Source organism: Mycetocola sp. Y719, assembly GCF_056713205.1.
In genome coordinates, this window is record NZ_JBWYGY010000001.1 from 458541 (window position 1) to 516211 (window position 57671).

49 protein-coding genes and 4 tRNA genes (2 of these 53 cut by a window edge) are annotated in these 57671 nt (G+C 65.4%); 19 read left to right on the forward strand and 34 right to left on the reverse strand.

All coding sequences use genetic code 11. The features are described 5' to 3' along the window. The 10 genes from secD to thrS all read right to left on the reverse strand — a co-directional run. On the reverse strand, positions 1-1371 hold the 5' portion of the coding sequence (gene secD / locus AC1M0F_RS02045) for a protein translocase subunit SecD (protein WP_480236541.1). 348 nt of this gene lie to the left of the window's left edge; only the first 1371 of its 1719 coding nucleotides appear in the window; the start codon lies at positions 1369-1371; the stop codon falls past the left edge of the window. A gap of 115 nt (positions 1372-1486) precedes the next feature. Continuing rightward, positions 1487-1927, reverse strand: coding sequence for a preprotein translocase subunit YajC (gene yajC / locus AC1M0F_RS02050; RefSeq protein WP_480236542.1), 441 nt, complete (start codon positions 1925-1927; stop codon positions 1487-1489). A 71-nt stretch (positions 1928-1998) separates the two neighbouring features. Then, entirely contained in the window at positions 1999-3024 is a 1026-nt protein-coding gene (ruvB, locus tag AC1M0F_RS02055) for a Holliday junction branch migration DNA helicase RuvB (RefSeq protein ID WP_480236543.1), read from the reverse strand. Continuing rightward, positions 3021-3641 carry a Holliday junction branch migration protein RuvA gene (gene ruvA / locus AC1M0F_RS02060; RefSeq protein ID WP_480236544.1) on the reverse strand — a complete coding sequence of 207 codons (621 nt, stop codon included), beginning with the start codon at positions 3639-3641 and terminating at the stop codon, positions 3021-3023. The genes ruvB and ruvA overlap by 4 nt, the downstream gene beginning before the upstream one ends. A 184-nt stretch (positions 3642-3825) precedes the next feature. Next, positions 3826-4392: a crossover junction endodeoxyribonuclease RuvC gene (gene ruvC / locus AC1M0F_RS02065; RefSeq protein ID WP_480236545.1), complete on the reverse strand. Its 567-nt coding sequence runs from the start codon at positions 4390-4392 to the stop codon at positions 3826-3828. Between the two features lie 9 nt (positions 4393-4401). Beyond that, positions 4402-5163, reverse strand: coding sequence for a YebC/PmpR family DNA-binding transcriptional regulator (locus tag AC1M0F_RS02070; protein WP_480236546.1), 762 nt, complete (start codon positions 5161-5163; stop codon positions 4402-4404). A gap of 62 nt (positions 5164-5225) precedes the next feature. Continuing rightward, positions 5226-5831: a pyridoxal 5'-phosphate synthase glutaminase subunit PdxT gene (gene pdxT, locus AC1M0F_RS02075; RefSeq protein WP_480236547.1), complete on the reverse strand. Its 606-nt coding sequence runs from the start codon at positions 5829-5831 to the stop codon at positions 5226-5228. Then, a complete protein-coding gene (gene pdxS, locus AC1M0F_RS02080) occupies positions 5821-6723 on the reverse strand; it encodes a pyridoxal 5'-phosphate synthase lyase subunit PdxS (protein ID WP_480236548.1) in 903 nt (300 codons plus the stop codon). The genes pdxT and pdxS overlap by 11 nt, the downstream gene beginning before the upstream one ends. A 58-nt stretch (positions 6724-6781) precedes the next feature. Further along, positions 6782-7375: an HIT family protein gene (locus tag AC1M0F_RS02085; protein ID WP_480236549.1), complete on the reverse strand. Its 594-nt coding sequence runs from the start codon at positions 7373-7375 to the stop codon at positions 6782-6784. After that, a complete protein-coding gene (thrS, locus tag AC1M0F_RS02090; protein WP_480237346.1) occupies positions 7363-9285 on the reverse strand; it encodes a threonine--tRNA ligase in 1923 nt (640 codons plus the stop codon). Before thrS ends, AC1M0F_RS02085 begins: the two co-directional genes overlap by 13 nt. A 181-nt stretch (positions 9286-9466) precedes the next feature. On the opposite strand from thrS, the gene AC1M0F_RS02095 reads away from it, so the two are divergent. Beyond that, complete coding sequence (locus tag AC1M0F_RS02095) at positions 9467-10153, forward strand: lysoplasmalogenase (protein ID WP_480236550.1); 687 nt, start codon at positions 9467-9469, stop codon at positions 10151-10153. Continuing rightward, a complete protein-coding gene (locus tag AC1M0F_RS02100) occupies positions 10150-10947 on the forward strand; it encodes an alpha/beta fold hydrolase (RefSeq protein WP_480236551.1) in 798 nt (265 codons plus the stop codon). The genes AC1M0F_RS02095 and AC1M0F_RS02100 overlap by 4 nt, the downstream gene beginning before the upstream one ends. Here AC1M0F_RS02100 and AC1M0F_RS02105 read toward each other — a convergent pair. After that, entirely contained in the window at positions 10910-12103 is a 1194-nt protein-coding gene (locus AC1M0F_RS02105) for an AI-2E family transporter (protein ID WP_480236552.1), read from the reverse strand. The genes AC1M0F_RS02100 and AC1M0F_RS02105 overlap by 38 nt on opposite strands. 129 nt (positions 12104-12232) lie before the next feature. On the opposite strand from AC1M0F_RS02105, the gene AC1M0F_RS02110 reads away from it, so the two are divergent. Continuing rightward, a complete protein-coding gene (locus tag AC1M0F_RS02110) occupies positions 12233-13408 on the forward strand; it encodes an alcohol dehydrogenase catalytic domain-containing protein (protein ID WP_480236553.1) in 1176 nt (391 codons plus the stop codon). Positions 13409-13453: 45 nt separating this feature from the next. Here AC1M0F_RS02110 and AC1M0F_RS02115 read toward each other — a convergent pair whose 3' ends face one another. After that, complete coding sequence (locus AC1M0F_RS02115) at positions 13454-13873, reverse strand: DUF7144 family membrane protein (RefSeq protein WP_480236554.1); 420 nt, start codon at positions 13871-13873, stop codon at positions 13454-13456. Between the two features lie 209 nt (positions 13874-14082). On the opposite strand from AC1M0F_RS02115, the gene AC1M0F_RS02120 reads away from it, so the two are divergent. After that, positions 14083-15957: a glycoside hydrolase family 15 protein gene (locus AC1M0F_RS02120; RefSeq protein WP_480236555.1), complete on the forward strand. Its 1875-nt coding sequence runs from the start codon at positions 14083-14085 to the stop codon at positions 15955-15957. A gap of 5 nt (positions 15958-15962) precedes the next feature. Here AC1M0F_RS02120 and AC1M0F_RS02125 read toward each other — a convergent pair whose 3' ends face one another. Further along, a complete protein-coding gene (locus AC1M0F_RS02125; protein WP_480236556.1) occupies positions 15963-17333 on the reverse strand; it encodes a hypothetical protein in 1371 nt (456 codons plus the stop codon). 159 nt (positions 17334-17492) lie between these two features. Here AC1M0F_RS02125 and AC1M0F_RS02130 point away from each other — a divergent pair, with 159 nt between their 5' ends. Next, the gene (locus tag AC1M0F_RS02130) at positions 17493-18908 is read left to right on the forward strand and encodes an ATP-binding protein (protein ID WP_480236557.1); all 1416 of its coding nucleotides are present in this window, start codon (positions 17493-17495) and stop codon (positions 18906-18908) included. Positions 18909-18917: 9 nt separating this feature from the next. Here AC1M0F_RS02130 and AC1M0F_RS02135 read toward each other — a convergent pair whose 3' ends face one another. Beyond that, positions 18918-20339: a DUF2252 domain-containing protein gene (locus AC1M0F_RS02135; RefSeq protein WP_480236558.1), complete on the reverse strand. Its 1422-nt coding sequence runs from the start codon at positions 20337-20339 to the stop codon at positions 18918-18920. A 244-nt stretch (positions 20340-20583) separates the two neighbouring features. Between AC1M0F_RS02135 and AC1M0F_RS02140 the strand changes: the two genes are divergently transcribed. Further along, entirely contained in the window at positions 20584-21327 is a 744-nt protein-coding gene (locus AC1M0F_RS02140; RefSeq protein WP_480236559.1) for an ion channel, read from the forward strand. Between the two features lie 24 nt (positions 21328-21351). On the opposite strand, the gene AC1M0F_RS02145 is transcribed toward AC1M0F_RS02140, so the two are convergent. After that, positions 21352-22605 (reverse strand): AI-2E family transporter, encoded by a 1254-nt coding sequence (locus AC1M0F_RS02145; RefSeq protein ID WP_480236560.1) that lies wholly within the window; start codon positions 22603-22605, stop codon positions 21352-21354. A 256-nt stretch (positions 22606-22861) separates the two neighbouring features. Here AC1M0F_RS02145 and AC1M0F_RS02150 point away from each other — a divergent pair, with 256 nt between their 5' ends. Beyond that, positions 22862-23248 carry a hypothetical protein gene (locus AC1M0F_RS02150; protein WP_480236561.1) on the forward strand — a complete coding sequence of 129 codons (387 nt, stop codon included), beginning with the start codon at positions 22862-22864 and terminating at the stop codon, positions 23246-23248. Positions 23249-23319: 71 nt separating this feature from the next. Further along, positions 23320-23982: a GAP family protein gene (locus AC1M0F_RS02155; protein WP_480236562.1), complete on the forward strand. Its 663-nt coding sequence runs from the start codon at positions 23320-23322 to the stop codon at positions 23980-23982. A 29-nt stretch (positions 23983-24011) separates the two neighbouring features. On the opposite strand, the gene AC1M0F_RS02160 is transcribed toward AC1M0F_RS02155, so the two are convergent. The 4 genes from AC1M0F_RS02160 to AC1M0F_RS02175 form a co-directional block, all read right to left on the reverse strand. Beyond that, on the reverse strand, positions 24012-26903 hold the full coding sequence (locus AC1M0F_RS02160; RefSeq protein WP_480236563.1) for a hypothetical protein: 2892 nt from the start codon (positions 26901-26903) through the stop codon (positions 24012-24014). Between the two features lie 270 nt (positions 26904-27173). Then, positions 27174-27245: transfer RNA gene (locus AC1M0F_RS02165), tRNA-Val, on the reverse strand. A gap of 35 nt (positions 27246-27280) precedes the next feature. Then, a tRNA-Cys gene (locus AC1M0F_RS02170) sits at positions 27281-27351 on the reverse strand. A gap of 53 nt (positions 27352-27404) precedes the next feature. Further along, positions 27405-27476 (reverse strand) — tRNA-Gly (locus AC1M0F_RS02175). A gap of 184 nt (positions 27477-27660) precedes the next feature. Here AC1M0F_RS02175 and AC1M0F_RS02180 point away from each other — a divergent pair. Further along, a tRNA-Val gene (locus tag AC1M0F_RS02180) sits at positions 27661-27733 on the forward strand. A gap of 129 nt (positions 27734-27862) precedes the next feature. After that, entirely contained in the window at positions 27863-28741 is an 879-nt protein-coding gene (locus tag AC1M0F_RS02185; RefSeq protein WP_480236564.1) for an aminoglycoside phosphotransferase family protein, read from the forward strand. Between the two features lie 82 nt (positions 28742-28823). On the opposite strand, the gene AC1M0F_RS02190 is transcribed toward AC1M0F_RS02185, so the two are convergent. The 5 genes from AC1M0F_RS02190 to zapE all read right to left on the reverse strand — a co-directional run bounded on the left by AC1M0F_RS02190 (position 28824) and on the right by zapE (position 34042). Beyond that, positions 28824-29969, reverse strand: coding sequence for a ScyD/ScyE family protein (locus AC1M0F_RS02190; protein ID WP_480236565.1), 1146 nt, complete (start codon positions 29967-29969; stop codon positions 28824-28826). A 196-nt stretch (positions 29970-30165) separates the two neighbouring features. Beyond that, positions 30166-30837, reverse strand: coding sequence for an endonuclease/exonuclease/phosphatase family protein (locus tag AC1M0F_RS02195; protein ID WP_480237347.1), 672 nt, complete (start codon positions 30835-30837; stop codon positions 30166-30168). 64 nt (positions 30838-30901) lie between these two features. Then, positions 30902-31333 (reverse strand): type II toxin-antitoxin system PemK/MazF family toxin, encoded by a 432-nt coding sequence (locus AC1M0F_RS02200; RefSeq protein WP_480236566.1) that lies wholly within the window; start codon positions 31331-31333, stop codon positions 30902-30904. A gap of 272 nt (positions 31334-31605) precedes the next feature. Then, the gene (locus AC1M0F_RS02205) at positions 31606-32838 is read right to left on the reverse strand and encodes an ammonium transporter (RefSeq protein WP_480236567.1); all 1233 of its coding nucleotides are present in this window, start codon (positions 32836-32838) and stop codon (positions 31606-31608) included. A gap of 166 nt (positions 32839-33004) precedes the next feature. After that, a complete protein-coding gene (zapE, locus tag AC1M0F_RS02210; protein WP_480236568.1) occupies positions 33005-34042 on the reverse strand; it encodes a cell division protein ZapE in 1038 nt (345 codons plus the stop codon). A gap of 144 nt (positions 34043-34186) precedes the next feature. On the opposite strand from zapE, the gene AC1M0F_RS02215 reads away from it, so the two are divergent. After that, positions 34187-35083, forward strand: a complete 897-nt coding sequence (locus AC1M0F_RS02215; RefSeq protein ID WP_480236569.1) for a sulfurtransferase — start codon at positions 34187-34189, stop codon at positions 35081-35083. A gap of 62 nt (positions 35084-35145) precedes the next feature. After that, the gene (locus tag AC1M0F_RS02220; protein WP_480236570.1) at positions 35146-35580 is read left to right on the forward strand and encodes a SufE family protein; all 435 of its coding nucleotides are present in this window, start codon (positions 35146-35148) and stop codon (positions 35578-35580) included. 6 nt (positions 35581-35586) lie between these two features. Here the strand turns inward: AC1M0F_RS02220 and AC1M0F_RS02225 are convergent, their stop codons facing one another. Further along, positions 35587-36774: an alpha/beta hydrolase family protein gene (locus AC1M0F_RS02225; RefSeq protein WP_480236571.1), complete on the reverse strand. Its 1188-nt coding sequence runs from the start codon at positions 36772-36774 to the stop codon at positions 35587-35589. 26 nt (positions 36775-36800) lie between these two features. Between AC1M0F_RS02225 and AC1M0F_RS02230 the strand changes: the two genes are divergently transcribed. The 4 genes from AC1M0F_RS02230 to AC1M0F_RS02245 all read left to right on the forward strand — a co-directional run bounded on the left by AC1M0F_RS02230 (position 36801) and on the right by AC1M0F_RS02245 (position 42003). Then, positions 36801-37397 (forward strand): DUF3000 domain-containing protein, encoded by a 597-nt coding sequence (locus AC1M0F_RS02230; RefSeq protein WP_480236572.1) that lies wholly within the window; start codon positions 36801-36803, stop codon positions 37395-37397. Continuing rightward, complete coding sequence (locus tag AC1M0F_RS02235; protein WP_480236573.1) at positions 37390-38589, forward strand: HRDC domain-containing protein; 1200 nt, start codon at positions 37390-37392, stop codon at positions 38587-38589. Before AC1M0F_RS02230 ends, AC1M0F_RS02235 begins: the two co-directional genes overlap by 8 nt. A 73-nt stretch (positions 38590-38662) precedes the next feature. After that, on the forward strand, positions 38663-39859 hold the full coding sequence (locus AC1M0F_RS02240) for a thiolase family protein (RefSeq protein WP_480236574.1): 1197 nt from the start codon (positions 38663-38665) through the stop codon (positions 39857-39859). Positions 39860-39864: 5 nt separating this feature from the next. Then, positions 39865-42003 carry a 3-hydroxyacyl-CoA dehydrogenase NAD-binding domain-containing protein gene (locus AC1M0F_RS02245; protein ID WP_480236575.1) on the forward strand — a complete coding sequence of 713 codons (2139 nt, stop codon included), beginning with the start codon at positions 39865-39867 and terminating at the stop codon, positions 42001-42003. 62 nt (positions 42004-42065) lie between these two features. Here AC1M0F_RS02245 and AC1M0F_RS02250 read toward each other — a convergent pair whose 3' ends face one another. From AC1M0F_RS02250 to dut, 6 genes are all read right to left on the reverse strand, one after another. Then, positions 42066-43235: a N(5)-(carboxyethyl)ornithine synthase gene (locus AC1M0F_RS02250; protein ID WP_480236576.1), complete on the reverse strand. Its 1170-nt coding sequence runs from the start codon at positions 43233-43235 to the stop codon at positions 42066-42068. A gap of 56 nt (positions 43236-43291) precedes the next feature. Next, entirely contained in the window at positions 43292-45223 is a 1932-nt protein-coding gene (gene dxs, locus AC1M0F_RS02255) for a 1-deoxy-D-xylulose-5-phosphate synthase (RefSeq protein WP_480236577.1), read from the reverse strand. Between the two features lie 117 nt (positions 45224-45340). Further along, positions 45341-48151, reverse strand: a complete 2811-nt coding sequence (gene acnA, locus AC1M0F_RS02260; protein ID WP_480236578.1) for an aconitate hydratase AcnA — start codon at positions 48149-48151, stop codon at positions 45341-45343. 157 nt (positions 48152-48308) lie between these two features. Further along, on the reverse strand, positions 48309-49046 hold the full coding sequence (locus tag AC1M0F_RS02265; protein WP_480236579.1) for a DUF3159 domain-containing protein: 738 nt from the start codon (positions 49044-49046) through the stop codon (positions 48309-48311). A gap of 10 nt (positions 49047-49056) precedes the next feature. After that, positions 49057-49746: a DUF3710 domain-containing protein gene (locus AC1M0F_RS02270; protein ID WP_480236580.1), complete on the reverse strand. Its 690-nt coding sequence runs from the start codon at positions 49744-49746 to the stop codon at positions 49057-49059. After that, entirely contained in the window at positions 49743-50201 is a 459-nt protein-coding gene (gene dut, locus AC1M0F_RS02275; protein WP_480236581.1) for a dUTP diphosphatase, read from the reverse strand. Before dut ends, AC1M0F_RS02270 begins: the two co-directional genes overlap by 4 nt. Before the next feature lie 39 nt (positions 50202-50240). Here dut and AC1M0F_RS02280 point away from each other — a divergent pair, with 39 nt between their 5' ends. Further along, positions 50241-50705 carry a DUF3093 domain-containing protein gene (locus AC1M0F_RS02280; RefSeq protein WP_480236582.1) on the forward strand — a complete coding sequence of 155 codons (465 nt, stop codon included), beginning with the start codon at positions 50241-50243 and terminating at the stop codon, positions 50703-50705. Here AC1M0F_RS02280 and AC1M0F_RS02285 read toward each other — a convergent pair. Beyond that, positions 50702-50995 (reverse strand): DUF4193 domain-containing protein, encoded by a 294-nt coding sequence (locus tag AC1M0F_RS02285; protein ID WP_480236583.1) that lies wholly within the window; start codon positions 50993-50995, stop codon positions 50702-50704. The genes AC1M0F_RS02280 and AC1M0F_RS02285 overlap by 4 nt on opposite strands. Positions 50996-51195: 200 nt before the next feature. Here AC1M0F_RS02285 and sepH point away from each other — a divergent pair, with 200 nt between their 5' ends. Continuing rightward, positions 51196-52230 (forward strand): septation protein SepH, encoded by a 1035-nt coding sequence (gene sepH, locus AC1M0F_RS02290; RefSeq protein WP_480236584.1) that lies wholly within the window; start codon positions 51196-51198, stop codon positions 52228-52230. 77 nt (positions 52231-52307) lie between these two features. Here the strand turns inward: sepH and AC1M0F_RS02295 are convergent, their stop codons facing one another. Further along, entirely contained in the window at positions 52308-53447 is a 1140-nt protein-coding gene (locus AC1M0F_RS02295; protein ID WP_480236585.1) for an alkaline phosphatase family protein, read from the reverse strand. Positions 53448-53527: 80 nt separating this feature from the next. Between AC1M0F_RS02295 and AC1M0F_RS02300 the strand changes: the two genes are divergently transcribed. Then, positions 53528-56002 carry a DNA gyrase/topoisomerase IV subunit A gene (locus AC1M0F_RS02300; RefSeq protein ID WP_480236586.1) on the forward strand — a complete coding sequence of 825 codons (2475 nt, stop codon included), beginning with the start codon at positions 53528-53530 and terminating at the stop codon, positions 56000-56002. A 296-nt stretch (positions 56003-56298) separates the two neighbouring features. Here AC1M0F_RS02300 and AC1M0F_RS02305 read toward each other — a convergent pair whose 3' ends face one another. Next, positions 56299-57671: the 3' portion of a DNA gyrase/topoisomerase IV subunit B gene (locus tag AC1M0F_RS02305; protein WP_480237348.1), read on the reverse strand. Its footprint extends 718 nt past the window's final position; the window shows 1373 of its 2091 coding nt (coding positions 719-2091); the start codon falls outside the window, past its right edge; its stop codon occupies positions 56299-56301.

A 57671-nucleotide genomic window follows, 5' to 3' on the forward strand; every position in this document is an offset into this window, starting at 1 on the left:
GGCGGCCAGGAGGTTGACACCCTTCGACGCGTAGATCGTGCGCTGTGCACGACGCCAGCCGGCCTCGACCGCCGATTCGAGCCCACGGCCGTCGCGGAGTTCGTCTCGTATTCGCTCGAAGTAGACGATGAACGAGTCCGCCGTGAAGCCGATCGCGACGATCAGACCCGCCACACCTGCCAGCGACAGTCGGTAGCCGCTTCGCCAGGACAGGATCGCGATCACGAGGTAGGTCAGGATTCCGGCGACGATGAGCGACGCGATGGTGACGAAGCCGAGGAGGCGGTACTGGAACAGCGTGTAGATGGCGACGAGGATGAGGCCGATGATGCCGGCGATGATGCCGATCTGGAGCTGGCTGGAGCCGAGAGTCGCCGAGATCTGGTCGGAGCTCTGCACCGTGAAGCTGATCGGCAGCGCGCCGTACTTGAGCTGGTCGGCGAGTGTCTTGGACGATTCCTGCGTGAAGTTTCCGGAGATCTCGGGCTTGCCGTCGCTGATCACGGCGAGGGTCTGAGGAGCTGAGATGACCTGGTTGTCGAGCACGATCGCGAACTGGTTCTGCGGGCTCTGCAGGCCGTTGAGCCTCGAGGTGACGTCGGCGAACTGCTCGGTCCCCTCGGAGTTGAAGACGAGGTTCACCGCCCACTCACCGGTGGTGGCTCCCGACTGCGTGGTTCGCATCCCGTTCGTGGCGTTCGTGATCTGCGAACCCTCGACCTCGACCGGGCCGAGGATGTACTTCACACTGCCATCGGCCTCACAGGCGATGATCGGTTCGTCAGCGGGCTGGACCACGCCGGCTTCGACGGGCTCGTTGCAGTCGAAGGCCTGGAACTCTGCCTGCAGTGCAGGAGTGACCTGGCTGAGGTCGCTCGGGCTGGTCGGCTCGGCGGTCGGGGTGCTCGGCAGCGACGGGTCCGGTGTCGGGTACGGGGTTTCGGTTCCGTCCTCGCCGACGAACGTGTTCGACGGTTCCCCGGCCACGAGGACCGGCCGGAACTCGAGTTTCGCCGAGGCCTCGATGCGGTTGCGTGTCTCCTCGTCGGCTTCACCGGGGATCGAGACGACGACGTTGCTGCCCTCGGTGTTCACCTCGGCCTCGGAGACACCCGACGCGTCGACGCGCTGGCGGATGATGGCCACAGCCTGGTTGAGCTGTTCCTGCGAGACCTGCTCGCCACTCTGGACATTGGGCTGCAGGATGATCTGCGTTCCACCCTCGAGGTCCAGGGCGAGCTTGGGGGCCCAGCTGGCTCCGCCCCACAGGATCCCGCCGACTAGGACGCCAAGGAGAGCAAGGGTGATGACACCCAGCCAGGACAGGGAGCGCCATGCCTTACGGACGGGCGTCAACTTCGACTGTGCCAACTACGTACTCAGCTTTCTATGACCGCCCCACCCGCTGGGAGGCGGGAGGGACGCTTCGAGGATGGTGCGAAATCACTGCGAACAGCGCTGGGAGCGGCGGCGCTCCTCAGGAAGACTACTGGTCAGCGTTCTTCTCACGTGAATCGGTGGCCGGCTTGGCCTCTGTCGGGTCGACGCGCTCACCGAATTCGGGCTCGGTCGGGAACGTCGCAGGCTCGGCCGGGTAGGCGGCGCTGTCTTCGTTGATCTGCTCGGGAGCGTCTGCTTCGACGTCCTCGTCAGCCTCTTCGACCGGTGCGGGCTCGTCGTCGAGGAAGCGGACGATGGTCTGGCGGTGAACGGTGAGAACGTTGCCGGGGCTGGTCTCGACCTGGACCTTGTCGTCGTTCACGCTGAGGATGGTGCCGAAGACACCGAAGTTGGTCATCACTTCGGCGCCGGGCACGACCTTCGACTGCTTCTCTGCCATGTCCTTCTTGCGCTTCTGTCCGTTGCGGAACATGAAGAAGATGAGGACGGCGAGGATGGCAAGCATGCCAATGCTGAGGGGATCCATGAGTTCTTGTGAAGCCTTCCGCGGTTGTTCAACCGCAAGGGTAGGGAGTGGGGCCGATGGGCCAATCTGAATTATAGAACATCAGGCAGCAGAGAACCCTGAGCATGCGGTACCCCAAAGTGCGCGAAAGCCTGAGGCGTGGCCATCCTGCCGCGTGGGGTTCGCGTGATCAGGCCGATTCGGACCAGGAAGGGTTCGACGACGCTCTCGACCGTCTCCGCCTCTTCGCCGACGGACACAGCCAGGGTGTTCAGCCCGACTGGGCCTCCCCCGAACCTCGTCAGCATGATCTCCATCACTGCGCGGTCGAGGCGGTCGAGGCCGAGTTCGTCGACGTCGTACAGATTCAGAGCGGCCCGGACGGACGCCTTGTCGGCAGGAGTCCGGTGCACGAGGACGTAGTCGCGGACGCGGCGAAGCAGTCTGTTGGCGATACGCGGTGTCCCGCGGCAGCGGCCGGCGATCTCGGCGAGGGCATCCGCCTCGATCGGGAAATCGAGCATCCTGGCTGCCCGGTGGAGAACCTGCTCCAGTTCCGGCTTGTCGTAGAACTCGAGGTGCGCGGTGAAACCGAATCGGTCGCGCAGCGGATTCGGCAGGAGGCCGGATCGTGTGGTCGCGCCGACGAGAGTGAACGGTGCCAGATCGAGGGGCACAGAGGTCGCCCCCTGGCCCTTGCCGACCATGATGTCGATGCGGAAGTCTTCCATCGCGAGGTAGAGCATCTCTTCCGCCGAGCGCGCCATCCGGTGGATCTCGTCGATGAAGAGCACTTCGCCCGGGACCAGACTCGACAGGACGGCCGCGAGATCGCCTGCGTGCTGGATGGCCGGACCGCTCGACATCCGGAGCGGCTTCTGGCTCTCGTGCGCCACGATCATGGCGAGAGTGGTCTTGCCGAGTCCTGGCGGCCCGGCAAGGAGGATGTGGTCGGCGGTGCGGCCCTGGATCGCGGCTGCCTTCAGCAGCAGTTCGAGCTGACCGCGCACCTTCGTCTGGCCGACGAACTCGGCGAGGCTCTGTGGCCGGAGGGCGCCCTCGAAGACGAGTTCAGCGTCCGACTCAGGTTCGGGATTGGTGAGATCGACGTCGGTCATGCGTGCGCCCCGGTCGTGCTGTGCTGTGCGGGGCCGAGTTGTGCGAGGGCGAGCCTGAGCAGGGTCTGCACGGGCGAGGTCCCTGCATCAGGATTGGCGGCGATGACGTCGCTGACGGCCTGCCCGGCGACCTTCTCCGACCAGCCGAGACCGACGAGTGCGACGACGACCCTGTCGCCCGTCGGCGTGCCGGCGACCGGCGCAGCTGCTTCGGTGTGGGCGATGAGCTTGCCTGCGAGCGAGACGACGATGAGCTTCGCGGTCTTCGGGCCGATCCCTGACACCTTGCGGAAGACCGCATCGTCTTCGGAGGCGACGGCCGCAGCGATCTGGCCTGGACCGAGAACGCTGAGCACCCCGAGGGCGGATTTCGGGCCGACACCGGTGACGCCGGTCAGCAACTGGAACACGGCGAGTTGCTCGCGGGTCTCGAACCCGAAGAGGCTCATCGAGTCCTCGCGGACGATGAACGACGTGTGGATGAAGGCCTGGTCGCCGACGCGCAGCGCCAGCGCGTGCTCAGGGGTGACGTGCACCGCGTAGCCGATTCCGCCGACATCGATGACGACGTCGCCGCCGACGGCCGAGAGCACTGTTCCACGCACGCTTGAAATCACCTTTCAAGCCTACGTGGGGCATCCGACAGACACCGGACCGCCACGCTCGACGTGTGCACTCCGTGAGGCTGTCGTGGTGAGGCAGAGGGTTCGTTGGTCGCAGAATACGTTGATCGCCTGCGCGTTGCCGCACTTTGTGACAGATGAACGGGTACGGGCGGGCCGCACGGCGCTCATCCGTCGCCTACTTGCCTCGCGCGGCCCGTTCCGCCCGGGCCCAGGCCTCCTGCGCCGGGGTGAGGGTGGTGGATGCTGCTCCCCCGGCGGGCACGACTCCCCCACGCCACGCGTGACAGATCGCAATAGCCAGGGCGTCGGCGGCATCCGCCGGCTGCGGGGGCTCGGCGAGTCCGAGAACACGCGCGACCATCGTCGCGACCTGTTTCTTGTCTGCCGATCCGTAGCCGGTGATGGATGCCTTCACCTCTGAGGGCGTGTGAAGGCCGACCCGCAATCCACGCTTCGCCGCCGCGTGGAGGGCGAGCCCGGAGACCTGGGCAGTTCCCATCACGGTGCGGAGGTTGTGCTGCGCGAAGACACGTTCCACCGCGACGGCGCCGGGGAGGAACTCGTCGAGCGCCTCGTCGATTCCGCGCCCGATGACGAGCAGTCGCTGGTCGATCGGAGCATCGAGGTCGCTCCGCACGACCGTGTAGTGAACCAGCCTGGCCTTCCGGTTGGGCTCGACGTCGACGATCCCGATCCCGCAGCGTGTGAGGCCGGGGTCGACGCCGAGCACCCGGAGGGTCATCGGTCGGTCCTAGTCGTCCTGCGCGTGCAGTTCGGCCTGAACCTCAGGCGACAGCTCGTAGTTGCTGTAGATGTTCTGCACGTCGTCGGAATCCTCGAGCGCGTCGATGAGCTTGAAGATCTTGCGTGCGGTCTCCGCGTCGACCTCGACCTTGAGGTTGGGCACGAACGCAGCGTCGGCCGAGTCGTAGTCGATGCCGGCCTCCTGCAGGGCGGTACGGGTGGCCACGAGGTCGGACGGGTCGGTGATGATCTCGAAGGTCTCACCCTCGTCGACGACCTCTTCGGCACCGGCGTCGAGCACGGCGGCGAGGATGTCGTCCTCGGTCGTGTCAGCGGCTGGAACGACGATGATGCCCTTGCGTGCGAAGTTGTATGCGACGCTTCCCGGGTCGCCCATCGTGCCGCCGTTGCGGCTCATCAGGGTGCGGACATCGGCCGCAGCACGGTTCTTGTTGTCGGTGAGGCACTCGATCAGGAGGGCGACACCGTGCTGGGCATAGCCCTCGTACATGATCGTCGTGTAGTCGACGGAGTCACCGGAGAGGCCGGCGCCGCGTTTGACGGCCCTGTCGATGTTGTCATTGGGAACCGACGTCTTCTTGGCCTTCTGGATGGCGTCGACGAGGGTCGGGTTGCCTGACAGGTCGGCGCCGCCCATTTTCGCGGCGACTTCGATGTTCTTGATGAGCTTCGCGAACGCCTTGGCACGGCGAGAGTCGGTGATCGCCTTCTTGTGCTTGGTCGTAGCCCACTTGGAGTGTCCGGACATGTGCTCCCTTACTGGATGTCTAACCGCATCAGTCTAAATCACGCGACGCTCGACCGCCGGAATCAGCGTGTGCGTCTGCGTACCTTCTCGAGAAAGTGTGCGTGGAATCGGATGTCGCCGGTGACCTCGGGGTGGAAAGAGGTTCCGAGCAGGTTCCCCTGCTCGACTGCGACGACCCGGCCGTCGGCAAGTGCGGCCAGGACGGTGGCCTTCGGCCCGACCGTCTCGACGATCGGGGCACGGATGAAGACGGCGTGCACCGGTGGTCCACCGAGGACGGGGATGTCGAGATCCGTCTCGAACGAGTCGAGCTGCGAACCGAAAGCGTTCCGCCTGACGGCGACGTCGAGGCCGCCGAGCGTCTGCTGTCCCGCGATGCCCTCGACGATCCGGTCGGCGAGCATGATCAGACCCGCGCACGTTCCGTAGACGGGGAGCCCTGAGGCGATGGCCGCTTTCAGGGGCTCGGCGAGGCCGAACGCGCGCGACAGTTTGTCCTGAACGCTCGACTCCCCACCGGGGATGATGAGACCGTCCACGGCGGCGAGCTCCTCAGGGCGCCGGACGTGGATGACATCTGCCCCGAGACCCCGGAGAACGAGAGCGTGCTCCCGGAAATCGCCCTGGAGGGCGAGAACCCCGACCTGCGGCGTACCGCTACCAGCCACGTTCGGCGAGGCGGTGCGGGGCGGCGAGGTCCGACACGTTGATGCCGACCATGGCCTCACCGAGTCCGCGAGACACCTCTGCGATGATCTTCGCGTCGTCGTAGAAGGTCGTGGCCTTCACAACGGCAGCTGCGCGCTTCTCGGGGTTGCCCGACTTGAAGATGCCTGAGCCGACGAAGACGCCGTCTGCACCGAGCTGCATCATCATTGCGGCGTCGGCCGGGGTGGCGACACCACCGGCCGTGAACAGGACGACGGGAAGCTTTCCGGTCTCGGCGATCTCAGCGACGAGGTCGTACGGAGCCTGAAGCTCCTTGGCCGCGACGTAGAGTTCGTCCTTCGACATCGACGTGAGAGACGCGATCTCGCTCTTGATCTTGCGGATGTGCTTGGTGGCCTCCGAGACGTCGCCCGTGCCTGCCTCACCCTTCGAGCGGATCATGGCCGCACCCTCGTTGATGCGGCGGAGCGCCTCACCGAGGTTGGTCGCGCCACAGACGAAGGGGACGGTGAACTCCCACTTGTCGATGTGGTTCACGTAGTCAGCGGGGCTCAGCACCTCTGATTCGTCGATGTAGTCGACGTCGAGTGCTTCGAGGACCTGGGCCTCGACGAAGTGGCCGATGCGGGCCTTCGCCATCACGGGGATGGAGACCTCGGCGATGATCGACTCGATCAGGTCGGGGTCGGACATCCGTGCGACACCGCCCTGGGACCGGATGTCTGCGGGCACGCGCTCGAGGGCCATGACGGCCACGGCGCCGGCGTCCTCGGCGATGCGTGCCTGCTCCGCTGTGACGACGTCCATGATGACGCCACCCTTCAGCATCTCTGCAAGGCCGCGCTTGACGCGGTTGGAACCCAGTTCGCCGGTGTTGGTGCTGTTAGTCATAATGCTCAATCCTAGATCGTTGAAGAGGGGCGTGCCGTCGTGATGACGGAGCCAGGGGTCAGGTAGCCGGCCAGGCTTCGGCGATCGCCTCGCGGACGTCGCCGAGAAGCTGCGGGAGCGCCTTCGTCTTCGCGATGATCGGCAGGAAGTTCGCGTCCTGCGCCCACCGGGGCACGATGTGCTGATGCAGGTGACCGGCGATGCCCGCGCCCGCGACGATGCCCTGGTTCATGCCGATGTTGAAGCCGTCGTTCTTCGACACGGTGCGGACGACGGTCATCGCCGTCTGGGTCAGTGAACCGATCTCGGCCACTTCCTCAGGCGTCGCCTGGTCGTAGGTCGGGATGTGACGGTACGGGCACACGAGGAGGTGACCGCTGTTGTACGGGAACAGGTTCAGCAGGACGTATGCATGCGTGCCCCGGGCGACGATGAGAGCATCCTCGTCGTTCATCTGCGGTGCCAGGCAGAACGGGCAGTCGTCCTCATGGGGCTGCTGGCCGTGCTGGATGTACACCAGCCGATGCGGGGTCCACAGCCGCTGGAACTCGTCGGGGACGCCGGCGAGGTGCGCGCTCGATTCAACCGACTCTGCCACAGGGATGCCGGGTTCGTCCGGCTCCCTGTGGTCGTCGACGCCTAGTCGAGCCATGCTGTCGACACCTGCGCACGCGAGTCGATCGAGGAACGGATCCGGGCGATGGCGTCGGCCACGGGGATGCCGTTGAGCTGGGTTCCATCACGGAACCGGAAGCTGACGGCACCGTTCGCACGGTCCTCCTCGCCCACGATGAGCTGGAACGGAACCTTCGATTTGGTGTGCGTGCGGATCTTCTTCTGCATCCTGTCGTCGGAGTGGTCGACGTGGGCCCGCACGCCAACCGCGGTGAGCTGGGCGATCACGTCGTCCAGGTATGCGCCGTATTCATCCGCCACCGGGATGCCGACGACCTGCACCGGGGAGAGCCAGACCGGGAAAGCACCCGCATAGTGCTCGGTGAGCACACCGAAGAACCGCTCGATCGAGCCGAACAGTGCGCGGTGGATCATCACCGGGCGCTGGCGGGTCCCGTCCGCTGCCGTGTACTCGAGTTCGAAACGTTCGGGGAGGTTGAAGTCGAGCTGGATGGTCGACATCTGCCAGGTCCTGCCGATGGCATCACGGGCCTGCACCGAGATCTTGGGCCCGTAGAACGCCGCTCCACCCGGGTCTGGCACGAGTTCAAGACCCGATGCCTCGGCGACCTCCTGCAGGGTACGCGTCGCTTCATCCCACGCCTCGTCGCTTCCGACGTACTTCACAGGGTCCTTCGTCGACAGCTCGAGGTAGAAGTCGTCGAGTCCGTAGTCCTTGAGCAGGCCGAGCACGAAGTTCAGGGTACCGGTGAGTTCGTCCTTCATCTGTTCGCGGGTGCAATAGATGTGGGCGTCGTCCTGGGTCAACCCGCGGACACGGGTCAGCCCGTGGACGACACCGGACTTCTCGTACCGGTAGACGGTGCCGAACTCGAACAGCCGCATCGGGAGGTCACGGTACGAGTGCGCACCTGCACGATAGATGAGGTTGTGCATCGGGCAGTTCATCGGCTTCAGGTAGTAGTCCTGGCCGGCCTTGCGCACGTCGCCGTTCTCGTCGTATTCCGCGTCGATGTGCATCGGCGGGAACATCCCGTCGCGGTACCAGTCGAGGTGACCGGAGATCTCGTAGAGGTTGCCCTTGGTGATGTGGGGCGTATTGACGAAGGAGTAGCCCTCCTCGATGTGCCGCTTTCGCGAATACCCCTCGAGCTCGTTCCGGATGATGCCGCCGTTCGGGTGGAACACCGGCAGCCCTGACCCGAGTTCCTCGGGGAAGCTGAACAGGTCGAGCTCGGCGCCGAGCTTGCGGTGGTCGCGTTTCGCCGCCTCCTCGAGCCTGGCCTGGTAGGCACGAAGCTCGTCCTTGGTCGGCCAGGCCGTCCCGTAGATGCGCTGAAGCTGCGGGTTCTTCTCCGAGCCGCGCCAGTACGCCGCGGCGACACGCATGAGCGAGTAGCCGTTGCCGATCATCCGGGTGTTCGGAAGGTGGGGTCCCCGGCAGAGGTCCTTCCACTCGGTCTCGCCGGTCTTCGGGTTGACGTTGTCGTAGATGGTGAGCTCTGCTCCCCCGACCTCGACGTTCTCGTTGTCCTCGGTGGCCGACGATCCTCCCTTGAGCCCGATGAGCTCGAGCTTGTACGGTTCGTCGGCGAGCTCCTCGCGGGCTTCCTCATCAGAAACCACCCGGCGAACGAATCGCTGGCCCTGCCGGATGATCCGGTCCATCTCTTTCTGAAGCGCTTTGAGATCTTCAGGGGTGAATGCCTCACGCACGTCGAAGTCGTAATAGAAACCGTCGGTGACGGGCGGGCCGATGCCGAGCCGGGCGTCCGGGTTCACCTTCTGAACGGCCTGTGCGAGCACGTGGGCCGCTGAATGACGGAGGATGCTGAGACCGTCCGGTGAATCGATGGTCACCGCTTCGACCTCGTCGGTGTCCGTGATCGTCGTCGCCAGATCCTTCAACTCGCCGTTGACGCGCATTGCGACAACGGATCGGTCGGTAAATCGTGCGAATCCGTCAGACACCTGGTGTGCTCCTCTGTTTGGTAAAAGACTCTCCAACTTTAGCGCCGTCGGCCGTGTCGCCCGTTCGCGTGCCCGGTGGCCGTTCGCCCGCCCCTAGAGTGAGTGCACCCCAAGACGTGAGAGTGAGGAACACGCCGTGCCCGCTGCAGTCCGACCGCGCCCCCTGGTGGCCTTCGCGCCGTTCCTTCTCGTCAGCGTGATTCATCTCGTCGGTCAGCTCATGCCCTCCCCGGTCCTGACCACTCTGACGAAACCCCTTCTCATCCCGTTCCTGGCGATCGCGGTCATCTGGCTCCTCCGCCGGTCGCTGTCGCGCGCTGCGATCCTGCTGCTCGGTGCCCTGCTGTTCAGCTGGCTGGGCGACCTCGCCCTCCTGATTCCCGGCGGCACGTGGTTCCTCATCGGCCTCGTGCTTTTCCTCCTCGCCCATGTTGCATACATCGCGCTGTTCTCGTCCGCTGTGGGAGTAGGTCGTCCCCGTCGGTGGAGCCTGGTTTACGGCGTCTGGTTCGCCGCCCTCATCCTCGTTCTCGCGCCGCACCTCGGCGGAATGCTGGTCCCCGTCGTCGTGTACGGGCTCGTGATCTGCTCCATGGCCGTTGTCGCCACGCGCTGCGGCGGCACTGTCGTCGCCGGTGCGACCCTGTTCCTTCTCTCGGACTCCCTGCTCGCCGTGAACACGTTCGTCGCCGACATCGAGATCCCTGCAGTCGACTTCCTGGTCATGCTGACGTATCTGGCCGGACAGGGCCTCATCGCGCTGGGCATTGCGCGTCTGCTCGTCCGGGCCGACGAACCGATCGAGGCAGGAGCCATCCGATGACTCAGAATTCCCCCTACCGTTTCGTCCACGGCGACCTCACCCTGCTCGTCAGGCGCTGGGGTGCACGGAAGGCACCCGGTTCGCCGCACTACGTCCTTGTGCATGGCATCGGAGTCTCGTCGAGGTACTTCACCAGGCTGGCGACGCTCCTCGCCCGGTCAGGAACCGTGTTCGCCGTCGAGCTCCCGGGTTTCGGCGGTGCGCCACGGCCCGAACACGAACTGACCGTCGAGGCCGGCGCCGAGCTCCTGTCCGCCTTCCTGAAGGCGGAAGGCCTCGACGCGGCCATCCTGGTCGGCCATTCGATGGGGTCGCAGTTCACTGTCGAAGTCGCCGCTCGCGGCTCGGATCGCGTCGCTGGACTCGTCCTCATCGGAGCCGTCGTGGACGAACGTGCCCGGGCTCCGTGGCAGCAGGGCATGCGCCTGGCACGCGATGTTCTCCGGGAATCCCCGACGGCGAACTGGATCGTCGGCACCGACTACCTCCGGAGTGGTCTCCGGTGGTACCTCACCGAACTGCCGGTGATGCTCGGTTACCGAATCGAGCATCGCATCCGGTCCGTAGCGGTTCCGGTTCTCGTCCTTCGGGGCGAGCGCGATCCGATCGCACCCCACGGTTGGTCGTCCGCCCTCGCCGCGCGCGCAGTTGACGGGCGACTCGTCGATGTGCCGGGCGGGGCGCATGTCGTTCAGCACACTGCGGCGGAGACGGTTGCTCGGATTCTGGAGGAATTCGAGGCTGGATCCTCGAGTTCTACGACGCCGGAGCGGCCGACGCGCCAGGAGCGGTAGTCTCCCCGGCCCCAGCGGACGGTGCAGGCTTCTTCTCGCGTTTCGTTCGCTTCTTCGCCGGGCGGTCGAGCGACGTGTCCGGCCCGTTCCAGACCTTGACGATGGCCCATGCCACTGCGGCGATCGGTACGGCGAGCACGGCGCCGGTGATCCCACCGAGGATCGTCCCGGCGGTGAGTGCGACGAGGATGACGAGGGGGTGCAGCTTGAGCGACTGGGCCATGACGGTGGGCTGGAGGAAATTGCCCTCGAGCTGGTTCACGACGATGGCGGCGGCAATGACGAGGAGCGCTGTCAGTGGGCCGTTCTCGGTGCCGACGAGGGCGACGAGCGCGGCGAGGATGCTGGCGACCGTCGCACCGACGATCGGGACGAACCCGCTGAGGAAGATGATCACGGTGAGCGGGAGGGCGAGCGGGACTCCGAGGATGAAGAGGACCGCCCCGATGAAGAACGCGTCGACGAAAGCGATGAGGGCCGTCCCTCGCACGTAGCCGCCGAGTACCCGGACACCTGTGTGGCCGATCCGGACGCCGCGGTCGAGGCGTTCGCCGTGCAGCGGCTTGAGGAAGAAGTTCCAGATGGTGTCGCCGTCCTTCAGGAAGAAGAACAGGATGACGATGGCCAGGACCAGGCCGGTGATGATGTTCGCGGCGGCCGAGACCCCCGCGAGGGCTCCTGTACCGAACTGACTGCTGGTGAGGAAGTCGACGGCGGCGTCACGGGCGTCGTCGATCTGCTGCTGATCGATCGGCAGAGGACCGTCTTCCAGCCAGGTCAGGAGTTGGTCGAGGCCCTTCACCGCAGAGGCAGCAAGTTCGTTCCACTGGTCCCTCACGGCGAACACGATCATGGTGACGATGCCCCCGAAGACGAGCGCTCCGCTGAGGAGGGCCGCCCAGGCGGCGAGCAGATTCGACATGAAGCGGCGAAGCCACATGATCACAGGGGCAGCGGCGGCAGCCACGATCAGTGCGATGAGCAGCGGGATCACGACGAGCTTGATCTGGACCAGCGACCACACGAGCACGGCGCCCAGCGTGATGATGAGGAGGAGCTGGACGCTGCGGGTTCCGAGGTACCCGATCCGGTCGGTCCACAGGTCGCGCAGAGTGGGTTTGGCTGTGACGGGTCGAGCGTCGCTGTCAGCGTTCATCGTGCCAGCCTAGTTAGTTCCGGCAAACGGCCGAGCCGGTTGCGCTCGCGCGTCGTGCACGGTACTTGCCCCGCGCCTATGCGTCAAGGTGGTCGACGCCGGAACGATGGCGGGCGTAGACAGGACGGCATGAGAGCACTCACCTGGCAGGCAAAACGATCCGTCTCCGTCGAAACCGTCCCCGACCCGACCATCCAGAAACCGACGGATGTCGTCATCCGCGTCACCTCCGCCGCGATCTGCGGTTCCGACCTGCATCTGTATGAGACGCTCGGCCCGTTCCTCGACAAGGGCGACGTGCTCGGGCACGAGACGATGGGTGTCGTCGAGGAGGTCGGCTCCGCGGTCACGCGCCTCTCCCCAGGCGACCGCGTGGTCATCCCGTTCGTCATCGCGTGTGGCGACTGCTACATGTGCAACCGCGGTCTCCACTCACAGTGTGAGACGACCCAGATGACCGAGCAGGGTACAGGCGCACAGCTCTACGGGTTCAGCCAGCTCTACGGCTCGACTCCTGGCGGTCAGGCCGAACGCCTTCGGGTCCCCCTGGCCGACTTCAACGCCACCAAGGTCGGTCACGACCTGCCCGACGAGCGCTACCTCTTCCTGAGTGACATCCTGCCGACCGCCTGGCAGGGTGTGCGTTACGCCGACCTGCCAGACGACGGCACCCTCATCGTGATGGGCCTCGGCCCTGTGGGGCAGTTCGTCAGCAGGATCGGTAAACATCTCGGTCATCGGGTGCTCGCCGTCGAACCGGTCACTGAACGACGAGTGATGGCCGAACGTTACGGCGTTGAGACCTTCGACCTGACGGATGACGTGGTGGCGCGACTCCGTGACGCCACAGACGGGCGCGGCGCTGACTCCGTTGTCGAGGCCGTCGGCATGGAAGCCCACGGCAGCCCTGGCGCGACGCTCGCCCAGAACGCGGTCGGCCTTCTGCCGGATGGCATCGCCAGAAAGCTGATGAACACGGCGGGCGTCGACCGTCTCGAGGCGCTGTACAACTCGTTCGACTCCGTTCGCCGGGGTGGCACGGTGTCTTTGAGCGGCGTCTACGCGGGTGAAGCGGACCCCATCCCGATGAAGTCCCTGTTCGACAAACAGGTGAGCATCCGGATGGGACAGTGCAACGTGCAGCATTGGCGCGATGAGCTGCTTCCGCTGGTCGAGGACCCGTCCGACCCGCTTGGCGTCGAGGATCTCGTCACCCACCGGGTGCCGCTCGACAAGGCACCCGAGATGTACGAGATGTTCCAGAAGAAGGAGAACGGCTGCATCAAGGTCGTGCTGAAGCCGTAGCGTTCAGGCGGTGCCGGCCGTCACGGGCGGCACCGCCCGCACGGCTCAGGCCCGGGTCTTGAGTTCTGCGCCGCGCGCCACGAGGGCGTAGATGATGGTCACGTCGATTGCGATGACGATGAGTGCCCACCAGGGTTGCGACGGCAGGACCATCATCTGCACGACCCCGCTGATCGCGGCCAGGATGATGGCGAGAACACGGGCCCAACCGGCCTCCCGGAACAGGGCGACCGAGGTGAGGATCAGCAGTGTGCCGATGATCAGGTTCCACCAGCCCCACCCGGACGCGTCGAACAGGAAGACGCTCCCCTCGACCACGGTGAAATATGTACTCGGCCCGACCACGGCCACGAGGCCCTGGACGACGCTGAAAAGACCATTGAGAAGGAGAATGACCGCAGCGAACTGGACCCACCCGGCCCAGACGGTCGGCGTGGCACGCGTCCCGGAATTGACAGTACTCATGGTGTGAACCGCTTCCCATCTGATCTGCGGCCGACCCGAACGATGTGATCTGCCGTGTCTATCGTGGGCCCCGATTATCCTCCGGCCGAGTCCCGGCGGTCAACGGATCCCGAGCGCCTGTACCCAGCTTCACCCTGACCGGGTGACGACTCCGGCGGGGCCCGATCGCATGATGTCTGTGGAGGCGAATTCTGAAGACGGGTGTGCAGATGAAGACCTACCCTTTGATCGCCGATCATGGCCTGATCGGTGATCTCCAAACCGCCGCGCTGGTGTCCACAGACGGGACCGTCGACTGGTTCTGCAGCCCGCGTTTCGACTCACCCAGCATTTTCGCCTCGCTCCTCGACGCGGATCGCGGGGGTCATTTCGCCGTCCGCCCCCGCGCCGACACATTCGACTCGAAGCAGCTCTACTTGCCGGATACCGCGATCCTCGTCACCCGCTTCCTGACGGAGGAGGGTGTGGGGGAACTGGTCGACTTCATGCCGGTGACCGGAAGCGCGAAGAGCGAGCTGCACTGCCTGGTGAGAATGATCCGCTGTGTCCGTGGGCGGATGACGTTCGACATCGAGGTCGCCCCTCGATTCGGCTACGGGCAGCTGACCCATACCCTCAGTGTCGGGGACCACGGAGCGACCTTCGAAGCAGGCGACACCCGGCTTGCCCTGAGCCTCATCCGAGAGGACGAGGCCGAGGAATTGGGACGCCTCGCTGCGACTGACGACGGTGCCATCCACGGGGCGTTGAGCCTCGAGGAGGGGCAGATGCGTGGGTGCGTTCTGGAGACCGGCGCGCTTGCCGTCCCGCTCAGGAGGCGCCCGGCGGATGCCATCCGGCTTCTCGAAGAGACGACGGAGTTCTGGCAGGACTGGATCGGCAGATCGACATATCGAGGACGCTGGCGTGAACAGGTGGAGCGATCCGCCATCACGTTGAAACTCCTCACCTACGCCCCCACCGGAGGCCTGGTGGCCGCTCCCACCGCCGGACTGCCCGAACAGATCGGCGGTGAACGCAACTGGGACTATCGGTACACCTGGGTGCGCGATGCGTCGTTCTCGGTTCACACCCTGGTCAGGTTGGGGTTCACCGATGAAGCCGTCGCTTTCGGCCAGTGGCTTCGGGACCGTGTGACCGAGCACGTGGAGAGCGAGACCGGGCCGCTCAACATCATGTACAGGATCGACGGTGACCCTGACCTGCAGGAGGATCTCGTCGAGGGGTGGGAGGGCTACAAGGGCTCCCACCCGGTGCGGATCGGCAACGGGGCCGCCGGGCAGCTTCAGCTCGACATCTACGGCGAAGCGCTGGACGCCGTCTACGCCCTCGATCGGGCCGGTGTCACGATCGGACAGCCCGGCTGGGCAGGCATCTGCACCCTTCTCGACTGGCTCGCAGACAACTGGGATCAGCCGGAGGAGGGCATCTGGGAGACCAGGGGCGGGCGCAAGAATTTCACGTACGGTCGGCTGATGTGCTGGGTCGCGTTCGACCGGGCGATCCGCCTGGCGACTGCCCTCGGCAGACCGGCGGACCTGTCACGGTGGATCGTCGAACGCGACGCCATTTACCGCCAGATCATGGAGCACGGGTGGAACGCCGACCGTTCGGCGTTCGTGCAGCAGTACGGGGAGACCGTCCTCGACGCCTCGCTGCTGAAGATGCCTCAGGTCGGTTTCGTGTCATCCCACGATCCCCTGTGGCAATCGACGCTGGACGCCATGGACGAAGAACTGGTGTCGGACAGCCTCGTGTACAGGTACGACCCGGCTGCGTCGCCCGACGGTCTCCGCGGGTCAGAGGGAACGTTCTCCCTGTGCACGTTCCTGTACGTCGATGCCCTGGCGCGGGCGGGTCGGGTCGATGCGGCACGGCTGACCTTCCAGAAGATGCTCACATACGCGAACCATCTGGGCCTGTACTCGGAGGAGATCGCCGTCACCGGAGAACAGATCGGAAACTTCCCCCAGGCATTCACCCATCTGGCGCTCATCGACGCCGCGCTCACCCTGGACGATGCGCTCGAAGACTCCGCGCACGACCGGAGACCGTCGACACCGGGCGGTCGGCGCGACCTCTGATCGGATCATTCGACTTCGACGGTCTCGATGTCCTCACTCGCTGTCGCAGGAACAGTGACGACGGGGCGCTGCACAAGTTCGATGATCGCGAGGGCGACCACCGCGAGCACCAGAGTCCAGAGGGTGAGGCTGATGCTGACGGGCCGAACCAACAAAACGACGGCAGACGCGACGACGGCGACGATGGCGCGAAGAAGCGTCCGACGGGTGTAGATCCACACCCCGAAGCGGCCTGTCGTGATGCCGCGTTCCTCCGCTGCACCGCGGATCGCCCCTGCGCCCTCATTCACCAGTCCGCGCAGGCGGCGCGGGACGCCGAACGGCCCGGCCAGCCAGCCGACGATGGCGACGACGACCGCGAGGACAAGGACGGCGACAGCGGTGTTCCGCATGTCACCGGCGACGGTCTCGTAGAGCAGCGTCGTCACCCCTGAGGGCAGCACGTCGGGGCTCAAGGCTGAGACGAGTGCGAAGTTGCCGATCACGATTCCCCCGAGGGCAAGCGCCATCGACAGGGCCAGCGCCACCGCAGCCCAGATCAGGGCGACGGGACGCCGCCTGGCGGCGACCACACCGGCGGCGAGGAACAGAATCGCGATCCACGGCAGCCACGAGCCGAGCGCGACGATGAAGCCATAGAACAGCTGCACAGAGGGAAGCGCGTCGGCCTGAGCGATGACGACTGTCCTGTCGACGGCCGGGATCTGGTTCGCCAGGTCGATGCCCCTGTCCACCAGTGCCTTCTTGACGGCCTCCACGATGGGGCCGAGCTGGATTCCGATGGAGCCGTCAGTTCCGACCTGGACCACGGCATCCGGATCGTTCTCCATGAGCGAGATGATCTGGGTATGGCTCACCCGCAGCGCTGACGCCCACACATTCGCAAACGCGTCCGACTCGACGAAGCCGGTCACCCCGCGTTCGATGAGCGATTGAACACCTGCGGCCGCCGGCCCTTTCAGGAGTTCGAGCGCCTGCGTCGCCCTCGGACCGGTGCCGAGGTCCGTGATGCCGTCGATCACGTCAGAGGTGAGCGTCGGGATGTCGATCTGTTCGTTGATGACTGCCAGGGTCTGATCCGTGATGTACGCCTGAACCGCCGGGTCTTCCGCCAGCGGTGCATAGGTCGCTACGAAACGGTCGGTGTCTGTGAGGAGCACCTTCGACCATGAGGCGACCAGCGCAAGAGGAGCCAGCACGGCTCCCACCACGATCAGTACCGTCGCAAGGAGCGTCCATCCCCATCCGCGTCGCTTTCTCTGCGGGGTCGGTTCCGCATCGGCCGGCGGGATGCCGTCACGCTCACGGAGGGCCGAGTTCTCGGCCTCGAGTTGTTCGATCCGCCGGAGCAGTTCGATGTTTGCCGGATCTGACATGAGTTCCTCATTCGCCCAGTGATGTGTCTACGGTAAAGATGACCCTGAATCTTGGCGTTGAGATCACCCATCCTGCGTGAGATAGCGAAAAATCGGCATCATTGCTTTCGTCCGGACAAACAGCGGGGCTACTCTTTCGCTGAGCTGAAGGAGAGAGCGATGACGGATGCCAGAAGTTCCGGGACGGACGCGGCGTCGGCCGTTTCGATCGACGGGCGGGTCTTCCAATTCGCCGGCTCGCTTCAGTCCGCGTTCGAACCAGGCGGATTCGTCCTCCTTCTCGCCGAAGACGGCGGCAAACAACTCGGTCAGGTGGAAGACGTCACGTTCGCTATCGGTGGCGCCCTGAGCGGCGTCGGCCGGATCCTCGGAGCCGTGTCAGACGACGGACTGCAGATCGACAGGCGACGCACCGCAGCGTTCCCACGAGCGACCGTGCATGTGGCGGACGCACAAACGATCGAAGCCCTGCATGACGGCTCGGCGGCGGCGCTGACGATCGGTTCGTATCTCGCCTCGGATGAGATCCCAGCGCGCCTCCTTCCCTCTCGGTTCAACCGGCATACGTTCTGGTGCGGCCAGAGCGGGTCGGGCAAGACCTACGCGCTCGGCGTGGTGCTTGAGCAACTTCTGCTCCACACGAGCCTTCCGATGGTGATTTTCGACCCGAATGGCGACTTCGTCCGAATTCGCGAGACAAATCCGGATGCGGAGGACACTGCTGCAGGAGAGACGCTCGCCGGCCGTGACATCCGGGTACTCCGGCCCTCATCGCCGAACCCGAATTCACTCCGGGTCCGCTTCATCGATCTCCCCGCCGCAGCGAAGGCCGCAGTCTTCAGCCTCCATCCGCTCGCCGACCGCGACGAGTACTCCGAGCTGATCCACCTCGAGGAGACGGCGGGCACCATAGGGAAGGAGGGGATCATTCCACACCTTCTCGAACGGGACACGGCAGCCGCACGGGCCCTGGTGGCACGCACGCTGAATCTCGATGTCCTCAACTGGAGCGTCTGGGCCGAAGGGCTCGACACGGTCACCGACATCCTGGACACGCGTCCGGATGCAACCGTCCTCGACCTCGGCGGGTTTTCCTACGCAGAGGAATCCCTCGTCGTTGCGCTGGCCGTCCTCGATGACCTGTGGGCGAAACGCGAGGACCGGCGGCCACTTCTGATCGTGATCGATGAGGCGCACAACCTGTGTTCCCCTGACCAGAACAGTCCGTTGCACATCGCCGTACGGGAGAGGATCATCCAGATCGCAGCTGAAGGCCGGAAGTTCGGTCTGTGGCTCCTGCTCTCCACGCAACGCCCCTCGCGGGTCCACCCCAGCATCATCTCGCAGTGCGACAATCTGGCCCTGATGAAGATGACCTCGCCGCTCGACCTCGACGAGCTCGCAACGATCTTCGGTTTCGTGCCTCCTGCGATGCTCGCCAGGGCATCGCGCTTCACTCAGGGCGAGGCGCTCTTCGCCGGCGGCTTCACCCCTGCGCCATCGATGGTCAGGATGGGGAGCCGCCTCACGCGAGAAGGCGGTGCCGATGTGGGTGTGCCGCTCAGGCAGGCATGAGCAGGAGAACTACTCCCCTGAAGAGGCGGTCAGACGGCCAGACGCCACCGCATCGCTGAAAGCTGAGAAGTCTCGTTCGTTCTGATCGGCGTATGCCGAGGCGAACCGACCGATCGCCTTGTCGAATCGATCGCTGTTGCCCAGGTATCCGGCGATGGCGACCCGATCGCCCGCCCGAGCGTGTGCGCGAGCCAGGGTTTCGCCGCAGATGCGCGCGTAGATGAGAGCCCCGGCGAACGGCATGTTCTCGAGGTCCGCCGAACCCTTCCAGTCGTGAAGCTGGCGTACGTAGAAATCGCGTGGCTGGCCGTCGAACCCCACCACACGCTGCCAACCGAGGAAGATGTCGCTCGCCCCCTGCATGATGCGCTGACCCCGGACAACGCGTTCGCCATGGTGCGCATATTCGCTCGCGGGCAGGAACCGTTCGAGAACGGATGCCTCCGCTTGCTTGGCCTGCAGAAACAGGGGGTCTGAGTTGTCCCGTCCGCGCAAGAGTACGATCCACGCCCTGGTCCCGACACTTCCCACTCCACCGACTCTCCTGGCCATGTCGACGTATTCGAACTCCCGCATCGGGTGGATGTCGTGGGACAACGTCGTCTGATAGTCGGTGAGAAGGTCGCGGACGGTGCTTTCGTTCTCCTCACGGGTGCGAATGGACGGAGCGAGATCTGCGAGGGGGACGATGAGCGGCGGATTCGCGCGGATACGGAGGTCTCCATCGACAACCTCCGCGAGCTTCGCCAGCGCGCGTGCGCTGTCTCGCTTTTTCGCTTGAGCGATGACCCGTTCAGGACCGTTCGACTTTTCCCCGTTCTTCTGGACCGTTCTGAGGGCCGGACGGAACAACTCGACGACTTGATCCGCCTTCAGATGGTCGTACCACGCCGTCAGGACCGGCGACCCCGCGGCTTTCCGCATCCTCTTCCGATAGCCGCTCACCGTCGCCCGGGTCAGCGACTGTCGCTCCACGTCCGAGAACCGGCGATGCCTGCCCATCACTTCGAAACTCGCCGCGAGCCGTTTGACATCCCACTCCCATGGACCGGGGAGGGTCTCATCGAAGTCGTTCATATCGAAGACCAGCACACGTTCAGGGCTGGCGTAGAGCCCGAAATTCGACAGGTGGGCATCGCCGCACAGCTGGACGGTGATCCCGGAGTCCTCGGTGTGCGCGAGATCGGCGGCCATGATCAGTGCCGCGCCGCGGAAGAAGGCGAACGGGGATTGCAGCATCCGCGAATGCCGAATCGGCACCAGGTCCGGCACACGGGTCGCGGCCTGCTCCGACAGGAGCGAGATGGGGTCGGGCCGGTCTGGTGCTGCCGTCCACTCTTCGTGTGCAGCACGCGGAACCCGTTCGCGCGCGGCCCTCCCCCGTTCCGCCCGTTCCTCGAAGGCCGGAGTAGGTGTTCCGCGTGCTTTCATGGCCTGACTGTACGCACTGCCTGGCTTCGGCCGCATCACCCGGTGCAGATGAGGGCTCGCACTGCAGCGGTGCCCGATGTCGATCCCGGTCCCGGGAGGTTGGACCTTCATCCGCTTCGGATGAGGCGCCCAAAGCGAACCATTCCGTAGCATTCGGGAACCGACACCGCCGGCGAGCCCAGGTGACTCCGATGATCGCGCCGAACAGCTCGTGTTCACAGGGAGAGACTCACAGGAACGCACCGTGGAAAGCGATATCGGCATTCAACCCGGTCGTCACGCTGCGTCACCGAATCATGGTGCGCCGCGGCGGCTCAGTTTCCTGTACTCGGGGTACTGGCTCGTGCTCGGCCTTCTCGTGATCTCGTACGCTCTGTGCGCGGCTCAGGATTCACGGAATCCAAGTGCCATCGCTCTTCTGGTGCAACTCGTCACAGTGGCAGTGACTCTGTGGGTCGCGCGTGTCCGACCGGCCCAGCGCACCGTGGGGTGGACAGTGCTTGCGATCGCCGGGGTCGGAACGGGGCTGGTGTCCGTGCTCGGCACACAGGGTCACGTCCTGGCCATCGTGCTTTCGGCGGCGTCCATGGTGGCCTACCTCGTTGCTCCCGTCGCGATCATCGCCCAACAGTCGAGACGTCGCCGCATCGACGGACAGACTCTTTTGGCGGCAATCTCGGCGTACGTCATGGTCGGGATGTTCTTCACATTCGTTTTCAACCTGATCGGCCTGCTCTCCGCACAACCCACGTTCGGCGTCGGCAACGCGGACTCGTTGACCGGGCAGCTCTTCTTCTCGTTCACGACCCTCACCACAACGGGCTACGGCAACCTCGTCCCGGTCGGCGCGCTCGTTCAGTCCGTTGCGATCGCCGAGACGATCACCGGGCAGCTCTTTCTCGTCATCGCGATCGCACGGGTGGTGGACCGATGGAACCATCCCAGCCAGCAGGCAGGGCGGCAACCCCTCCCACCGTCAGGGAGGTGACCGCGGCAACGGACTCGCCCGACGTCAGCTCCCTCGGCTGTGCCGTCTCGCCTTCGTAGGGCGCTCGTCAGCCACCACGGTGTCGGGAGGAACGTCCGGGCTCGGCGTACCGCGTTTTCGGGCCTTTCTGCCCGCCTTCGCCTCGGCGTCGGCCGCCTTCATCAGGTCCTTCGCCTCGTCGATGTCACCGGTGAGCGGCCGGAACCACCTCATCCGTGGATCCGCGTCGAGCAGGATCGTTCTCACCAGCAGCGACAGCGGTACAGCGAGGATTGCTCCGATGGGACCGATCACGGCCGCCCAGAACAGCACCGAGACGAAGGTGATGGTCTGGTTGAGTGCCACGACGTTGCTCACCAGAAGTGGTTGCACGATCGACTGGACGATGAAGTTGATCACGCCGTAGACGAGAATCACGGCGACGCCCGTCGGCCAACCACCGACCAGGAATCCGAAGATCGTCGGAGGGATGATCGCGATGAAATACCCGACGTTGGGGATGAAGCTGCAGATGAACGAGAGCAGCGCCCAGAGAAACGCGGCGGGCACCTGAAGAACGACGAGCGCGATCCAGTTCATCGTGCTCTGCAGCACTCCTAGAGCGGTGGCGGCCACCATGTAACGTCGTACGCCGATCGCGTAGCCGCTCAGGGCGGCGACGAGGCTTGGGCGTTTCACCTTGATCTGCGACAGCAGCGTCGGCAGATAGGCGGCGTCCATCGCCATCAGCATGACCAGGGTGAGGATCACGACGAGACCGAAGATGATTCCGGTGATTCCGCCGAGTATTCCTGTCGCGAAATCGACCAGATTGGCCGGATCGAAGCCAGACACGATGGTCTCGGCTGAAGCCGAACTGACACCGATGCTGGCGAGCCATTCCGCGATGTCCTGCCCGATCGCGATGATCTGCGGGGCGTACTCGGGGATGAGGGTGGTGAACTGGGTGAGCGCCACGATGAACGCTGCAACGAATCCGGCCAGAAGGGCGAAGACCAGGAGGATGGCGGTGACGGTCGCGACTCCCCGTGGCACGCTTCTTCGTTCGAGGACCGCCCGGATCGGATGAGCGCAGATCGTGAGAACAAGCGCGAATGCCACCGGAGCGGCGACGCCCCTTATCGCAGCCAATCCGAACACCGTGACCGTTGCTCCCGCGAGCCCCAGGAGGATGATCGTGGCACGGGGCATGGCGTGCGTGACGAGCGCAGGCTCGACGTTCTCCGCGTCAGCTGGGGGCAGAGCAGACGCGCTGGAACGCTGGAAGAACCGCCACATCGTCCCATCCTCCCGACGAATCCCACACCATTCTCGACGGCGGGCACATTCGGCTGTCGGGCCCGCCATCGAGATCGCGAGCCGGCGCTGCTGCCGGCTGGCTGAGCGTATGGGCACGGTACCACCGGGTCCGAGTCGTTCTCTACAGCGTTCGCCGCAATTCACCCGGTCTGGATGGTTCACTGTACGACGGGCAGGATTGGGTCTATGTTGCAGAAACGGCAGTTGTCGGAGCACCGAGAAGGAGTTGGTCGAGATGGAACTGTTGAGCGATTTCTGGTCTGTGATGCTCTGGCTCTTCTGGGCATATGTCTACATCGCCTACCTGTTCGCGATCGTGATCGTGCTCGGCGACGTCTTCAGGGACCGTTCGCTGAACGGCTGGCTCAAGGCGGTGTGGGTGATCTTCCTCGTTTTCGTGCCATTCCTCACCGTCCTCGTCTACCTCATCGCCCGCGGCAACGGGCTGAGCCAACGAATGGGTCGCGGTCTGAACTCCGAATCTGAAGATCCGCGCGGACCGTCCGATAGCGGAGCGGGCTCGAGTCCAGCTGAGGAAGTCGCGAAAGCGCATGCGCTCCTACGGTCCGGTGCGATCACTCACGACGAGTTCGAGGTCATCAAAACGAAGGCGCTGGCCTGATTCCACTCCAACACCGCGCGGAGTGCCGAGCCTGGGGAGCGACGTCCGATGACTGATCCGGCTGCATCGTCATGACCTCGGTCATCGGTCAGGTCCTGCCCCTCGCGATCGCGGTGGCGCTCAGCACGGTGCCGATCGTCGCGGCGATCCTCATCCTGCTTTCGCCGGCGAAACCGCTCGTCAGCATTGCCCTTCTCGTCGGCTGGGCAGTTGGCGTTGCCGCAATCCTCGGGCTGCTCACCGTGGGCATCCGACTCATCCCCGCGGCATCGCCCCCTCGCGACGACACCGTGGTCGGTGTCTTCCGGATACTCCTCGGCACAGCGCTCATCGTCTATCCGGCCATCACCTGGCGAAAGCGGGCCAGGCGCGTACGCGAATCCCCCCGCTGGCTGGATGCCCTGGGGAAGATCAACGCCATCGGGGCGCTCGGCTTCGGTTTCGCGCTCGCGCTTCGCCCCAAGAATGTGATCCTCTCCGTCGCCGCCGCTGTCGTGATCGGTGACGCGGAGTTGAGAGTCCCCGACGCGGTTGGCGTCATCGTGATCTTCACGATTGTGGGGATATCGACCGTGGCGCTGCCCATCGTCGGGCACTTCTCCGCTCCGGAAAAGACGCGGGCACCCTTGGACGCCATCCGGGAGTGGATCACGAAGAACACCGTCACCATCATGCTCGTCGTCTCGATCCTGATGGGCGTCCTGATCATCGGATCCGGCCTCCAGAAGCTGTGACCGAGGCCGGGTAGCCGTCACGAGGATCGCTATTCGACGGCCGGGACCGTTCCATCCCGTGCCGCCCGATCCTTCCTCCGCTTCATCATCTCGACCAGCTCGTGCCGCGCCGCCCGGTACTGCGGTGTGGAGAGGTAGTCGTTGTGCCGTGCAACCGCCCAGAGGTACGAGCGCGGCGATCGTTCGGTGGCACCGCGATCGATCGGGTTCTCGTTGGCACCATCGACCACGTTGCTCCAGTATCCGTTCACCGGGAATCCGAGGTAGTCCGTCCTGCGCCAGAGGCTCCGCCACCGGGGTGGCACCAGGTTGTCCGGGTCGCGGAAGTTGCCACCCAGGAGTTCGACGACGGATGCCGGGTCGGCATCGTTGTGCAGCGGCGACGCAGGAGGCCTGCTCTCCTCGATGACCTGACGCCGCCACGGATCCGCGCCGAGCAGTGTGGGTCCGCGGGTCCCCCGCACGCCGAGCACGCGGGCCCCGAACACCTCGGGGAAGAACCGGCTGAAGTACGGGCGGAGTTGCACACCGTGGGTGAGCAGCGAGACCCTGTGGAGGATGTCGTCCTCGTCTTCACCGTGCAGTGCGAGGACGGCGCCGACCGCGATCGTTGCTCCCATCGAGTGGGCAGAGAGGATCACCTGCGCGTCCTCCCCCTCGTCCGACATCCAGCGTCTGATCCGCTTCGTGATCTCGGGCACGGCACGTTCGGCATAACAGGGCGGTGTGAACGGATGCCCTGCTCTCGGGAAGAAGCAGATGATGTCCCAGACGAGTCCGAGCGGCCGTTCAGTCGAGGTCACCGCATTGGTGACCACCCAGGCGACAGCAGCAAGCGCGAGCAGGCCGATCGCCCATCCGGAGACGGCCGAGAGCGTGCTCCACACGGTCTGCTGTTCGAGCAATTCACCGAAGTACGGGATCGCGAGCGGCACGAGCGCGAGGGCGGTGAGGATGGCGAGCACCCGGAGGATCGGCTCACCCCGATGGGCGAGGCCTGCGATCCGGCGCGCGTCCGCGACGGCTCGCAGGCGGCCGCTCGGTTTGTCTTCGTTGGGCGGGTAATCCTTCCCGTGCACCACCCGGGGCGCGTGCGGGTGCGCATCCGTCGTTGAACCCGACCGTGTCGACGCCCCGTCGGCGGCCAGCCGCGAGACGCCGCCGAGGTCAGGATCGAACTCCGGACCGGGGAGGCTGAAGGCGGGGAATCGCCGAAGCGACGCCACGACCGCGAACACTCCGAAGATGATGACCACGAGCAAGATGACGACGAGCATCCCAGCGAATCGTTCGTGGAATCCGGGAGCAGCGATCGGCTCGGCGCTCGACTCGTCGATTGTTCTCCAGCCGTCTTTCACCTCTGGGGTGTCGTTGTCGGCAACGAGCCACGCGTGCGTGCCCAGGACGAGCAGGCTCGTGATCACGAGTGAGGCAAGCAGGGCGAGCAGGAGTGAGACCCCGGCGCCGTTTCCGTGCCACCCTGAGTTCCGTCTGGCGGTGCGCACGTCGGGGTCCCTGAACGGCAGATAGGCGATGACGATGGCCAGGGCGACAAGGATCACGGTGAACCAGGAGAGCGCAGGGCGGGCCCAGCTGAGATCGCCGGCGAGATCCTTTGCCCAGACCGCCGAAGACAGTGCGCAGACGAGAGCGAGAGGAAGCACGAGCCACATCACCAGGCGCCGCCGCCAGCGATAGCCCCATGACAGGCTGGCGACCGCGATGAGTGCCCCGCCCGCTGCGATCACCGTCGGAGTGACGATGAGCCCTCGCATGCTGCTGTCACCGGCGAACTCCCCAGCCCCCGTGACGTCATCGCGGGCGACGATGAGAGCCCAGCAGATCCAGAGGACGTAAGACAGGGCCGAGACGACGAGCAGGACAGTGGACCAGCCGCGTTTCGATCGGATCGACCAGATCTTGCCACTCAGGCCGGCCGCAGCGGTGATGGCGAACGCGCCGGCGAGCAGCAGAGCGCCGATGACGACTGCGGTGAACGGGACCGGGCTTCCAGCCACCGTCCCGAGCCCGCCGAGGAGGACGTCGAGCGGATCGGCATCCGGGAAGGAATCCACCAGGGCGTCAGAGCTGAGCAGAAGGATGATGAGGGCCACAGCTCCGGCGAGGTGTGCTCGCTCGGACGTCTGAGCTACCCGGGAACGGTGCCAGAAGCTGGCGGATGCGAGCAGCGCCGGGCGGGGAGGATCGGCTTCTCCGGCCTCGGCTTTCGCTCTCGGGTGCGGCTTTGCGTCATCGTCGAATGAACGCTGCGGGTTGAACATTCCCCTGGCTCTCAGACCGATCATGTAGATGAGCAGGATCACTGCGATGGGCACAACGCTGAACAATGCTGCTCGGGCTGTCGGGCTCCATGCGGCGAGGAAGTCCAGCCAGCCGGGCAGCGCTGCGCACGCCTGGTAGCCGGTCCCATCCTCCGATTCGACGGCTCGGAAACACTGCAGGGCCATGAGATGGACGAACACGGTGAGGAAACCGACCGTGTAGAAGAGGGTCTGCAGCAGTGCGAACACGCGAACAGCCACTGCGCCGTCACCTCCAGCCCACCACTTGGGCTCTTCGTCGGCGCCCTTGATGTCGCGTCTGGCCCAGTACGCGAGGTTGCACAGCCCGAACGGCAGGACGAAGAGCCAGCACACGTGCACGATGGCGCGGCCGATGAGCGCGACGGCGGATCCACCCGAGCGGGCCTGATTGCCCCAGGAGTAGGCTTCCGCGACCGTCTCTACGCCGGAGTGGGGCTGCGCACCTGCGGCGGAAAGCTTGGGCTTGATCTGCCAGAACGAGCCCTGTTCGTCACCGTCCTTGCGCTCGACCTCTTCCTGGGTCGTGCACAACATCTCGGCAGGCGGCGAGTTGGCGATGCCGTGGATCCGTAACTCGAGCACTCGCAGGTTCGCCATGATCGCACCTCTCGTAGAGCGATGACGCACCGATTCTAGAGATGAGCAAAACTCATTACCAGCCCCATCCTGCGACAGATCGCCGTGACGAGCGCGCGCGGAAGCCCGGTTAGACCACAGAAGCCCGAACATTTCTGTCCGGGCTTCTTGTGTGTGGGCGATACTGGGATCGAACCAGCTAGACCGCGGCCCATGCGGTCCAGGGGGGGCGCCGGTGCGATCCGGTTAAACCACAGAAGCCCGAACATTTCTGTCCGGGCTTCTTCTGTGTGAGCGATACTGGGATCGAACCAGCGACCTCTTCCGTGTCAGGGAAGCGCGCTACCGCTGCGCCAATCGCTCATGCTTCATAAAAGTGTAATTCAATTGTGAGTGCGAGGTGGCGACGGGATTCGAACCCGTGTGGACGGCTTTGCAGGCCGCTGCCTCGCCTCTCGGCCACGCCACCGCGTGTGGTTGCCCACATGCCGTGGTCAACCCTAAGGCTAACCCCAACACTCGAGCGGATGACGAGATTCGAACTCGCGACCCTCACCTTGGCAAGGTGATGCGCTACCACTGCGCCACATCCGCATTTGCTCGCATTCCTGCGTGCTTGAAAGACTCTACTTGATGAAGAGCCGAGAAACAAAATCGAGTTACCGCAGTGTCATTCACCCGCCTGAAGAAGGCAAAACGGATGCCGCCATGGTTCGCGGGAGTGCTCCGGTTCGGGTACCATGAAACGTCGTTGTGCTCCTCTCGGATCGCAACAAATGGGCGATTGGCGCAGTTGGTAGCGCGCTTCCTTCACACGGAAGAGGTCATCGGTTCGAGTCCGGTATCGCCCACCGAAAAGGCCCGCGAAGAACTCGCGGGCCTTTTTCGTGCCCGGGCGTCGGTGACGGCCCGGACTCGGTTCGACCGGAATTAGGGGGCGTCCGACAGACTGGGGACACACGGGAGAGAAGGCGGACCGGATGACCATGCACGGCGACGAAGTCGCCATCGACAGCCGACTGGTATCGCGGCTCCTTGCCGATCAGTTCCCGGAAGTGGCTGAACTGACAATCCGTGAGGTCAGGTCGACCGGGACGGTGAACGCCGTCTACCGACTCGGCGACCATCTGGCTGTCCGGCTGCCGCGGGTAGAACGCTGGGCTGGTGACCTCGTCAGGGAGCTGAGGTGGCTCCCTGGGCTTTCGCGGCACCTGACAGTGCCCATCCCCCGCCCGGTCTTCACGGGCGCACCCACGGACTACTACGGCCTTCCGTGGGCGGTCTATGAGTGGCTGGACGGCACGCCGTACGCGGATGACACGATCGACGACGAGGACCACGCGGCCCGGAATCTCGCCGGATTCGTCTCGGAGCTGCGGCGCGTGGACCCCTCAGGCGCGCCCGCGGCCGGGCGCAAGCCGTTGAGTGAGCTGGATGCCGGAACACGCGACACCATCCTCGCCTCAGGGCGCGTCATCGACTCCTCGGCAGCGATGCACGCGTGGGACGTCGCGATGGACTCGCAGCAGTGGGCCGGCGCACCGGTCTGGATTCACACCGACCTGCTCCGCCCGAATCTGCTCGCACGCGACGGCCGCCTCAGCGCCGTCATCGACTGGGGCGGCGCTGGGGTCGGTGACCCTGCCGCCGACGTGATCGCGGCGTGGAGTGTTTTCGGAGCCTCGGGTCGGCGAACCTTCCGGGCAGAGCTCGGGGTGGACGACGAGACCTGGAACCGGGCGCGGGGGTACGCCCTTCACCAGGCGGCAGCCATCATCCCCTACTACGAGGTCACCAACCCGGCCTTCGTCACGATGGCGGTGCGCACCATCCGCGAAGTCCTGTCCGAACCGTTCTGAGGTGTTGGCCGTCGGCACACAGCGGTGCCGTGCGCCGTCGGGCGACGCACGGCTGTGTGTTCAGGCGCCTGTGCTCAGGTGCCTAACCCAGATAGGACTTCAGTGATTTGCCGGTGAGGCTGACCTTCACCAGCTTCCCGATCGGCTGAGGTCCCGTCTCACCCAGGACGAAGGCGTCCTTCGTGAGATAGATGCTCGTGCCGGACAGCTCGATGGCCGCAGGCGAGGTGACCGGGAACGCCGTCACCGCTCGTTTGCCCCATGGCAGCACGAGCGAGACCTGGCCAGTGCCGTTCGGTCCCCCGAACATTTCGGCGACGAAGACGACTCCGGTCTTCGGCGAGACGGCAAGTCCCGTTGCTCCGACGAATCCGGTTGCGAAGCTGACAACCTTGCCTGACCAGGGGCTGACCTTGAAGACGGCACCCCTGGCGCCCAGGCTGGCGTCTTCAGGCCCGCCCGGGAGGGAGCTGACGTAGAGCCATCCGCCCGGACCGGTCTCGACGTCCGTCGGAACCGGTTCGAAACGGTACTTGTAGCCGGCAGCGCAGGCGGGGAACCCGAATTGTTCGACGATCGCCGCTGTTGCGACGACCGGTGAAGTCGGCGGGAGAACGGCGACGGTCTTCACGCGGCCGTTGTAGCCGACCTTGAGGATCGCGTTCATTCCGGCATCCGCCACGTACACCCCGTCCTTCGTGGCGAGCGACGCGTACGGATGCGTGTCCTTGATCCCCGTGTAGGACGCAGGCGCCTCAGCGGGGAACTGCGATGCGCACGAGGCTGGGAGTCCCACGAAACCGTAGGTGTTGACCTGGTCCGGGTTCTTCGTGTCCTCGTGAGCCCAGAGGTCGGCCACGGTCACCGGTGTCTTCCCCCTGGTCACGCTCATGAGCTTGGCACTCGAGTGGTCCTGTGCGACCTGGGCGTAGTACACCGTGTTGCCCCGAGTGGACACGGCACTGATCTCGTCACCGTTGCCAGAGACGATGTCCGACTGTTGGCCGCGCGGCGGCACTTTGGTGAGCAGTCCGGGGAAGTTCTGGCTGATGTATGCCGTACCGCTCGAACCGATGTCGAGGGAGAGCGGCGAGAGCATGCCATCGGCGAGAACTTTCTGGCTGATGCTGACAGGCGGCTGCCCGCCGTGGGCCGACGCCGGCGTGGCGACGGCGACAGTGGTGAGGGCGGCGATACAGACCGCAGCCGTCAGGGTCGAAACTTTCACTCTGTGCTCCTTTGTGAGAGGTGATGACAGAGAAGTCAGGACGTCATCGCTCGGGTGTGATCGCACACTCCGGGGAGGCAGATGAGGGTGGGGTCACTGCGAGTCGATCATGAGACTTTCTCACATTTTGAGAACGGTACTCAGGATTGACAGAGTTGTCGAGCCCTCGTGCACAGATGCGGCGCCGAGCCCCGCGTCAGACCAGGTACGTCGTCGTGACGAGAATGGCGCGGTGGTCGGATGCTCCTCGAGGCAGCGTCTTCACCTCGTCGATTCCCATGTTCACACTCGTGACGAAGTCGAAGTGTCCGCGGAAGATCTTGTAGCGCGCATAGGTCCGCGCGTTGCTCAGCGACAGCTCGTAGCCCATCTCCTGGATGCGCCTGCGGAGGTTGTTCTTGAAGATCGGGTAGTTGAAGTCGCCGACCATGACCGTCGGGATGCCTTCTGCAAGCGAACGCAGTTCGTGGTGGGCGGTGCTGATCTGCTTCCGTCTGAGCGAATTGAGTGCCGTGAGCGGCGCGGCGTGGAAAGAGGCGACGAGCATCTCGCGGCCTGCTTCGTTGTCGTATAGTTTCGTCGCGATGAGGCGTTCGGTCGCCGGCGAGAACAGCCGGTCATGCATCGACTTCTTCAGCTCGAAGGCCGTCGTCGTGAGGGCCGAGAAACGTTCCTCGTTGTAGTAGATCGCCAGTCCGAGTCGGTTGGCCCGGGTCGAGTCGGCCAGCCGGAGACGTCCGACCGAAGTTGGCAACAACTCGCTGTCCGCCTCCTGAAGGCAGAGAACGTCAGCGTCGTACAACTTTTCCAGGCCGAGAAGTTCAGCGCTTGCAGCATGCTTGCGAAGGTTGTAGCTGATGATTCTGATGAGGACTCCCCGTCCGAGAAACTCGATAGGGAAAATTCTACAGCGGCAACGGGAGGGCGACTGCTCAGCTCCAGCCGTATCGCGAGCTGAGCGCGTCGGCGACACCCTGGAAAACTGTGGAGTCGATGGCAGCGGCTTCACGGCGCATTCCGTCCGGATGAACCCGGAACACCCGGTCGAGCGCGACCCAGCTCGGCCGACCCTCGAAGTCCCACCTCCCGCGCCCGATCGCCACGAAGTTCCCATCGCCGCCGTGGGGCTTGCTCGTCAGCTGGACCGCCAGCGCGGTTCCGTGCGGTTCAGAGGCCACGAGCAGGACTGGGCGGTCCTTGCCCCTGCCGTCCCGTTCCTCATAGGGCACCCAGGTCCAGACGATCTCGCCCGGATCCGGGTTGCCGTCGGTCGATGGGACGTAGGTCATCGTCACCCGGCCCAGCCGCGAGGGGTCCACTTCAACGGTCGCCGTCGACCCGTTCCGGCCCCGCTCCTCTGTCATGGGGGCAGGCGTAGCACCCGGCGTCCTGGTCGTGCGCAGAATGGACGCAACCGCTGAGCGGAGAACAGAGGTGAGGGATGCCACGGTCAGATTCCGACGGAGGAGATGAGCGGGCGGGTGGGCGCGTTGTGCCTGGCGAACAGTCGGGTGGTCACGCGCTCATCCTAGCCACGCCGAACCGAGGTGGCAGCGCCAGGGGCTGCATCCGGGAACGACGGAACGGGATGCCGCGCGAAGGCGACATCCCGTTCCGACGTGCTGTGTTGTGGAGGCTAGACGACCTCGAGGGCGTAGCCCTCTTCGCCGTGGACAGTGGTGTCGACCCCGGCGATCTCGTCCTCGTTCTTGACCCGGAAGCCGAGAGTCTTCTGGATCGCGAAGCCGACGATTCCGGCGACGAGGAAGGAGTAGACCAGGACAGCGAACGCTGCGATGAACTGGACGGCGAGCTGCTCGAAGCCGCCGCCGAGGATCAGACCGGTCTCGGTGGCGAAGAAGCCCAGGTAAAGCGTTCCGACGAGTCCACCGACGAGGTGGATGCCCACGACATCGAGCGAGTCATCGAAGCCGAGCTTGAACTTCAGCTCGATGGCGAGAGCACAGATCGCACCGGTGAGAACACCGAGGAGGAGGGCCCAGCCCGGCGTGAGGTTGGCACATGCGGGGGTGATGGCGACGAGGCCCGCGACTGCACCGGATGCGGCGCCGACCGAGGTCGCCTTGCCGTCCTTGAGCTTCTCGATGATCAGCCAGCCGATGATGGCCGCAGCGGTCGCACCGAGCGTGTTGATCACGATGAGGCCCGTGTTGGCGAGGCCGTTCAGCCACTCTGCACCGGCGTTGAAACCGAACCAGCCGAACCACAGGATCGAGGCGCCGAGGAGGGTGAGCGGCACGTTGTGCGGCTTCTGGATGCCCTTCTGGAATCCGACGCGCTTGCCCAGGACGAGGGCGAGGGCGAGGGCTGCTGCTCCCGCGTTGATGTGGACAGCGGTACCACCGGCGTAGTCGATGACTGCGATGCCTGCATCTTCACCGAAGAGCGCTGTGCCGAGGTTCATGATCCAGCCGCCGCCCCAGACCCACGCGGCGATCGGGAAGTAGCCGATGGTCGCGAAGATGCCGGCGAAGAGCATCCAGGAGCCGAACTTGGCGCGGTCGGCGATCGCACCGGAGATCAGGGCAACCGTGATGATCGCGAAGGTCGCACCGTAGGTCGCTCCGAGGAGATTGGTGTTGGCGTCTGCACCCTGCGAGAGAGCAGTGAGGCCGAAGTCGGAGAACGGGTTCCCGGCGAAGTCTGTCGGGCTGGCGACTGCGCTCATGTTGAATCCGTAGAGAATCCACAGCACGGTGATGAGGCCGAGTGCGCCGAAGCTCATCATCATCATGCTGATAACGCTCTTGGCCTTCACAAGGCCGCCATAGAAGAATGCGACGCCAGGAGTCATCACCAGTACCAGTGCGGTAGCGGTGATCCCCCAGGCAATGCTGCCGGTGTCCATATCGTGTCCTTAGTTCTCTCGAGTGCATCGGGCTGACCGACGGAGGGACGCGGTGCGCCAGTCGGTGTGATGCCAGCATGCTTTGCCGACGTTTCGAGAGCGGTGCACCCGATGTTTCGGGTTCGTTACGTGAGGGTGCCCCGTGTAAAAAGCAGGTTTCGTGGCGCTACGAAACCACGGTCAGCGCGATCATGCGCGACATCGACCTGAGGTACTTCTTGCGGTACCCACCGGACAGCATGTCTCCGGCGAAGACCTGGTCGAGGGGGATGCCCGTTGCGGCGATCGGGATCTGTGCGTCGTAGACGCGGTCGATGAATGCGACGAGGCGGAGTGCTTCGGTCTGCGAGTGCAGTTCGTGCACGTCGCGCAAGCCGATGCGGTCGATGCCATCGATGAGCTTGATGTACTTGGACGGGTGGACGGTGGCGAGGTGGGCGATGAGGCCATCGAATGAATCGTCGGACATCCGCACCCCCGCTGCCGTCGCTGCGTCGAGCGCCGCGGAATATGCAGCAGGGTCCAGCGCCTGGGCGTGACCCTCCGTCGACCTGCGGCGGTAGTCGTTGCCGTCGATACGGAGGGTGGTGAAGTGTGCGGACATCGCATGGATCTCTCGCAGGAAGTCCGAGGCGGCGAACCGGCCCTCGCCGAGAGCGTTCGGCGGTGTGTTCGAGGTCGCCGCGACACGCGTTCCAGTCGCGACCAGATCGGTGAGGAGCCGGGTCATCATCATCGTGTCGCCCGGGTCGTCGAGTTCGAACTCATCGATGCAGATCAGGGTCGAGCCGGTGAGCGCTTCGACCGCCTTCGCGTACCCGAGTGCACCGACGAGAGCGGTGTACTCGATGAACGTCCCGAAATACTTCCGCGGCCCAGGGGCCGCATGCCAGAGCGCCGCAAGGAGGTGGGTCTTTCCGACACCGAACCCGCCGTCGAGGTAGACGCCTGGTTTGACCTCCGGCTCCTTTTTCTTCCTGCTGAAGAAGCCACCGGACCTGGAGGGCGCCCACCCGGTGGCGAATGCCTGCAGCAGCTCAACTGCTTCCTGCTGCGATGCGAACTCGGGGTCGGGACGGTAGCTGGCGAAGCTGGCATCCGTGAACTGCCGGGGCGGAACGAGGCTCGCCGCGATCTCCTCACCGGTGATGGTCGGTGTGCGGTCGACGATGCGGGTGCGTTCCGTCTCGGCGGTCTGGCTCATGGGAGAATACCTCGTGTGTCGAAGTCTTACGGCGCGACTGCCGCAGGCGATGATGCTGCGTATCTTCGCAGTAGAACGAGTTCCCAGCCTATGCCAGCGTGACGGCCAGCCCGTGCCGCAGGCGGCTCATACCGGAGGTAGATCATGCCCATCGAAACCGACCCTTCGCCCGCGTTCGCGGAGTATGCGCACCCTGAGCGGCTCGTCACCGCCGATTGGCTGGAGGAGCGTCTCGGCCAGCCAGGCCTCGTCGTGGTCGAATCAGACGAGGATGTCCTGCTCTATGAGGTCGGCCATATCCCCGGTTCCGTGAAGATCGACTGGCACACAGACCTCAACGATCCTGTACTGCGTGACTATGTCGACGGCGAGGGTTTCGCGGCGCTGCTCTCGAGTCGCGGCATCGCCCGCGACGACACCGTTGTGATCTACGGCGACAAGAACAACTGGTGGGCGGCGTACGCTCTCTGGGTGTTCACCCTGTTCGGGCACGACGACGTCAGACTCCTCGATGGGGGTCGTGACAAGTGGATCGCCGAAGGCAGGCCCATCACGACGGACGCCACCCAGAGACCAGCTGTCGAATACCCGGTCGTCGACCGCGATGACTCGGTGATCCGTGCCTACAAGGATGACGTGCTCGCGCACCTCGGCAACCCGCTGATCGATGTGCGGTCGCCGGAGGAGTACAGCGGTGAACGGACGACAGCACCGGCGTACCCGGAGGAAGGTGCTTTGAGAGCCGGCCACATCCCGACCGCCCAGAGTGTGCCATGGTCGAAGGCCGTCGCCGAGGATGGCACCTTCCGGTCGCTCACCGAGCTCAACGCGATCTATCGGGACGGCGCAGGTCTGAAGGATGGCGACGATGTGGTCGCGTACTGCCGGATCGGGGAGCGATCGAGCCACACCTGGTTCGTCCTGCAGCATCTCCTCGGTTTCGAGAACGTCCGAAACTACGACGGTTCCTGGACGGAATGGGGCAGCGCTGTTCGCGTTCCGATCGCCGTCGGAACCGAACCTGGCGAGCTTCCCCGCTGACACCCGGCAGCCGGTCTGACACTCGGCCGGCTGCCATCACGGCGTGGGAGAATGGGCGCACCATGACCCAGACACTCCCCGACCAGCTTGCCGAGATCCGCGACGAGTTCCTCGCCGTCGACGAGCGTTCCCGGCTTCAACTCCTTCTCGAGTTCTCGATGGAACTGCCTGACCTGCCGCCACGCTACGCGGACCACCCCGACCTGCTCGAACGGGTCGTCGAGTGCCAGTCCCCCATCTACATCTTCGTCGAGGTCGATGACGACGGCGTCCACCTGCACGCAACAGCCCCGAGGGAAGCACCGACGACGCGCGGGTTCGCGAGCATCCTCGCTCAGGCCGTCGACGGGTTGACCGTCGACGAGGTCCTCGCGATTCCGTCCGATTTCCCGCAAATGCTGGGGCTCGGCAAGGCCGTGTCGCCGTTGCGGCTCAACGGGATGAACGGGATGCTCCAGCGCACGAAACGTCAGCTCGCCGAACGAACCGGACGCTGACCAGCATCACTCCAGCGCGTTGGCCCAATCGGTGATGGCGTTCGTCCAGCGGGTTTCGTCGTAGTTCCACAGCTTCGTGTGACGGGCGACGGTGAACGGCTCGAACGTGACGAGGTCAGGCCGCGCAGCCGCGAGCTCGTGAGATGCAGAGGACGGAACGAACCCGTCGTCGTCGCTGTGAAGGAGAAGCATCGGCTGGGTCAGTTCATTCGATCGGCTGACGATGTCGAGTCCCCGGAAATCGATGGCGGCATCCTGCCCGGTGAAAGCCTTGCCCCACGGGTTGCTGATGGCGCTGATGGCCGCCAGCCTCAGCGGTACGGGGATCCGTGTGGCATCCGCCTGGAACGCGAGCACCCTCCCCCAGTCCAGGACAGGCGATTCGAGCACGATCCCGCGCACGAGGTCCGCGTTCGGGCTGCGGAGCGACGTCTGGACAGCGATGGTGCCTCCCATCGACCAGCCCATCAGGACGATGTCGGTCGCGCCGCGCGACACGGCTGCGTCGATGGCCGCGTCGACGTCGCGCCATTCGGTGTCACCGAGCCCGTACATCCCGTCGGGGCTCGGCGGGGCATCCCCGTCGTTCCGGTAGGAGACAAGGAGGGATGTGTACCCGGCCGCGCGCCAGACGGGGACGGCCCGCAGGCACTCGCTCCTGGTGGTTCCCCTGCCGTGGACGATGATCACCCAGCGGCCGTTCGGAGATTCGGCGGGAAACAGCCAGGCGGGCGCGTCGCCGAGCGGCGTGGACACGTTGATCTCGCTGTAGTCGAGGCCGAGTTCGCCCGGCTCGGAGAAATACCAGCCGCTGAAGGTCGCAGGGCCGCTCTGCGGGAGGCCTGTCGCCGTGGTCTCGAGCCTGCGGGTGACGGTTCCGCCCACAGACTCGACGATCTCGCCCAGCCGCAGATAGCGTTCGGGCGCCCCATAGAAGAGACCGTAACGTCCAGGTAGCGTGGTGTCGTCGTTCCTGCCGAGCGTGATCGTTCCTGACGTCGCATCGATCGAGTGGACGTCACTCTCACGAAAGCGGGTGCGGGCAGGGGTCACCACGCGCCGCGCGATGGTTGCGACAGCGATGAGCGCGCTGGATGCGAGGGTCGCCGCGATGCCCGTGACGGCGACGCCCAGAAGCCAGGGGCGCACCAATGAACGGGGGGCGGGCTGGTCGGCGTGGCTGTGTCGTTTCATCGGCAAGTAACTCTAGTCTCTCAAACGTGGCTGATACTCCGACGAGTGCCGACGTTCCGGCAGAGTTCCAGAGAGCACTGGATTCGGTTCGTCGTGCGCAGGCGCGGCCCGAACTGGCGGTCAGTGAGATCGCCGCCCCCGGAAACCTCGCACCGTTCGCGATCGCTCTCTCCGCAGACGTGACACCGTCCAGGCACGGCGCGGATTCCGAGCTCGGGACAGGCCGGTTCATCCTGCTGCACGATCCGGCAGAACCCGAGGCATGGGGCGGTGCATTCCGCATCGTCTGCTTCGCACAGGCCCCGCTGGAGACGGAGATCGGTCTCGACCCGTTCCTGGCCGATGTCGCCTGGTCATGGCTGGTCGACGCACTCGACGCCCGCTCGGCGAAGTACGCCAACGCTTCAGGCACGGCGACGAAGATCATCTCCACCGGTTTCGGCGAACTCGCCGCACAGGGCGACGGAGCGCAGATCGAACTGCGGGCGTCATGGACCCCGTTGGAGGATGACATCTCCTCACATGTGGAAGGCTGGGGGGAATTGCTCTGCATGCTCGCGGGGCTTCCACCCACAACCGAAGGTGTCACTCTGTTGTCTAGCCGCAGGACGGCACGTGACTGAACGCCACGTCATCGAGTCGAGGGATGAGTACCTCGACACCATCCGTATCATCTCCGAAGGATCAGGGCCCATCGCCGTCGACGCCGAACGCGCGTCCGGCTACCGGTACTCCCAGCGGGCCTACCTGATCCAGCTCTATCGCCGGGGGGCAGGCCTCTTCCTCTTCGATCCGCCGGCTGTCGGCCGGTTCGACGAGCTCAACGAGGCGATCGCCTCTGAGGAGTGGGTCCTCCACGCCGCCAGCCAGGACCTCGCCTGCCTCCGTGAAGTCGGACTGGATCCTTCGCACATCTTCGACACCGAACTCGCGGCCAGGCTCCTCGGGCTTCCCCGCGTCGGACTCGGCACCGTTGTGGAAGAACTCCTCGGAATCCACCTCGCCAAGGAGCACTCGGCAGCCGACTGGTCGACCCGGCCGCTACCTGCGGCATGGCTGGAATATGCCGCCCTCGACGTCGAACTCCTCGTCGACGTTCGGGACAAACTCGCCGACATGCTCGACGCCGGCGGCAAGCGTGACATCGCCTCCCAGGAATTCGAGGCGACGCTCGCACGCCAGCCGAAGCTCCAGCGCCAGGACCCGTGGCGGAGGCTGTCAGGCCTCAACACGGTGCGCGGCGCGAGGAACCTCGCCGTCGCCCGCGAACTGTGGACCGAGAGGGACAGCTTCGCCCGCGAGAGCGACACCGCTCCCGGCAGGCTCGTCCCCGACGCGTCCCTCGTCGCAGCTGTGAAGGCTGAGCCACGTACCCGTTCCGCGCTCGCAGCGCTGCGTGACTTCAAGGGCAGGGCATCCCGGACCGAACTGCCACGGTGGTGGGCGGCCATCGAACGCGGACTGACCACCGAGGATCTGCCTCCCCTGCGCGGGGCATCCGCAGACACGCTGCCGCCCCCTCGAAGCTGGGCCGATCGGAACCCCGAGGCTGATGCCAGGCTGAAGGCGGCTCGCCAGGCCGTCACCGAGATCTCCGAAGAACTGGCGATCCCGGTGGAGAACCTCCTGACTCCCGAGACACTCCGACGAGTGGCCTGGTCGCCGCCCGAACCGGTGACCGCTGAGACGGTCGGGGACGCCCTCGCAGCGCTCTCCGCACGCCCCTGGCAAGTTGACGCAACCGCACAGGCAATCGCCGCTGCTTTTGTGGAATCCAACCAAACGCCGTCCGAGGCGCCGAAATCGGAGTCGTAGGAAGAATCAAAGGATTCCGGCTCAGATTTCGCCACTCATAGGATCGTCCTGAATCCGAAAATTGGGAGGCAACGTGGCCGAAATAGCCGACGTCTTTTTTGTTGATGGTGTGCGGACCCCGTTTGGTCGCGCCGGAGAAAAAGGCATGTACTGGAACACTCGCGCAGACGATCTCGCCGTGAAGGCGATGATCGGGCTCCTCGAGCGCAATCCGGATGTGCCGAAAGACCGGATCGATGAGGTCGCGATCGCTGCCACGACGCAGCAGGGAGACCAGGGGCTGACGCTCGGACGGACCACGGCCCTCCTGGCCGGACTCCCCCGCTCCGTTCCCGGCTACGCCATCGACCGGATGTGTGCCGGCGCGATGACCGCGGTGACGCAGGTGGGAAGCGCGATCGCCTTCGGGGCATACGATTTCGCGATTGCCGGCGGTGTGGAGCACATGGGCAGGCACCCCCTCGGCGCAGACGCCGACCCGAACCCGAGGTTCCTCAGCGAGAAGCTCGTCTCCGCTGACGCCCTCGACATGGGCAAGACCGCCGAACGAATCCACGACCGGTTCCCGCACCTGACCAAAGAACGCGCGGACCGCTTCGGAATGCGCAGCCAGCACAGGCTGCAGGCCGCGTACGACGCAGGAAAGATCCAGCCGGACCTCATCCCTGTCGCAATCAAGAGCACCTCCGGCTGGGGCCTGGCCACGCGTGATGAGGGTACTCGTCCCGAAACCACGATGGAGGGTCTCGCCACCCTGAAGACTCCATTCAGGCCGCACGGCCGGGTGACCGCAGGCACCGCGTCTCCCCTGACGGACGGCGCAACGGTGAGCCTGCTCGCCGGCGGACCGGCAGTCAAGGAGTTCAAGCTCAAGCCCAAGATGCGCATGGTGAGCTTCGCGTTCGCCGGTGTGGAGCCCGAGATCATGGGCATCGGCCCGGTGCCGTCCACCGAAAAGGCGCTTCGAAAGGCCGGGCTCTCTATCGATGACATCGGCCTGTTCGAGCTCAACGAGGCCTTCGCCATCCAGGTTCTGTCCCTGCTCGACCACTTCGGGATCGACGACGACGACCCCCGGGTCAACCAGTGGGGCGGCGCGATCGCGGTCGGGCACCCCCTCGCAGCCTCAGGCGTGCGACTGATGACTCAACTTGCGGCTCAGTTCGCCGAGCGCCCCGACGTGCGATACGGGCTGACGGCCATGTGCGTCGGTCTCGGCCAGGGCGGCAGCGTCATCTGGGAGAACCCGAACTGGAAGGGAAAGAAGTAACCGCGATGACCGATTACTCGACAATCGATTTCAGCCCACTCCTCGCCCACGCGGAAGACGAAGTCGTCACACACTCCTTCGTCCGCGATGTCACCCTCCCCGATGGCACGGTGATCGCGTTGATCACCATCGACAACGGTCGCGATCACACCCGGCCGAACACCCTCGGCCCAGTGACCCTGCTCGAACTGGGCGGCGTTCTCGACGCCCAGCAGGCGCGCGCGGCAGCGAAGGAGATCTCCGCTGTCGCCATCACCGGCAAACCGTTCATCCTTGCCGCGGGAGCCGATCTGAGCAAGGTCAGCGAGGTCGACTCCCGCGAGTCGGCTGTTCTTCTCGGGCAACTCGGGCACCACGTCTTCGGCAAGCTCACCGCCCTGGGCGTGCCGTCGTTCGTCTTCATCAACGGCCTCGCGCTCGGCGGCGGACTGGAGATCGCGCTCAACGCGGACTACCGCACCGTCGACGCATCCGCACCGGCGATCGCGCTGCCCGAGGTCTTCCTCGGCCTCGTGCCCGGTTGGGGCGGCGCCTACCTCCTGCCGAACCTCATCGGCATCGAGAACGCGCTCAAGGTCGTCATCGAGAACCCGTTGAAGATGAACCGGATGCTGAAGGCCTCTGACGCCTTCCACCTCGGCATCGCCGACGCGATCTTCCCCGCGGCATCCTTCCTGGAGGACTCGCTCCTCTGGGCAGGCAAGGTGCTCGCAGGAACCGTCAAGGTCGAGCGCAAGAACAAGCCGGGCAAGGTGGAACGTCTCGTCAAATGGGACGCAGCCGTGGGGATCGCCAGGAAGATGCTGGAGTCGAAGATCGGCACCGTCCCGGTCGCCCCCTACGTCGCGCTCGATCTGCTCAAAGCCGCAAAGGGCGGCACGAAGGCTGAGGCGTTCGCGCGTGAGGACGAGGCTTTGGCCTCGCTCGCCTGCGGCGACCAGTTCCAGGCCAGCAACTACGCCTTCAACCTCGTCCAGAAGCGGGCCAAACGACCAGCAGGAGCGCCGGACAAGGCTCTGGCGCAGAAGGTCACCAAGGTCGGCGTGATCGGCGCCGGCCTGATGGCCAGCCAGTTCGCGCTCCTCTTCGTCCGCCGGTTGCAGGTCCCCGTCGTCATCACCGACCTGGACCAGGACCGGGTCGACAAGGGGCTCGACTACATCCGTGGCGAGATCGCGACTCTCCTCGAGAAGAAGCGCATCTCACCCGATGAGTCCAACCGGCTGAACGCGCTGATCTCCGGGACAACGCAGAAGAGCGACTTCTCCGATTGCGACTGGGTGATCGAGGCCGTCTTCGAAGAGCTGGGTGTCAAACAGGACGTCTTCGCCGACGTCGAACAGCACATCTCCGACACGACCATCCTGGCGACCAACACGTCGTCGCTCTCGGTGGAGCAGATCGGCGCGAAGCTCGCGCACCCCGAGCGCCTCGTCGGTTTCCACTTCTTCAATCCGGTGGCCGTCATGCCGCTGATCGAGGTTGTGAAGACGCCGCACACGACGCCCGAAGCGCTGGCGACGGCAATGGCGACAGCGGCGAAGCTGCGGAAGAACGCTGTGATCACGAGCGACACCCCCGGCTTCGTCGTCAACCGGGTCCTGGCGAAGGTTCTCGGCGAGGCGATGTACGCGGTCGACCACGGGACGCCGTTCGAGGTCGTCGACCAGGCCCTCGCGCCTCTCGGCCTCCCGATGCCGCCGTCGCAGCTGCTGGACCTCGTCGGCCTGAAGGTGGGTGCGCACGTCCTCGACACGCACCACAACGCCTTCCCCGAACGGTTCTACCGCAGCGAGAACCTGCACAAGCTGGCCGAATACGGCACCCTGCTCGAGAAGGATTCGAAGGGCAAGGTCAAGGGCTTCGACAAGGGAGCGCTCAAGATCGTTTCGGGTGGGACCGAACCGCTGACGGCGGATGTCATCCTGCGCCGGCTCGAGGACGGCCTCGCCGACGAGATCCACCGGATGCTCGACGACAAGGTCGTCGAGGCGGCCGAGGACATCGATCTCTGCATGATCCTCGGCGCCGGCTGGCCGTTCCACATGGGCGGCGTCACGCCGTACCTCGATCGCGTCGGTGCAAGCAGCCGGGTGTTCGGCGGAACCTTCCACGACCCGGAGATCCGCGGCCTGCGGGACTGATCCGGCACAGAGAGAGGGACGCGAGGCAAGGTGCCTCGCGTCCCTCTCTGCGTTGACCGGCGTCAGCCGATCGCGTGCGGGTACTCGGCAGCCCGGTTCTGGAAGGTGAGGATCGCGGGGTTCTGGATGACGCCGTCGCGGATCTCGACCGCGCGGCGAACTGTCTCGTTGCGATCCTTGTCCGTCGGACCGTCCATCACTGTGCGGAGGAATGGCAGCAGTGCCTCGCTGATCTCCCAGGTGGCAGAATTCCACAGGTGCGACGGCGTGTGGTCGACGGCGTAGTACCTGATGTGATCGCCGACCTCGAAGATCGGGTCGTCGAACGACGTCATGGTCGCCCATTCGAAGCCCATTCCCTCGTCGCACGAGACGTCGACGATCAGGCTGCCAGGCGTGAACAGCGACAGGTCGGCATTCTCCAGGTAGACGACCGGGTTGTTCGGGTCCTGCAGGGTGCAGTTGACGACGATGTCGTGCTCGGCAAGGAACGGTGCAAGCGGCTTGCGCTCGTCTCCGTCGATGACGGCGGAGAGAAACGATCCGTCCTCGTCCTGGTCGAACTGGACGATGGTGGCGGAGTGGATCGGGGCACCGACCGCTGCGACGCCCCTGCTGGTGAGAACCTGCACGTCGTGGATACCGAGTGCATTCAGGGCGGTGACGGCCCCGCGGGCCGTCGCGCCGAACCCGATGACGACGGCGTTCATCCGGCGACCGTAATGCCCGGTCGACCCCGTCAATTCGAGCGCGTGCAGTACCGACGCGTACCCGGCCAGTTCGTTGTTCTTGTGGAACACGTGGAGAGCGAACCCGCCCTCTGGCGTCCAGTGATTCATGACTTCGAACGCGATGAGCGTGAGCCGCTTGTCGATGGCCGCCTGGGTGAGCTCGCGGTCCTGGACGCAGTGCGGCCAGCCCCAGAGGACCTGGCCCTCGTGCAGGTCGGAGAGGTCGGCTGCCTGCGGTTTGGGCAGAAGCACGATGTCGGCGTCGGCGAGAAGTTCCTCCCTCGGGGCGATCCGGTGCACGAGCGGCGCGAGCTGCTCGTCGGAGAGGCCGAAGCGTTCACCGTAGCCGGTCTCCAGGATGATCCGGTCGCGAAGGTCGGCGTCGATGCGTTCGAGGTGCAGCGGGTGGATCGGCAGCCGGCGTTCGTTCTTCTTGCGCGACGTGCCCAGCACCCCCAGGACGAGGTTTCGATCGGATGCTGCTGGTGGGCTGTCGGTCATCGGAGCTCCTTGGGCGGGGGAAGACGGCGACGGTGCGCTGCCAGGTGTGGGGCGAGTCAGCCTCGCTGGAGTCGATCGGCGGTCGCCTCGGCGGGCCGTGCTACGGGGATCCGGCGGCCGGAGACCTGCGCGATCACGTCGTCGGCGATCCTCCCGGCGGTGAGTCCCGCATCCTCGAGGATCTGCTCACGGGTGGCGTGCTGGAGGAACTCGTCAGGCAGGCCGAGTTCGTCGACACCTGTGTCGACGCCGGCTTTGCGAAGCTCCTGGCGGATCCGGGTTCCGATGCCCCCGACACGGACGCCGTCTTCGATCGTGATGACGAGTCGGTGGGCGTCGGCGAGTTCGACGATGCTTCCTGCGACGGGGACGACCCAGCGGGGGTCGACGACAGTGCTGCCGATGCCGGCTTCCTCGAGCAGCCCGGCGACGTCCAGGCCAAGCCAGGCCATCGGGCCGACGGCGACGATGAGCACGTCGTTCGGCCCCTGCTCGGAGAGCACGTCGACTCCGTCAGCTGTCCGGCGCACGGCCGGGACGGTGGCACTGACGTTCCCCTTCGGGAAACGGATCACTGTGGGTGCATCGTCGACGGTGACGGCTTCGGCGAGTTCTTCCTCGAGCCGCTCGGCGTCTCGGGGTGCAGCGAGGTGGATACCAGGGACGACCTGAAGGATCGCGAGGTCCCAGATGCCGTGGTGCGACGGGCCGTCTGGCCCGGTGACACCTGCGCGGTCGAGCACGAAGGTCACACCCGCCTTGTGCAGGGCGATGTCCATCAGGATCTGGTCGAATGCCCGGTTGATGAAGGTGGCGTAGATGGCGACGACAGGATGGAGGCCACCGAACGCCAAACCGGCGGCTGACGTGGCAGCGTGCTGTTCGGCGATGCCGACGTCGTGCACGCGCTCGGGGAACCGCTCGGCGAGCTTGTGCAGGCCCGTCGGTCGCAGCATGGCCGCGGTGATCCCGACGATGCGTTCGTTCGATTCGGCGAGGCGGACGAGCGTGTCGCTGAAGACACCGGTCCAGGTCGGCGCGCTGCTCGTCGAGATCGGTTCCCCGGTTTCCGGATCGATCTTGCCGACGGCGTGGAACTGGTCCGCTTCGTCATGAACGGCCGGGGCGTAGCCCTTGCCCTTCTGGGTGATGGCGTGCACGATGACGGGCGCGCCGTAGTTCTTCGCCTGGCTGAGCGCCTCTTCCATGGCCTGCTCGTCGTGACCGTCGACGGGCCCGATGTACTTGATGTCCAGGTTGGAGTACAGGGCTTCGTTGTTGCTGAATCGTGCCAGGAACCCGTGCATGCCACCGCGCACGCCGCGGTAGACCGCCCGCCCGGGCGGGCCGAGACGGTCGAATGCCTTCTGACTGGTCAGGTAGAGGTCACGGTAGGTGCGGCGGGTCCGAACGGTGTTGAGGAAGCGGGCCATGCCGCCGATGGTCGGGGCGTACGAGCGACCGTTGTCGTTGACGACGATGATCAGCTTCCGGGTGTTGTCGTCGCTGATGTTGTTGAGTGCTTCCCAGGTCATTCCCCCGGTCAGCGCGCCGTCTCCGACGACGGCGACGACGTGGCGCTGGTTCTGCCCTGTCATCTCGAATGCCCGCGAGATCCCGTCGGCCCAGCTGAGCGAGCTCGACGCGTGCGAACTCTCGACGATGTCGTGAGGGGACTCACTGCGCTGCGGGTACCCTGCCAGCCCACCCCGTTCACGGAGCCCGGTGAAATCCTGTCGCCCGGTGAGGAGTTTGTGGACGTAGGACTGGTGACCGGTGTCGAAGACGATGGCATCCGTCGGTGAGTCGAAGACCCTGTGGATGGCGAGCGTCAGCTCGATGACGCCGAGGTTGGGGCCGAGGTGGCCGCCTGTGCGCGACACCTCGCTCACGAGGAACGTCCTGATTTCGGCTGCGAGCTGGATCAGCTGTTCTCTTGAGAGGGCGTCGAGGTCGCGTGGACCCCTGATCGTCTCAAGAAGACCCATCGCGTAACTCCTCTGTTTCGTTCCAGCGGCCGGCTCAGCGCCGACCCTCTCACTCTACGCGGCGCCCCTCTGCGATTCCTGATGAATCGCAAAGGGGCACCGTTGTGGTAGAGAGCCTTAGACCAGGCTGCGCAGCACGTACTGCAGGATGCCGCCGTTGCGGTAGTAGTCCGCTTCGCCCGGGGTGTCGATGCGCACGACCGCGTCGAACTCGACGGTCTGCTTGCCTTCAGGCGAGTGTTCGGTCGGCTCGGCGACGACGTGGACCGTCTTCGGGGTCGTGCCGGCGTTGAGTTCCTCGAGGCCGGTGATGGTGACCGACTCGGTTCCGTCGAGCCCGAGGGACTCCCAGCTCTCCCCTGCGGGGAACTGCAGCGGGACGACACCCATTCCGATGAGGTTCGACCGGTGGATCCGCTCGAAGCTCTCGGTGATGACGGCCTTCACGCCAAGCAGGCTTGTGCCCTTTGCCGCCCAGTCACGCGAGGATCCCGAGCCGTACTCCTTGCCACCGAGGATCACGAGCGGGGTGCCGGCGGCCTGGTAGTTCTGCGACGCATCGTAGATGAACGACTGCGGGGCGTCCGCCTGGGTGAAGTCCCTGGTGTAGCCGCCCTCGACGCCGTCGAGGAGCTGGTTCTTCAACCGGATGTTCGCGAACGTGCCGCGGATCATCACTTCGTGGTTTCCCCGGCGTGAGCCGTAGGAGTTGAAGTCCTTGCGGTCGATGCCGTGGTCGGTCAGGTAGTGCCCTGCGGGGCTGTCCGCCTTGATGGAACCGGCGGGGCTGATGTGGTCGGTGGTGACCGAGTCGCCCAGCTTCGCCAGCACGCGGGCGCCGGTGATGTTCGCCACGGGAGTGGTTTCCATCGTCATGCCCTCGAAGTACGGGGGCTTCCTGACGTAGGTCGACTCGGGGTTCCAGTCGAACGTGTTCCCGGCCGGAGTGGGCAGCGAACGCCAGCGCTCGTCTCCCTCGAACACCGACGAGTACTCGTGGGTGAACATGTCGGTGTCGATCGACGTGTCGATGGTGTCCTGCACCTCGGCGGCGTCCGGCCAGATGTCCTTGAGGAAGACGTCGTTTCCGTCGTGGTCCTTGCCGAGGGCATCCGTCTCGAAGTCGAAGTTCATCGAACCCGCGAGAGCGTATGCGATGACGAGCGGGGGGCTCGCCAGATAGTTCATCTTCACGTCCGGGTTGATCCGGCCCTCGAAGTTGCGGTTGCCGGAGAGGACGGCCGTCACGGCGAGGTCGTTCTCGTTGATGGCCGCTGAGACCTCATCGAGGAGCGGTCCCGAGTTGCCGATACAGGTGGTGCAGCCGTAACCGACGGTGTAGAAGCCGAGCTTCTCGAGGTCGTCGGTGAGGCCGGCCTTGGCGTAGTAGTCGGTGACGACCTTCGACCCGGGGGCGAGTGTCGTCTTCACCCACGGCTTCGAGGTGAGGCCCTTCTTCGCCGCGTTGCGGGCCAGCAGGCCTGCAGCGAGCATGACCGACGGGTTCGAGGTGTTCGTGCACGACGTGATCGCCGCGATGGTGACGGCACCGTGGTCGAGCGTGAACGACGAACCGTCCTCCAGGGTGACCTGGCTCGGCTTCGACGCGGTGGACGGAGCGTGGCTGCGGTGGTGGTGGCTGTGCGTGCTCTGCTCGTTCTCCGGGGTGTTTCCGGGAGGATCGGATGCCGGGAACGACTCCGCGATCTCGAGGTCGACGAGATCGTGGTCGACGTCGGCGTAGTTGTTGAGGTCGATCTCGAACTGGTCCTTCGAACGGCTCAGTTCGATCCGGTCCTGCGGACGCTTCGGGCCGGCGATCGAGGGCACGACCGTGGAGAGGTCGAGCTCGAGGTACTCGCTGAACGTGGGCTCGACGGCCGGGTCGTGCCAGAGACCCTGGATCTTCGCGTATTCCTCGACCAGGGTGACCTGCTCCTCGCTGCGCCCGGTGAGCCGGAGGTAGCCGAGGGTCACGTCGTCGATGGGGAACATCGCGGCAGTGGAGCCGAATTCGGGGCTCATGTTGCCGATGGTGGCGCGGTTGGCGAGGGGAACCTCGGCGACTCCTTCACCGTAGAACTCGACGAACTTGCCGACGACGCCGTGCTGCCGCAGCTTCTGGGTGATGGTGAGGACGACGTCCGTTGCCGTGACTCCGGTGGGGATCGTGCCGGAGAGCTTGAAGCCGACGACCTTCGGGATGAGCATCGACACGGGCTGACCGAGCATCGCGGCTTCGGCCTCGATTCCGCCGACGCCCCAGCCGAGCACGCCGAGGCCGTTGACCATCGTGGTGTGCGAGTCGGTGCCGACGAGAGTGTCCGGGTAGGCCTGGAGGGCTCCGTTGACGGTGCGGGTGTAGGTGACGCGTGCCAGGTACTCGATGTTGACCTGGTGCACGATTCCGGTTCCCGGCGGCACGACCTTGAAGTCTTCGAACGCCGTCTGGCCCCAGCGGAGGAACTGGTACCGCTCGCCGTTCCGCTCGTACTCGATTTCGACGTTGCGCTCGAGGGCGTCGTCCGTGCCGAAGAGGTCGGCGATGACCGAGTGGTCGATGACGAGCTCGGCCGGGGCGAGCGGGTTGATCTTGGTCGGGTCTCCCCCGAGTTCGGCGACGGCCTCACGCATGGTGGCAAGGTCGACGATGCAGGGCACACCGGTGAAGTCCTGCATGACCACACGCGCAGGTGTGAACTGGATCTCGGTGTCGGGTTCGGCGGTCGGCACCCAGTTGCCGAGGCTGCGGATCTGCTCGGCGGTGACGTTCTTGCCGTCCTCCGTGCGGAGCAGGTTCTCCAGCAGGACCTTGAGGCTGAACGGGAGCTTCTCGTAGCCCTCGACGGAATCCAGGCGGAAGATCTCGTAGTCGGTGCCTCCGACCGAGAGTGTGTTCTTCGCCCCAAAGCTGTTTACGGTAGACACGTGGCCTTCTCCTTCGTTGGCTCAGGCATGCTCGCGCCTGCCATAGGTCAATAGTGGTTTCCCGACCACGTGCGTGGCTAGCAAGGCGAACCTAACCAGCGACGCAGGATTCGTGGGAAACGACGACCCGATTTATCTTGATGTCGAGATAACTCTATCAGGATGCCGCTGGCAGTTTGCGGTACACCGCGCGCACGACCAGCCAGGTCAGGATGAGCAACGGTGCATAGAGGGGAATGCCCATGAGAAGCTTCGTCGCCGCCAGCCACTCGACGTTTCCGGAGAGGTAGAGCGGAAGTTGCACGGCCAGGCGGAGCAGGAACATGCCGGCCCAGCACAGGGTGAGGATGGCGAAGATGCGACGTTTCAGCGCCACGCGCCTCCATGCCGTCCCTTCTCCCATCAGGTAGCCGGCGATGAGGCCGATGATCGGCCAGCCGACGGCGATGGAGATGAGGAGCGCAGCGGCGTAGACACCGTTGGTGACGAAGCCCAGGACGAAGTTGTCCTCAGGGCGATTCGTCAACAGGGCGAGAGCGGCGGATGCGCCAGCGGCGATGAGGCCGCCGAGCGCCGAGGACACGGGGGTCTTCTGGATCAGGCGCAGCAGGGTGAAGATCGCGGCAACCCCGACGGAGATGCCGAGCGCCAGGGGCAGGTTCTGGTTCACCGTGTAGACGATCAGGAACAGCAGGCCTGGGACTGTCGCTTCCACGATCCCGCGGATGCCGCCCATCGCTTCGAGCAGGATCTTGCCGTTCGGCTTCTCGGCCTCTGCGAGGGCGCCGAGGCCTGACTTCCTGGCCGCATTGCCGAGTGCAGCGGCGATCGCCTCGGCGGTCTCCGGGTCGGCCGCTGCCTGGTCTTTGCGTTCGTCGGGTGGATTACCGGTCATCGGTCGGTCGTCAGTCGGTCGGCGTCGCCGACGCGGGCATCTTCAACGGGATGAGGTCGCGCGGCGGCATCGGAGCCGAACCACGGACGACGACGATGCTGCGGAAGAGGTCTTCGACCTTCGCCGCGGCATCCGGATCGGTCGCGCCTTCGCCTGCGATGACTCCCCGGAGGAACCATCGGGGTCCGTCCACTCCGACGAAACGGGCGACTCGCGTGCTCGCAGCACCCTCTGCGCCCTGCACGACGGGAACCTCGGCGATGAGTTCAGGGCCGAACACGCCTTCTCGCTCCGTGGCCGTGCCGCCCTGCTTGGCGATCTGTTCCTGGATCTGCTCACGGGTCTCGTTCCAGAGGCCGGTGCTCCGCGGTGCGGCGAAGGGCTGGACCTGGAGCGTGGACCCGGCGTAGTCGAGTCCGACGGCGACGATACGCTTCGTGCTCTCCTCGACTTCGAGGCGGAGGTTGAGTCCTTCACGCGGGAGGATCTTGACGCCGCCGAGGTCGATGTATGGGCGAACCGAGTTCGCTTCGGCTTCGTCGAGCGGCCCCTCTGTGGCCCGGTCGTCCGGTGCCGACTTGGAGACATCCGTTCCGGGCTCTTCGACGTCGCTGGTCTCCAGAGCGGCATCCGTCGTCGGCTCGAGTTCGGCGGCCGTCTCGGGCACGTCTGCGTCGTTCTTCTTGTTCTTCTTGCTCATGACTGGGGTCCTGTCTCTCGCGTGCTGTACCCGGTGGAGCCGAAGCCCTGCTCGCCCCGAAGGCTGCCCGGGAGCGTGTCGACCGGCACGAATCGCGCCCGGCTGACCGGCATGACGATCATCTGGGCGATCCGGTCACCCGGAGCGATCGTGTACGGGGCCGACTGGTCGGTGTTGAGGAGTGTGACGCGGATCTCTCCGCGGTATCCGGCGTCGACGGTGCCAGGAGAATTGACAACGGTGATCCCGTGCTTCGACGCCAGGCCCGACCGCGGGACGACGAACGCCACGTAGCCGTCGGGGAGCGCAATGGATACGCCGGTGCCGACCATGGCCCGTTCCCCCGGTGCCAGGGTGATGGCATCCGTCGATCTGAGGTCGGCCCCTGCGTCGCCTGCGTGGGCGTATGCCGGGAGCTCGGGGGCGATAATGAGTACGTCAACGCTTTCGGTCACGTGTCGAGGGTAGTGCAGAAGTTTGGATGAGAAGAGACGATGACCCGATATCGCGAACGTTTGTGGCCGGCGCCCTGGCTCCTCATCGCCTCAGCCCTCGTCATCCCTGCCAGCATGCTCGTGCTCGCCCCGATATCGTTCCCCGCAGGCATCGCAACGGCGGTCGTCCTGTACGGCGGCTGCGTGGGTCTGTTCATCTTCGGCGCGCCGATCATCTCGGTCGACGACGGGATGCTCAGAGCCGGTCGCGCGTCGATCCCGCTCTCCCTGCTGGGTGAGCCGCAGGCCTTCACCGGCGAGGAAGCGCGGCTCGAACGTGGCCAGCGACTCGACGCCCGAGCGTGGCTCCTGATCCGCGGGTCGATCGACTCAGTGGTCACCGTGCCGGTCAATGATCCTGAGGATCCTGCGCCGTACTGGCTGCTGTCGACGCGCCATCCACGAGAACTGGCCGCCGCGATCGTGAGATCGCAACGGCCAGATGATGCCCAGGTGGGTCGTTAGGCTGCGCACTCCGCGCAGATCGGACCCAGCTTCGACTCGTGGTCGATCTGCGAGCGGTGCTTCACGAGGAAGCAGTTCACGCAGGTGAACTCGTCCGCCTGCGGCGGGAGCACGACGACGTCGAGGTCGAGGTCGGAGAGGTCGGCGCCAGGCAGGTCGAACCCACCCGGGTTGTCAGCGTCATCGACGTCGACGGATCCGGACAGCTTGTCTGGCACGCGCTCCTTGAGGGCCTCGATCGACTCTGAATCATCGTCGGTCTTGCGGGGGGCGTCGTAATCCGTTGCCATGTCCATCCACTTCTTATGTCGTCGTCCGATCGCTGTCGGCGGCGATAGTTTGCATCATCCAGACCTGAATAGCAAACCGGCACGTGTCCGGTTTCAGTCACTGCAATCAGAACCCGCGGCACGCCCACGGTATTCCCAGCGATTCGGCCAAGCCGTGGCACGATTTAGCTAACAAATCGCAGCCTGAGAGGCAGTTGATCATGCACGACTTGAAAGTCATTGGCGTCGAGGACGGCGCGCTCATAGCCGCCACCGACAGCGGAGAGCGATTCCGTCTGCTCATCGACGACGTGCTGCAGTCGCACGTGCGACGCAGCAGGCAGGAACCGTCGAGCGGCCCCAAGCTCAGCCCGCGCGAAGTTCAGGCGCACATCCGGTCAGGCCTGTCGGCCGAAGAGGTCGCAACCCTCACCGGTGCCGACCTCGAATACATCCAGCGCTTCGAGGGCCCCGTCCTGGCCGAACGCGAACACATCGTCGGCGCCGCGCTCAGCGTCCAGGTCCTCACAGCCGTCGAACCGACCACAGAGGAAGACGACTCGACGTTCGGTTCGGCGATCCGTGCCCGCCTCGACTCGCTCAGCGCATCGGACGAGCGCTGGACCAGCTGGAAGGAAGCCGGGGGCGGTTGGACGGTCAAGCTGTCCTTCACCGCGGCGAACATCGAGCACGACGCCCGCTGGAGCTTCGAACCGAAGAAGCAGGCACTTGCGCCCCTCAACGGCGAAGCCGTGACCCTCTCGAAGCAGGGGGAACTCCCGACGGTGCTCATCCCCCGTCTCCGTGCGGTCGAACGGGATGACGCTCACCCGGACGAGAGCCGGTTCGACAGCGGTGCATTCAACTTCCGCGACGCGGACGACAACGGTGACTTCGCTCCTCACATCGAGATCGCCCCGCGCCCGCAGTCTTCGTCCAAGGCGGCGGCCGCTGCGGCCATCAACCGCAACGAAGACGGTGGAGCACAGTCGAATCAGACCGCCGATCTCCTCGAAGCGCTGCGCAAGCGACGCGGCGAGCGTGAATCAGCGCACCGGCCAGACGACGACGGGGTTTCGCGCCTGACGCCGAGGCTCGTGGACGTTCCGCTCGACTTCGAGGCTCTCGGTGACGAACCGGCAGCACCGACGGAGTCTCCGTCAGCGTCTGCGGCGCCAGGGCGCCCCAAGCGCGGCCGCGCGGCGATGCCGTCGTGGGACGAGATCGTCTTCGGCGCGAGGACTGACGAGGACTGACGCGTTCGCCGTTCCGGGCCGATTGGTCCCGGACGACTGTTCGTGCGTTCCGCGAATGACCCTTTCGGCCCGTTCGATCAGCGCTCGAACGCGCCCAGCCGGACCAGCGGCACGATTCGTTCTTCGGCGGTGAGTGAACCGTGCTGGCCGATCATGTTCCTGGCTGACTGGTCGGCCGGGCGTGAGTCGTAGTAGACGACGCGTTTCCTCGCGGCGACGATGACGTCACCGATCCGCGGCAGAACCTCGTCGTCCACGTCACCGAACAACCCGGCACCGATGGCATCCGCTCGACTGGCGATCCACGCGCGTTCGCCTTCGCTCTGCTCCCACACGGCAGCCAGCGCCTGCCGGTCGCCGTCGGTGGCGCCCGGTTCGAGGTAGAGGTGGAGGCAGCGGGGCTCTCCGCCGACGTGCCGGACCCCGGCGATCAGCTCCTGGGCCCGGTCGAACAGGATGTGCGAGCCGTGCGGGACGTCCACAGATCCGTGATCGGCAGTGACGAGAACGCCGACACGGGGAGGGAGCCCCCGCAGAAACGACTGCAGCTCGGCGTCGACGGCTTCGAGTCCGCTGAGCCATTGCGGTGACTCCCAGCCGTACTGGTGCGAAGCCTTGTCGAGTTCGGGGATGTAGAGATAGGTGAGCGACGGTTCCCCCGTTGCGACGATACGCGCCGCTTCGGCGAACCGGTCGCCCAGCGAGTTCGCTCCTCGGTACTCCGCACCCCGGAGTACCGCCCGGGTGAACCCGGATGTCCGGAACTTCGACGGGCCGACGGCGAAGCTGCGGATGCCCCCTGCCGTCGCGCAGTCGAAAACGGTCGTCTGCCGCTGCCACACCTCTGGCACCATGCCGTCGTCCCAGCCGGTCAGCTGGTTCACGAGCCTGTCGTTGGCGACGTCGAGCGTGCGATAACCGACGAGCCCATGCCTGCCAGGCATCGCACCGGTCGTGAGCGTTGTCAGCGCCGCTGCCGTCGTCGTCGGAAAGACGGACGTGAGCGGTTCGCGATGGTGCGGCGCGAGGAAACGGGCGTGGCCTGCTCGCGCGGCGAGCTGGGATCGGCCGAGCCCGTCGACGACCACGACCACGACGCTGCGAACCGCAGGAAGGTCGAGATCGTTCGGCTCGCCGGCCAGTGCGCGTGCCGAATTCGGCAGAACATCGGCAAGGCTCCGAGCGCCGGGTTTCTCGGTGGGTAGCATGGTGGCCATCCGGGCAATTCTGGCATAACCGCGACGCGGCCGCCGGTCGCCCGGCCCGAAGCCCCTGCCCCTTCCCTGAGAAACTCCGGATGCCCCGTACACAGACTCCTCCCCCGGCCGCCGACGACTTCACCGAACGCATCGAAGACGTCGATGTCTCCGTCGAGATGCAGGGTTCGTTCCTGGAGTACGCCTACTCGGTGATCTACTCCCGCGCCCTCCCCGACGCCCGAGACGGCCTGAAGCCGGTGCAGCGTCGCATCCTGTACATGATGACCGAGATGGGTCTGCGCCCCGACCGCGGGCACGTGAAGTCGGCACGCGTCGTCGGCGAAGTGATGGGAAAGCTTCACCCGCACGGCGACTCGGCCATCTACGACACCCTCGTTCGGCTGGCCCAGCCGTTCACGCTCCGCGTGCCGCTGATCGACGGTCACGGCAACTTCGGATCCCTCGACGACGGTCCGGCGGCCGCGCGCTACACGGAGGCCCGCCTGGACGCCGCCGCGCTGGCGATGACCGACGAACTCGACGAGGACGTCGTCGACTTCGTGCCCAACTACGACAACCAGCTCACCCAGCCAGACGTCCTTCCCGCCGCGTTCCCGAACCTGCTCGTCAACGGCGCGAGCGGGATCGCCGTCGGCATGGCCACGAACATGGCGCCGCACAACCTCATCGAGGTCATCGGTGCTGCCCGCCACCTGCTCTCGCATCCCAACGCCACTCTCGACGAGCTCATGGAGTACGTGCCGGGCCCCGACCTGCCGACGGGTGGCACGATCGTGGGCCTCGACGGCATCAAGGATGCCTATGCGACCGGCCGCGGGAGCTTCAAGACCCGGGCGAAGGTGAGTGTCGAGAGTCTCTCCGCACGCAAGAGCGGCCTGATCGTCACCGAACTCCCCTACCTCGTGGGGCCAGAACGCGTGATCGAGAAGATCAAGGACGGCGTCACCAACAAGAAGCTCAGCGGCATCTCGGATGTCACCGACCTCACCGACCGCAAGCACGGGCTCCGGCTCGTCATCGGCATCAAGACCGGTTTCAGCCCACAGGCCGTTCTCGAGCAGCTCTACCGGTACACCCCGCTCGAAGACGGCTTCAGCATGAACAACGTCGCACTCGTAGGTGGTGGGCCGCAGACGCTCGGCCTTCGTGAGCTGCTTCAGGTCTATGTGGATCACCGGATCGAGGTCGTCACCCGGCGCTCCGCGTTCCGGCTTGCCAGGCGGAAGGAACGGCTTCACCTCGTCGAGGGAATGCTCATTGCCATCCTCGACATCGACGAGGTCATCCAGGTCATCCGCGCGAGCGATGACACGGACCAGGCGAGGACCCGCCTGGTCGACGTCTTCGACCTCTCCGTGCTCCAGGCCGAGTACATCCTCGAACTCCGTCTTCGACGGCTCACCCGGTTCTCCCGCATCGAGCTCGAGGCCGAGCGCGACAAACTCAAACTCGAGATCGCCGAACTGGAGCGCCTCCTCGGCAGCCAGGCGCTGATCCGCAAGCAGGTCTCGGACGAGCTCGCGGACGTCGCCGAACGCTTCGGTACGCCACGGCGGACCCTGCTCACGGAGGCACGCCCGAGCATCGCCACAGCGGCGTCGAGGCGTCAGCCCGCACAGCTCGAGGTGGCGGACACCCCGTGTCGCGTCTTCCTCAGTACCACCGGCCGCGCGGTGCGTATCGACCGGGTCGACGGCGAGGAACCCCCGGCCTCGGAGCGTGCCCGCAGGCGCAGCAAGCACGACGCCGTCAGGGCGTTCATCGACACGACGTCACGCACCGAGATCGGTGCGGTCACGTCGCTGGGCCGTCTCATCCGTTTCACCGCCGTCGACCTGCCTGTCGTCCCCGCGAATTCCCTTCAGCTTGCTGCCGGCGTGAAGATCGGCGACTACCTCGCTCTGCCCAACAAGGCGGAACGGGTGCTGGCGCTGGTCTCCCTCGACAGCAGCGAACCGATCGCGCTCGGCACCAGACTCGGCGTGGTGAAGAGGGTGACGCCGGGAGACTGGCCGAACAAGCCAGACTTCGAACTCATCGGCCTGAAGCCGTCGGATGAGGTCGTCGGGGCTGTCCAGACGGCTGATACCGCCGAGCTGGTGTTCGTCAGCTCAGCGGCCCAGTTGTTGCACTTCCCGGCCAGCGCGGTCCGACCGCAAGGGCGGGCGGCCGGCGGGATGACCGGTATGAACCTGCCGGCAGACACGCACGCCATCTTCTTCGGAGCGGTCGACCCGTCCGCTGAGAATGTCGTCGCCACCCTGTCGGTGTCCTCTGGCACCATCCCGGGTACCGACCCCGGCCGGGTGAAGGTCTCGTTCTTCTCCGAGTTCCCCCCGAAGGGCAGGGCGACCGGAGGTGTGCGGGCCCACGCGTTCCTTAAGGGAGAAGACGGCCTGGCGCTCGCGTGGGTAGGGCCTGGCCCCGCGCACGCCGTCGGAACAGACGGATCCGCCCGCACACTTCCGGAGGCCGGCGCACGGCGCGATGGCTCCGGAACGGCCATCGACTCGGTGATCGGCTCCATCGGCAGCGAGATCGCCACCGCCTGACCTGCGACGTCGGCGGGATGCCACGTCGTGACGCTTCATCCGTCGCAAATGTCGGGTTTCGGTCGTCACAACCGCCATTTGCGACGGATGAACCGCCGTGACCATCGGAGGACGACGTTCATGTGTCACAATCGGCGCGAATCCGTGTGCCATACGCGCCATTTGCGCCGAACCGCGGACACAACCGGGGCGCGCTTCATCCGTCGCGGCGGTCGGGTTTCAGTCGTTTGAGCGCCGTTTGCGACGGATGAACGGCGGAGACCCTCGGCGACCGTTCATGTGCCGCAGCCCGGACGTCACGCGTCGATGCGGTCCCGGTTCAGGCGGTCTGAGCTGTCGACGATGAACTCCTTGCGCGGCGCCACGTCATTGCCCATCAACAACTCGAACACGTGGGCAGCCTGCTCGGCATCGCCCACCTGCACGCGCCTGAGGGTGCGGTGCCTGCGGTCCATCGTCGTGGTCGCGAGCTGGTCGGCATCCATCTCACCGAGTCCCTTGTAACGCTGGATCGGTTCCTTGTACCGCCGCCCCGACTTCTTCAGCTTCGCGAGAAGGGTGTGGAGTTCCTGCTCCGAATAGGTGTAGATCGTCTCGTTCGGCTTCGACCCGGAGTTCATGACGATGACCCGGTGCAGCGGGGGCACGGCCGCGAACACTCGACCCTCTGTGATCATCGGGCGCATGTACCGGAAGAACAGAGTGAGCAGGAGGGTACGGATGTGCGCACCGTCGACGTCGGCGTCACTCATGATGATCACCTTGCCGTAGCGGGCCGCAGACAGGTCGAAGCTCCGCCCCGACCCTGCACCGATGACCTGGATGATCGCGGCGCATTCGGCGTTGGAGAGCATGTCCGAGACGGATGCCTTCTGCACGTTGAGGATCTTGCCCCGGATCGGAAGGAGGGCCTGGAATTCGCTGTCCCTGGCGTTCTTCGCTGTGCCCAGCGCAGAGTCACCCTCGACGATCATCAGCTCACTGTTGGCGACGTCGTTGCTGCGGCAGTCGACGAGCTTGGCGGGGAGCGACGAGCTCTCCAGCGCGTTCTTGCGACGCTGTGTCTCCTTGTGCGCTCGCGCGGAGATGCGGGACTTCATCTCGGAGACGATCTTGTCGAGCACGAGCGCGGTCTGCGCCTTGTCATCGCGCTTGGTCGACGCGAAGCGCTCCTTCAGAGCGGTGGCCACGACGTTCGCCACGATGGCACGCGCGGCGGGAGTTCCGAGGACCTCCTTGGTCTGGCCCTCGAACTGCGGTTCGGGCAGCCGAACGGTGAGCACGGCGGTGAGACCGGCGAGCACGTCGTCCTTGTCGAGCTTGTCCGAGCCCACCTTGAGCCGGCGGGCGTTCTGCTCCACCTGCTGGCGGAGGAACTTGAGCAGACCCTGCTCGAAGCCGAGCTGGTGGGAGCCGCCCTTCGGGGTGGCGATGATGTTCACGAAGCTCTTGGCGACGGTGTCGTACCCGGTCCCCCAGCGAAGGGCGATGTCGACCTCGCAGGTGCGCTCGAGTTCGGTGGGGAGCATGGCGCCCGTTTCGCTGAGCACGGGCACGGTCTCGGTGAAGGTGCCGCTCCCCGAAAGCCTCCAGATGTCGGTGACTGCCGTGTCTGTCGCAAGATGCTCGACGAACTCCGAGATCCCGCCCTCGTACTGGAACAGGTGGG

Bases quoted from the DNA above. Each gene is read 5' to 3' on its own strand.
- yajC (WP_480236542.1), bottom strand. From the start codon at position 1,927: ATGGATCCCCTCAGCATTGGCATGCTTGCCATCCTCGCCGTCCTCATC.
- ruvB (WP_480236543.1), bottom strand. From the start codon at position 3,024: ATGACCGACGTCGATCTCACCAATCCCGAACCTGAGTCGGACGCTGAA.
- ruvC (WP_480236545.1), bottom strand. From the start codon at position 4,392: ATGACCCTCCGGGTGCTCGGCGTCGACCCCGGCCTCACACGCTGCGGG.
- AC1M0F_RS02070 (WP_480236546.1), bottom strand. From the start codon at position 5,163: ATGTCCGGACACTCCAAGTGGGCTACGACCAAGCACAAGAAGGCGATC.
- pdxS (WP_480236548.1), bottom strand. From the start codon at position 6,723: ATGACTAACAGCACCAACACCGGCGAACTGGGTTCCAACCGCGTCAAG.
- AC1M0F_RS02085 (WP_480236549.1), bottom strand. From the start codon at position 7,375: ATGGCTCGACTAGGCGTCGACGACCACAGGGAGCCGGACGAACCCGGC.
- thrS (WP_480237346.1), bottom strand. From the start codon at position 9,285: ATGCGCGTCAACGGCGAGTTGAAGGATCTGGCGACGACGATCACGGAC.
- AC1M0F_RS02100 (WP_480236551.1), top strand. From the start codon at position 10,150: ATGACTCAGAATTCCCCCTACCGTTTCGTCCACGGCGACCTCACCCTG.
- AC1M0F_RS02105 (WP_480236552.1), bottom strand. From the start codon at position 12,103: ATGAACGCTGACAGCGACGCTCGACCCGTCACAGCCAAACCCACTCTG.
- AC1M0F_RS02110 (WP_480236553.1), top strand. From the start codon at position 12,233: ATGAGAGCACTCACCTGGCAGGCAAAACGATCCGTCTCCGTCGAAACC.
- AC1M0F_RS02115 (WP_480236554.1), bottom strand. From the start codon at position 13,873: ATGAGTACTGTCAATTCCGGGACGCGTGCCACGCCGACCGTCTGGGCC.
- AC1M0F_RS02120 (WP_480236555.1), top strand. From the start codon at position 14,083: ATGAAGACCTACCCTTTGATCGCCGATCATGGCCTGATCGGTGATCTC.
- AC1M0F_RS02125 (WP_480236556.1), bottom strand. From the start codon at position 17,333: ATGTCAGATCCGGCAAACATCGAACTGCTCCGGCGGATCGAACAACTC.
- AC1M0F_RS02130 (WP_480236557.1), top strand. From the start codon at position 17,493: ATGACGGATGCCAGAAGTTCCGGGACGGACGCGGCGTCGGCCGTTTCG.
- AC1M0F_RS02135 (WP_480236558.1), bottom strand. From the start codon at position 20,339: ATGAAAGCACGCGGAACACCTACTCCGGCCTTCGAGGAACGGGCGGAA.
- AC1M0F_RS02145 (WP_480236560.1), bottom strand. From the start codon at position 22,605: ATGTGGCGGTTCTTCCAGCGTTCCAGCGCGTCTGCTCTGCCCCCAGCT.
- AC1M0F_RS02150 (WP_480236561.1), top strand. From the start codon at position 22,862: ATGGAACTGTTGAGCGATTTCTGGTCTGTGATGCTCTGGCTCTTCTGG.
- AC1M0F_RS02155 (WP_480236562.1), top strand. From the start codon at position 23,320: ATGACCTCGGTCATCGGTCAGGTCCTGCCCCTCGCGATCGCGGTGGCG.
- AC1M0F_RS02160 (WP_480236563.1), bottom strand. From the start codon at position 26,903: ATGGCGAACCTGCGAGTGCTCGAGTTACGGATCCACGGCATCGCCAAC.
- AC1M0F_RS02185 (WP_480236564.1), top strand. From the start codon at position 27,863: ATGACCATGCACGGCGACGAAGTCGCCATCGACAGCCGACTGGTATCG.
- AC1M0F_RS02200 (WP_480236566.1), bottom strand. From the start codon at position 31,333: ATGACAGAGGAGCGGGGCCGGAACGGGTCGACGGCGACCGTTGAAGTG.
- AC1M0F_RS02205 (WP_480236567.1), bottom strand. From the start codon at position 32,838: ATGGACACCGGCAGCATTGCCTGGGGGATCACCGCTACCGCACTGGTA.
- zapE (WP_480236568.1), bottom strand. From the start codon at position 34,042: ATGAGCCAGACCGCCGAGACGGAACGCACCCGCATCGTCGACCGCACA.
- AC1M0F_RS02215 (WP_480236569.1), top strand. From the start codon at position 34,187: ATGCCCATCGAAACCGACCCTTCGCCCGCGTTCGCGGAGTATGCGCAC.
- AC1M0F_RS02220 (WP_480236570.1), top strand. From the start codon at position 35,146: ATGACCCAGACACTCCCCGACCAGCTTGCCGAGATCCGCGACGAGTTC.
- AC1M0F_RS02225 (WP_480236571.1), bottom strand. From the start codon at position 36,774: ATGAAACGACACAGCCACGCCGACCAGCCCGCCCCCCGTTCATTGGTG.
- AC1M0F_RS02245 (WP_480236575.1), top strand. From the start codon at position 39,865: ATGACCGATTACTCGACAATCGATTTCAGCCCACTCCTCGCCCACGCG.
- AC1M0F_RS02250 (WP_480236576.1), bottom strand. From the start codon at position 43,235: ATGACCGACAGCCCACCAGCAGCATCCGATCGAAACCTCGTCCTGGGG.
- dxs (WP_480236577.1), bottom strand. From the start codon at position 45,223: ATGGGTCTTCTTGAGACGATCAGGGGTCCACGCGACCTCGACGCCCTC.
- AC1M0F_RS02265 (WP_480236579.1), bottom strand. From the start codon at position 49,046: ATGACCGGTAATCCACCCGACGAACGCAAAGACCAGGCAGCGGCCGAC.
- AC1M0F_RS02270 (WP_480236580.1), bottom strand. From the start codon at position 49,746: ATGAGCAAGAAGAACAAGAAGAACGACGCAGACGTGCCCGAGACGGCC.
- AC1M0F_RS02280 (WP_480236582.1), top strand. From the start codon at position 50,241: ATGACCCGATATCGCGAACGTTTGTGGCCGGCGCCCTGGCTCCTCATC.
- AC1M0F_RS02285 (WP_480236583.1), bottom strand. From the start codon at position 50,995: ATGGCAACGGATTACGACGCCCCCCGCAAGACCGACGATGATTCAGAG.
- sepH (WP_480236584.1), top strand. From the start codon at position 51,196: ATGCACGACTTGAAAGTCATTGGCGTCGAGGACGGCGCGCTCATAGCC.
- AC1M0F_RS02295 (WP_480236585.1), bottom strand. From the start codon at position 53,447: ATGGCCACCATGCTACCCACCGAGAAACCCGGCGCTCGGAGCCTTGCC.
- AC1M0F_RS02300 (WP_480236586.1), top strand. From the start codon at position 53,528: ATGCCCCGTACACAGACTCCTCCCCCGGCCGCCGACGACTTCACCGAA.